At 66.4% G+C, this 52,960-nt stretch carries 60 protein-coding genes, 1 tRNA gene and 3 pseudogenes (2 of these 64 running past the window's edge); 42 read left to right on the top strand and 22 right to left on the bottom strand.

What is annotated here, in order from left to right:
* Window positions 1-352, top strand: partial view of a hypothetical protein gene (locus AC23D4_RS16960; RefSeq protein WP_472886754.1) — the 3' portion only. Its footprint begins 83 nt before the window's first position; the window shows 352 of its 435 coding nt (coding positions 84-435); its start codon lies off the left edge, out of view; it ends in the stop codon at window positions 350-352.
* A 206-nt stretch (window positions 353-558) separates the two neighbouring features.
* On the opposite strand, the gene AC23D4_RS16955 is transcribed toward AC23D4_RS16960, so the two are convergent.
* The 4 genes from AC23D4_RS16955 to AC23D4_RS16940 form a co-directional block, all read right to left on the bottom strand.
* Entirely contained in the window at window positions 559-1,428 is an 870-nt protein-coding gene (locus AC23D4_RS16955; protein ID WP_472886753.1) for an energy transducer TonB, read from the bottom strand.
* Window positions 1,415-1,666 (bottom strand): type II toxin-antitoxin system Phd/YefM family antitoxin, encoded by a 252-nt coding sequence (locus AC23D4_RS16950; protein WP_472886752.1) that lies wholly within the window; start codon window positions 1,664-1,666, stop codon window positions 1,415-1,417. Before AC23D4_RS16950 ends, AC23D4_RS16955 begins: the two co-directional genes overlap by 14 nt.
* A 273-nt stretch (window positions 1,667-1,939) precedes the next feature.
* The gene (locus AC23D4_RS16945) at window positions 1,940-2,146 is read right to left on the bottom strand and encodes a ribbon-helix-helix protein, CopG family (RefSeq protein ID WP_290967901.1); all 207 of its coding nucleotides are present in this window, start codon (window positions 2,144-2,146) and stop codon (window positions 1,940-1,942) included.
* Between the two features lie 47 nt (window positions 2,147-2,193).
* On the bottom strand, window positions 2,194-2,538 hold the full coding sequence (locus AC23D4_RS16940; RefSeq protein WP_472886751.1) for a hypothetical protein: 345 nt from the start codon (window positions 2,536-2,538) through the stop codon (window positions 2,194-2,196).
* 250 nt (window positions 2,539-2,788) lie between these two features.
* Here AC23D4_RS16940 and AC23D4_RS16935 point away from each other — a divergent pair.
* From AC23D4_RS16935 to AC23D4_RS16890, 10 genes and pseudogenes are all read left to right on the top strand, one after another.
* A pseudogene (locus tag AC23D4_RS16935) lies at window positions 2,789-2,914 on the top strand (DUF1275 domain-containing protein); the annotation flags it as partial.
* Between the two features lie 250 nt (window positions 2,915-3,164).
* The gene (locus AC23D4_RS16930; RefSeq protein ID WP_472886750.1) at window positions 3,165-3,959 is read left to right on the top strand and encodes a fused MFS/spermidine synthase; all 795 of its coding nucleotides are present in this window, start codon (window positions 3,165-3,167) and stop codon (window positions 3,957-3,959) included.
* Between the two features lie 56 nt (window positions 3,960-4,015).
* Window positions 4,016-4,284: pseudogene (locus AC23D4_RS16925) on the top strand (isocitrate/isopropylmalate family dehydrogenase); the annotation flags it as partial.
* A 218-nt stretch (window positions 4,285-4,502) separates the two neighbouring features.
* A complete protein-coding gene (locus tag AC23D4_RS16920; protein ID WP_472886749.1) occupies window positions 4,503-5,135 on the top strand; it encodes a TetR/AcrR family transcriptional regulator in 633 nt (210 codons plus the stop codon).
* Entirely contained in the window at window positions 5,132-6,328 is a 1,197-nt protein-coding gene (locus AC23D4_RS16915) for an efflux RND transporter periplasmic adaptor subunit (RefSeq protein ID WP_472886748.1), read from the top strand. The genes AC23D4_RS16920 and AC23D4_RS16915 overlap by 4 nt, the downstream gene beginning before the upstream one ends.
* Entirely contained in the window at window positions 6,325-7,515 is a 1,191-nt protein-coding gene (locus tag AC23D4_RS16910) for an ABC transporter permease (protein WP_472886747.1), read from the top strand. Before AC23D4_RS16915 ends, AC23D4_RS16910 begins: the two co-directional genes overlap by 4 nt.
* Entirely contained in the window at window positions 7,512-8,237 is a 726-nt protein-coding gene (locus tag AC23D4_RS16905) for an ABC transporter ATP-binding protein (RefSeq protein WP_472886746.1), read from the top strand. Before AC23D4_RS16910 ends, AC23D4_RS16905 begins: the two co-directional genes overlap by 4 nt.
* Before the next feature lie 163 nt (window positions 8,238-8,400).
* Entirely contained in the window at window positions 8,401-8,628 is a 228-nt protein-coding gene (locus tag AC23D4_RS16900) for a sulfurtransferase TusA family protein (protein WP_305360318.1), read from the top strand.
* Window positions 8,629-8,667: 39 nt separating this feature from the next.
* Window positions 8,668-9,138: a sulfur carrier protein DsrE2 gene (gene dsrE2, locus AC23D4_RS16895; RefSeq protein WP_472886745.1), complete on the top strand. Its 471-nt coding sequence runs from the start codon at window positions 8,668-8,670 to the stop codon at window positions 9,136-9,138.
* Between the two features lie 100 nt (window positions 9,139-9,238).
* The gene (locus AC23D4_RS16890; protein ID WP_472886744.1) at window positions 9,239-10,342 is read left to right on the top strand and encodes a YeeE/YedE family protein; all 1,104 of its coding nucleotides are present in this window, start codon (window positions 9,239-9,241) and stop codon (window positions 10,340-10,342) included.
* Window positions 10,343-10,372: 30 nt separating this feature from the next.
* Here AC23D4_RS16890 and AC23D4_RS16885 read toward each other — a convergent pair whose 3' ends face one another.
* From AC23D4_RS16885 to AC23D4_RS16845, 9 genes are all read right to left on the bottom strand, one after another.
* A complete protein-coding gene (locus tag AC23D4_RS16885; RefSeq protein ID WP_472886743.1) occupies window positions 10,373-10,816 on the bottom strand; it encodes a hypothetical protein in 444 nt (147 codons plus the stop codon).
* Window positions 10,817-10,832: 16 nt separating this feature from the next.
* Window positions 10,833-11,051: a hypothetical protein gene (locus AC23D4_RS16880; protein WP_472886742.1), complete on the bottom strand. Its 219-nt coding sequence runs from the start codon at window positions 11,049-11,051 to the stop codon at window positions 10,833-10,835.
* Window positions 11,052-11,078: 27 nt separating this feature from the next.
* Window positions 11,079-11,411 carry a S24 family peptidase gene (locus tag AC23D4_RS16875; RefSeq protein ID WP_472886741.1) on the bottom strand — a complete coding sequence of 111 codons (333 nt, stop codon included), beginning with the start codon at window positions 11,409-11,411 and terminating at the stop codon, window positions 11,079-11,081.
* A complete protein-coding gene (locus tag AC23D4_RS16870; RefSeq protein ID WP_472886740.1) occupies window positions 11,408-12,907 on the bottom strand; it encodes a 2Fe-2S iron-sulfur cluster-binding protein in 1,500 nt (499 codons plus the stop codon). Before AC23D4_RS16870 ends, AC23D4_RS16875 begins: the two co-directional genes overlap by 4 nt.
* Window positions 12,908-12,968: 61 nt before the next feature.
* Entirely contained in the window at window positions 12,969-13,922 is a 954-nt protein-coding gene (locus tag AC23D4_RS16865) for a TauD/TfdA family dioxygenase (RefSeq protein ID WP_472886739.1), read from the bottom strand.
* Window positions 13,923-13,924: 2 nt separating this feature from the next.
* Window positions 13,925-14,533 carry a hypothetical protein gene (locus AC23D4_RS16860; RefSeq protein ID WP_472886738.1) on the bottom strand — a complete coding sequence of 203 codons (609 nt, stop codon included), beginning with the start codon at window positions 14,531-14,533 and terminating at the stop codon, window positions 13,925-13,927.
* An 11-nt stretch (window positions 14,534-14,544) separates the two neighbouring features.
* Complete coding sequence (locus tag AC23D4_RS16855; RefSeq protein WP_472886737.1) at window positions 14,545-14,874, bottom strand: TusE/DsrC/DsvC family sulfur relay protein; 330 nt, start codon at window positions 14,872-14,874, stop codon at window positions 14,545-14,547.
* Window positions 14,875-14,912: 38 nt separating this feature from the next.
* A complete protein-coding gene (cas6, locus tag AC23D4_RS16850) occupies window positions 14,913-15,539 on the bottom strand; it encodes a type I-MYXAN CRISPR-associated protein Cas6/Cmx6 (protein ID WP_472886736.1) in 627 nt (208 codons plus the stop codon).
* The gene (locus AC23D4_RS16845) at window positions 15,536-15,763 is read right to left on the bottom strand and encodes a DUF6967 family protein (RefSeq protein WP_472886735.1); all 228 of its coding nucleotides are present in this window, start codon (window positions 15,761-15,763) and stop codon (window positions 15,536-15,538) included. Before AC23D4_RS16845 ends, cas6 begins: the two co-directional genes overlap by 4 nt.
* Window positions 15,764-16,034: 271 nt before the next feature.
* On the opposite strand from AC23D4_RS16845, the gene dsrA reads away from it, so the two are divergent.
* From dsrA to cobA, 16 genes are all read left to right on the top strand, one after another.
* A complete protein-coding gene (gene dsrA / locus AC23D4_RS16840) occupies window positions 16,035-17,333 on the top strand; it encodes a dissimilatory-type sulfite reductase subunit alpha (protein ID WP_472886734.1) in 1,299 nt (432 codons plus the stop codon).
* A gap of 74 nt (window positions 17,334-17,407) precedes the next feature.
* Window positions 17,408-18,469: a dissimilatory-type sulfite reductase subunit beta gene (gene dsrB / locus AC23D4_RS16835; protein WP_472886733.1), complete on the top strand. Its 1,062-nt coding sequence runs from the start codon at window positions 17,408-17,410 to the stop codon at window positions 18,467-18,469.
* Between the two features lie 22 nt (window positions 18,470-18,491).
* Window positions 18,492-18,851, top strand: a complete 360-nt coding sequence (tusD, locus tag AC23D4_RS16830; protein WP_472886732.1) for a sulfurtransferase complex subunit TusD — start codon at window positions 18,492-18,494, stop codon at window positions 18,849-18,851.
* A gap of 12 nt (window positions 18,852-18,863) precedes the next feature.
* The gene (tusC, locus tag AC23D4_RS16825; protein WP_210825991.1) at window positions 18,864-19,220 is read left to right on the top strand and encodes a sulfurtransferase complex subunit TusC; all 357 of its coding nucleotides are present in this window, start codon (window positions 18,864-18,866) and stop codon (window positions 19,218-19,220) included.
* 10 nt (window positions 19,221-19,230) lie between these two features.
* A complete protein-coding gene (tusB, locus tag AC23D4_RS16820) occupies window positions 19,231-19,530 on the top strand; it encodes a sulfurtransferase complex subunit TusB (RefSeq protein ID WP_472886731.1) in 300 nt (99 codons plus the stop codon).
* 47 nt (window positions 19,531-19,577) lie between these two features.
* On the top strand, window positions 19,578-19,910 hold the full coding sequence (locus AC23D4_RS16815) for a TusE/DsrC/DsvC family sulfur relay protein (RefSeq protein ID WP_472886730.1): 333 nt from the start codon (window positions 19,578-19,580) through the stop codon (window positions 19,908-19,910).
* A 76-nt stretch (window positions 19,911-19,986) separates the two neighbouring features.
* Complete coding sequence (locus AC23D4_RS16810) at window positions 19,987-20,715, top strand: respiratory nitrate reductase subunit gamma (protein ID WP_472886729.1); 729 nt, start codon at window positions 19,987-19,989, stop codon at window positions 20,713-20,715.
* An 18-nt stretch (window positions 20,716-20,733) separates the two neighbouring features.
* The gene (gene dsrK, locus AC23D4_RS16805; protein WP_472886728.1) at window positions 20,734-22,263 is read left to right on the top strand and encodes a sulfate reduction electron transfer complex DsrMKJOP subunit DsrK; all 1,530 of its coding nucleotides are present in this window, start codon (window positions 20,734-20,736) and stop codon (window positions 22,261-22,263) included.
* A 35-nt stretch (window positions 22,264-22,298) separates the two neighbouring features.
* Window positions 22,299-24,251: an NAD(P)-binding protein gene (locus AC23D4_RS16800; RefSeq protein ID WP_472886727.1), complete on the top strand. Its 1,953-nt coding sequence runs from the start codon at window positions 22,299-22,301 to the stop codon at window positions 24,249-24,251.
* A 5-nt stretch (window positions 24,252-24,256) separates the two neighbouring features.
* Window positions 24,257-24,742, top strand: a complete 486-nt coding sequence (locus tag AC23D4_RS16795) for a hypothetical protein (RefSeq protein WP_472886726.1) — start codon at window positions 24,257-24,259, stop codon at window positions 24,740-24,742.
* Window positions 24,739-25,512: a sulfate reduction electron transfer complex DsrMKJOP subunit DsrO gene (dsrO, locus tag AC23D4_RS16790; protein WP_472886725.1), complete on the top strand. Its 774-nt coding sequence runs from the start codon at window positions 24,739-24,741 to the stop codon at window positions 25,510-25,512. Before AC23D4_RS16795 ends, dsrO begins: the two co-directional genes overlap by 4 nt.
* Window positions 25,513-25,527: 15 nt before the next feature.
* Window positions 25,528-26,748, top strand: a complete 1,221-nt coding sequence (gene nrfD / locus AC23D4_RS16785; RefSeq protein ID WP_472886724.1) for an NrfD/PsrC family molybdoenzyme membrane anchor subunit — start codon at window positions 25,528-25,530, stop codon at window positions 26,746-26,748.
* An 11-nt stretch (window positions 26,749-26,759) separates the two neighbouring features.
* Complete coding sequence (locus tag AC23D4_RS16780) at window positions 26,760-28,172, top strand: cobyrinic acid a,c-diamide synthase CobB (protein WP_472886723.1); 1,413 nt, start codon at window positions 26,760-26,762, stop codon at window positions 28,170-28,172.
* Window positions 28,169-28,543, top strand: coding sequence for a TusE/DsrC/DsvC family sulfur relay protein (locus AC23D4_RS16775; protein ID WP_472886722.1), 375 nt, complete (start codon window positions 28,169-28,171; stop codon window positions 28,541-28,543). The genes AC23D4_RS16780 and AC23D4_RS16775 overlap by 4 nt, the downstream gene beginning before the upstream one ends.
* A gap of 14 nt (window positions 28,544-28,557) precedes the next feature.
* The gene (locus AC23D4_RS16770) at window positions 28,558-28,950 is read left to right on the top strand and encodes a hypothetical protein (RefSeq protein ID WP_472886721.1); all 393 of its coding nucleotides are present in this window, start codon (window positions 28,558-28,560) and stop codon (window positions 28,948-28,950) included.
* A complete protein-coding gene (gene cobA / locus AC23D4_RS16765) occupies window positions 28,947-29,798 on the top strand; it encodes a uroporphyrinogen-III C-methyltransferase (protein WP_472886720.1) in 852 nt (283 codons plus the stop codon). Before AC23D4_RS16770 ends, cobA begins: the two co-directional genes overlap by 4 nt.
* Before the next feature lie 16 nt (window positions 29,799-29,814).
* On the opposite strand, the gene AC23D4_RS16760 is transcribed toward cobA, so the two are convergent.
* A complete protein-coding gene (locus tag AC23D4_RS16760) occupies window positions 29,815-30,540 on the bottom strand; it encodes a response regulator (protein ID WP_472886719.1) in 726 nt (241 codons plus the stop codon).
* Window positions 30,537-31,733 (bottom strand): GAF domain-containing sensor histidine kinase, encoded by a 1,197-nt coding sequence (locus AC23D4_RS16755; RefSeq protein WP_472886718.1) that lies wholly within the window; start codon window positions 31,731-31,733, stop codon window positions 30,537-30,539. Before AC23D4_RS16755 ends, AC23D4_RS16760 begins: the two co-directional genes overlap by 4 nt.
* A 297-nt stretch (window positions 31,734-32,030) precedes the next feature.
* Here AC23D4_RS16755 and AC23D4_RS16750 point away from each other — a divergent pair, with 297 nt between their 5' ends.
* The 8 genes from AC23D4_RS16750 to lhpI all read left to right on the top strand — a co-directional run bounded on the left by AC23D4_RS16750 (window position 32,031) and on the right by lhpI (window position 40,568).
* The gene (locus AC23D4_RS16750) at window positions 32,031-34,952 is read left to right on the top strand and encodes a molybdopterin oxidoreductase family protein (RefSeq protein ID WP_472886717.1); all 2,922 of its coding nucleotides are present in this window, start codon (window positions 32,031-32,033) and stop codon (window positions 34,950-34,952) included.
* A complete protein-coding gene (gene soeB / locus AC23D4_RS16745) occupies window positions 34,949-35,677 on the top strand; it encodes a sulfite dehydrogenase subunit SoeB (protein ID WP_472886716.1) in 729 nt (242 codons plus the stop codon). Before AC23D4_RS16750 ends, soeB begins: the two co-directional genes overlap by 4 nt.
* A 19-nt stretch (window positions 35,678-35,696) precedes the next feature.
* Complete coding sequence (locus AC23D4_RS16740) at window positions 35,697-36,638, top strand: dimethyl sulfoxide reductase anchor subunit family protein (protein WP_472886715.1); 942 nt, start codon at window positions 35,697-35,699, stop codon at window positions 36,636-36,638.
* 39 nt (window positions 36,639-36,677) lie between these two features.
* Entirely contained in the window at window positions 36,678-37,616 is a 939-nt protein-coding gene (locus tag AC23D4_RS16735; protein ID WP_487623635.1) for a sulfite exporter TauE/SafE family protein, read from the top strand.
* Between the two features lie 13 nt (window positions 37,617-37,629).
* Complete coding sequence (locus AC23D4_RS16730; RefSeq protein WP_472886713.1) at window positions 37,630-38,058, top strand: hypothetical protein; 429 nt, start codon at window positions 37,630-37,632, stop codon at window positions 38,056-38,058.
* A gap of 2 nt (window positions 38,059-38,060) precedes the next feature.
* Entirely contained in the window at window positions 38,061-38,882 is an 822-nt protein-coding gene (locus AC23D4_RS16725) for a universal stress protein (RefSeq protein WP_472886712.1), read from the top strand.
* Window positions 38,883-38,901: 19 nt separating this feature from the next.
* On the top strand, window positions 38,902-39,528 hold the full coding sequence (locus AC23D4_RS16720) for a Rieske 2Fe-2S domain-containing protein (RefSeq protein WP_472886711.1): 627 nt from the start codon (window positions 38,902-38,904) through the stop codon (window positions 39,526-39,528).
* A 77-nt stretch (window positions 39,529-39,605) separates the two neighbouring features.
* A complete protein-coding gene (gene lhpI, locus AC23D4_RS16715) occupies window positions 39,606-40,568 on the top strand; it encodes a bifunctional Delta(1)-pyrroline-2-carboxylate/Delta(1)-piperideine-2-carboxylate reductase (protein ID WP_472886710.1) in 963 nt (320 codons plus the stop codon).
* A gap of 44 nt (window positions 40,569-40,612) precedes the next feature.
* Here lhpI and AC23D4_RS16710 read toward each other — a convergent pair whose 3' ends face one another.
* Window positions 40,613-41,116, bottom strand: coding sequence for a MarR family winged helix-turn-helix transcriptional regulator (locus AC23D4_RS16710; protein WP_472886709.1), 504 nt, complete (start codon window positions 41,114-41,116; stop codon window positions 40,613-40,615).
* Between the two features lie 120 nt (window positions 41,117-41,236).
* Between AC23D4_RS16710 and AC23D4_RS16705 the strand changes: the two genes are divergently transcribed.
* The 4 genes from AC23D4_RS16705 (at window position 41,237) to AC23D4_RS16690 (ending at window position 46,330) form a co-directional block, all read left to right on the top strand.
* Complete coding sequence (locus AC23D4_RS16705; RefSeq protein WP_472886708.1) at window positions 41,237-42,196, top strand: Bug family tripartite tricarboxylate transporter substrate binding protein; 960 nt, start codon at window positions 41,237-41,239, stop codon at window positions 42,194-42,196.
* Window positions 42,197-42,204: 8 nt separating this feature from the next.
* A complete protein-coding gene (locus tag AC23D4_RS16700) occupies window positions 42,205-43,191 on the top strand; it encodes a Bug family tripartite tricarboxylate transporter substrate binding protein (protein WP_472886707.1) in 987 nt (328 codons plus the stop codon).
* A gap of 6 nt (window positions 43,192-43,197) precedes the next feature.
* Window positions 43,198-44,523: a sulfatase family protein gene (locus AC23D4_RS16695; protein WP_472886706.1), complete on the top strand. Its 1,326-nt coding sequence runs from the start codon at window positions 43,198-43,200 to the stop codon at window positions 44,521-44,523.
* Window positions 44,524-44,677: 154 nt separating this feature from the next.
* Window positions 44,678-46,330 (top strand): SulP family inorganic anion transporter, encoded by a 1,653-nt coding sequence (locus AC23D4_RS16690; RefSeq protein WP_472886705.1) that lies wholly within the window; start codon window positions 44,678-44,680, stop codon window positions 46,328-46,330.
* 8 nt (window positions 46,331-46,338) lie between these two features.
* Here the strand turns inward: AC23D4_RS16690 and AC23D4_RS16685 are convergent, their stop codons facing one another.
* On the bottom strand, window positions 46,339-47,328 hold the full coding sequence (locus AC23D4_RS16685) for a 3'-5' exonuclease (protein ID WP_472886704.1): 990 nt from the start codon (window positions 47,326-47,328) through the stop codon (window positions 46,339-46,341).
* Window positions 47,329-47,800: 472 nt separating this feature from the next.
* Here AC23D4_RS16685 and vapB point away from each other — a divergent pair, with 472 nt between their 5' ends.
* Window positions 47,801-48,034 (top strand): type II toxin-antitoxin system VapB family antitoxin, encoded by a 234-nt coding sequence (gene vapB, locus AC23D4_RS16680; RefSeq protein ID WP_472886703.1) that lies wholly within the window; start codon window positions 47,801-47,803, stop codon window positions 48,032-48,034.
* Window positions 48,034-48,438 (top strand): type II toxin-antitoxin system tRNA(fMet)-specific endonuclease VapC, encoded by a 405-nt coding sequence (gene vapC / locus AC23D4_RS16675; protein WP_472886702.1) that lies wholly within the window; start codon window positions 48,034-48,036, stop codon window positions 48,436-48,438. Before vapB ends, vapC begins: the two co-directional genes overlap by 1 nt.
* A 137-nt stretch (window positions 48,439-48,575) precedes the next feature.
* Here the strand turns inward: vapC and AC23D4_RS16670 are convergent.
* From AC23D4_RS16670 to AC23D4_RS16655, 4 genes and pseudogenes are all read right to left on the bottom strand, one after another.
* Window positions 48,576-48,797 (bottom strand): annotated as a pseudogene (locus AC23D4_RS16670) (YnfA family protein); the annotation flags it as partial.
* 72 nt (window positions 48,798-48,869) lie between these two features.
* Window positions 48,870-49,703 (bottom strand): IS21-like element helper ATPase IstB, encoded by an 834-nt coding sequence (gene istB / locus AC23D4_RS16665; RefSeq protein ID WP_472890616.1) that lies wholly within the window; start codon window positions 49,701-49,703, stop codon window positions 48,870-48,872.
* Window positions 49,700-51,223 (bottom strand): IS21 family transposase, encoded by a 1,524-nt coding sequence (gene istA / locus AC23D4_RS16660; RefSeq protein ID WP_472890615.1) that lies wholly within the window; start codon window positions 51,221-51,223, stop codon window positions 49,700-49,702. Before istA ends, istB begins: the two co-directional genes overlap by 4 nt.
* Before the next feature lie 693 nt (window positions 51,224-51,916).
* A tRNA-Arg gene (locus AC23D4_RS16655) sits at window positions 51,917-51,992 on the bottom strand.
* Between the two features lie 238 nt (window positions 51,993-52,230).
* Here AC23D4_RS16655 and AC23D4_RS16650 point away from each other — a divergent pair.
* Window positions 52,231-52,767, top strand: a complete 537-nt coding sequence (locus AC23D4_RS16650) for a c-type cytochrome (RefSeq protein WP_472890296.1) — start codon at window positions 52,231-52,233, stop codon at window positions 52,765-52,767.
* Window positions 52,768-52,833: 66 nt separating this feature from the next.
* Here the strand turns inward: AC23D4_RS16650 and AC23D4_RS16645 are convergent, their stop codons facing one another.
* Window positions 52,834-52,960, bottom strand: partial view of a DUF2946 family protein gene (locus tag AC23D4_RS16645; RefSeq protein WP_472890297.1) — the final stretch only. 479 nt of this gene lie beyond the right edge of the window; the window shows 127 of its 606 coding nt (coding positions 480-606); its start codon lies off the right edge, out of view; its stop codon occupies window positions 52,834-52,836.

The raw sequence follows: 52,960 nt of genomic DNA, 5'->3' as shown, positions 1-52,960 counted from the left end.
CAATGGCGACACGCTGCACCTGGAATACGGTATGAGCCAGCAGGCCACTCTGGAAGCTATGAACCAGATCGGACGCGGCAAGTATCTGGAAGCCCATGCCCGCTTCGCGCTGCTGGACGGTTGCATGCTGGAAGTGCACGCTCAAGGCCAGTTCGATGGCAAGGACTCCCGGGCCATCCTGCTGCCGGGCACCGAAGCCGCTCTGGAGAAGCCCCCTGGCAGCGAAACCTACAGCGTGAAGCTGAACAGCGCCACACCCGGCAGCCCCGATCACACCGTACTCAGGAGCGCACCCTGGGCCGAGGCCACCCAGATGAAATGGCTGCTCGACTACGTGCGGCGCTTCTGCTGACCACCCAGCGGCCAGCCCATTGAGCAGCTTCGTCACGCAGCGCTGGCGCGGCCGCATCGGCTGGCGCACCCTGTTCTGGCGCGCGCCGCAGCGGCCCGCGGTGGTGCTCGGCGTGAGCGTGTTCTGGCTGTGACCACCTCGCGACTGGCTCACCCCCGCCAGCCGCCGTCCTCTTGCCGCACGCGGCCCAAGACTTGGATGCGCCCTCAGCGCCCCAGTTTTTGCGACCCCCATTGCTCCTGCTGGCGTTGGTCGTCGGCGGCTTCGGCTTCGATGCTGTCCTGGGGCAACTGCTTGAGGCAGTCGGCCAGGGCCTGGGGGTCCAGCTTTTCAGGCTCGGGTTCTTCCGCTGGCGGGCCTTGCGGCGAGCGGCCGTCCCACACGAAGCGGTTGCCGCGCGGCGGCGGGTCGGGCAGGCAGTCGTTCTTGTAGAGCGGCGGCGACTCCGCGGTCCAGGCGTTGAAGACGATGGTCTTTTCAAAAATCAGGGGCTTGCCATTGGGCGTGGGCGGCAGCGGCGGCATCTGCCCGATGGCGGTGCGGGCGCGTTGTTCGATCTCTGCGGAGGTGGTCCACAGGGTGTCCAGCCGGGCCAGGGTTCCGCTGGGTGCGATCTCGATGCGGAAGCGCACGATGCCTTGCTCGGGGCCCTCGTGGGCGGTGCCCATCTGGCTGCGGACCTGTTGCCCCCAGTTGTGGCGGTAGCGCTTGCTGTTCTTGAGGGTGTAGGTGGCGGCCAGGGCCCATTCCTCGGCCGTGGGGGCCGGCGGCGCATCCATGAAGGCACGTCCGGGCGGGGGCGTGGTGTCGGGCTTGGTCTCGCGGGGCTCGGGCAGGTCGGGCTTGGGGATGGGCGCCGGGGGCGGGGTGCTGACCGGCGGCGCAGGGGGCGGCTCGGCGGGCTGGATGTCTGCCAGGAAGACGACCGCCTCCTTGGGCGGTGCGCGATCGCGCAAGGTCTGGTTGGAGGCCTGGATGATCAGCCCCACGGCGGCGAGGTGCAGCGCCACCGACAGGCCCACGGCCCAGCGGCGGTGCTTGTGCGGGTGGGCGGGAGGGCCCTCAGAGCGGGTCAAGACGCACCTCGACCGCGCGCGATGGGTCAGCGAGGCGGGCCGCCGCCTGGCGATAGCGATCGTTGTCGGCGAGCGCTTCCATCATGGCTTCGAACAACGGCGGCTCGACCATGTAGAAGGCGGGGCGGTTGTGGTTGAGCACGGCCACAGGGCGGTTGTGCGACGCGCGCAGCACAGCGGCCGGGTTCTTCTTGAACTCGGACATGCTCACGGAAAGACTGGCGTGGACAGATTCCATTTTCGGCTCCAAATACAGCGCTGAATTTAGGGCCTGCAGGGCACGGCGTCAAACCCGGTGGGGCGGTGCGCTGGATCGCGGCGGCGGGTGCAGCGGCTTCGCCCCACCCGACCGGGGATGCCCACCGCCATCTGGGCTTCGTGAGCTTGCTGATGGACATTTCGTCCGAGATGGTGCACAGCCTGCTGCCGCTGTTCATGGTGGGCACACTGGGCGCGAGCGCCCTGGGGGTGGGTCTGATCGAGGGGCCGGCGCTGCGGCGGCGCTGAACGGTCAGACCGGGGTTTCGCTGTCTTCTTCGGCGGCTTGCGGCGCGGCGCCGCTGGGGATGAATCCCTCGCCGTGGCTGGCGAGGTAGTCGCGGATCAGTCGCCGCACGACCTGCGACGGTGTCACGTCCTGACGCGCACACAGGCTTTCGAAGGCTTTCTTCTTGGCGGGGTCGATCAGGACGGTGAGGCGGGCGGTTTTGAGCTCCATGTGTGCATTCTATGTAAATTGGATGTGCATGTATCCGGGGGCCGCCATCAGTAGCGCCCCATCCAGCGGCGGTCGAACGGTGATTCGGGCATGGTTTCCTGCGGCGGGGTCGCTGCCTTGGGCGCCGTGTTGCCCGGTTGTACGGCCACCGGGACGGTCTCTTGAGCGGCTTGTCCGACCATGAACGAACGCCCCTCAAGTTCGGGATCGAGCACCAGCAGCACCTCACCAAAGTGAGGAAAGAGCACCCCGGCGAGCGACGAGGCGGCGGGCGACACCTCGCGCTGGGCAATGAGGTTGGCGGACTTCAGCGCATACCAGAGGCGCAGGTTGACGCGGACACAGCGCGGGTGCGTGGCGCGCAGGCTTCGTTCCAGGGCGGACAGCGACATGGTGGTGGACCTCTCTTCACACACGGTGGGGACGTTCTGGCGTGTGCCGCTCGTGCGTCGCACGCTGCACACGGGATACTATGATCATCATATGATAATAATATGTACATTGAAAACGTACTATGGTCACATCATAGATGTGTCAAAAGCACATTGACCGGCTATCACCATGATTCAACACCTCACGCACAAGGTGCGCACCCGGCGAGCGAACCGCCAGTTGGGCGGCTTGCTGGCGATCCCGCGCTACACCCCCCACCAGACGGGCGTGGTCACCGATCTGGGCATCGAACTGGGCATCCACCCCACGATCCCGGGTCTGTTTTTTGCCGGTGGTCTGCTCGGTGCACGGGCGTTCAAACAGGTCAGCTTTGTGCGCTGGTCGTCGCCCTGTCTGGACGAGAGCCATGAACACGCTGACATGCGGGCTTTTGAACGCCGGTTTGGCGACTGCGCCTGCACCCTGCCCGCGTTCATGCGCGCCATGAACTGGCTGGACGCCGTGTGTTTCGGCGCGGCCGATCCCGAATCGGTCCAGCGGGCCTGTGAGACCAACCCGGAATACGGCCTGATCTGCGAGGACGCGACGCGCCTTGAAGAAGCCCTGCTCAGGCCAGAAAGATCGCATGACCTTTGAGCACGAAACCACGTTCCGGCAGGCTGCTGTCAAAGCAGGCCTGACTTTGCGACATGTCCGGATCGAACACGAACGCTTTGAACGCGCGCTGCGCTTCGGTGCAACCGATGTGCAAAGCGCGATGGACCTGCGCGCCCCCGACCGCCTGGTGCTGAACTACACGCGCCTGATGATGGGGTTCGTGCTGTTTCAGCCCCGTGCACGCCACATGCTGATGATCGGGCTGGGTGGGGGATCGCTGCCCAAGTTCTGCCACCGGCACTTTCCCGGCACCGACATCACGGTGGTCGAGATCGATCCGCGGGTGATGGCGCTGCGCGACCAGTTCGAGGTGCCGCCAGATCAGCAAGACTTCCGGGTGGTGCAGGCCGATGGTGCGGACTTCGTTGCTGCGATGGACGACGCGAGCTACGACGTCATCATGGTCGACGGGTTCAATGCCGATGACATGTCCCCGTCTCTGGGCACCCAGAACTTCTACGGCCATTGCGCGCGGCTGCTCACCACCGGGGGCGTCCTGGTCTGCAACCTGCATGAACTCGATCTGTATTTCGGCGCCTACCTGGAGCTCATAACCTTGAGCTTCAACGGAGAAACAGTGGCGGTGGCAGCGCGCGAGGGCGGCAACAGCATCGCGTTTGCGCGCAAGGGCATGGCCCTCTCCGCCCGCATGCCCAAGCACCTGCGATGTCCGTCGGGCATGTCGGAGCAGGCCTGGGCCGGCATCGAGGCCGAAGTGCACGACGTGTTGCGGGAGACGAGAAACCCGCTGGAGGCCTTTTGATCACCATCCTTGAAGCCAAGCGCTCAGGGCAGTTTGGCAAAGGTCGCCTGCTGCCCAACACCGGCGCAGACGCTGCCATCTTCGAAGTGGTCCACGGTTCAGCGTCCGACATCGCAGGCCAGGGGATCGCCAACCCCACAGTCCTGCTGCTGGCAGCCGCGATGGTGCTGGAGACCAGGTCAAACTCACGGAACAGGCCACGCACCGGCGTCAGGCGCTCGGTGCGACGCTGAACGTCGACACCATCCGGACAGGCGATCTGGGTGGCAAGGCCAGCACGGCGGAATTCACCAAGGCTTTGGTCAGCCGCATCGCGAACGGCTGAGCCAGTGAGGTGTTCAGCCGTTGCCCAGAGAGGCACATGGGCCGGATAGCAGCCAGAGGCCACCTCTCAGTGCCCATGTCGGTGGTGCACGTCGGGCGCGTGCGGGTGGCTGTGCTGCAGCGTGCCGTGGTGGTGCGGCATGGCCCGGATGGTAGACGCCGGGCATCGTCGGATTCTTCGCTTGAATATAAGTAATTACTCAATTACATTAATGACCCATGTCCACCAAACAACCCACGCAAACCCGCCAGGCCGAGCTGGTGGCCGCGGCGCTGGCGCTGGCCGCCGAGCGCAGCCCGGCCGAGGTGACCACCGGCGCGCTGGCGCAGGCGGTGGGCATCACGCAGGGCGCGGTGTTCCGCCATTTCGAGAGCAAGGAAGCGATCTGGCTGGCCGTGATCGACTTCGCCCACCAGGAGCTGCTGGCCCGCCTGCACGCGGCGGCGGCCGTGCAGACGCAGCCGCTGGCGGCGCTGCGCGCGGTGTTCATGGCGCATGTGGATTTCGTGGTGGAGCAGCCGGGCGTGCCGCGGGTGATCTTTCAGGAGCTGCAGCACCCCGAGGACACGCCGCTGAAGGCGCGCGTGCGCGGGCTGATGCAGGCCTACCGCACGCTGCTCACCGGCCTGCTGCAACGGGCACAGGCGGCGCGGCTGCTGGCGCCGGGCACCGACCTGCAGGCGGCGGCGGTGCTGTTCATCGGCTCGGTGCAGGGGCTGGTGATGCAGTCGCTGCTGAGCGGCCAGGTGGGCGCGATGCGCGCGCTGGCGCCCGCCGTGTTTGACCTTTTTCAACAAGCGATTGCCGCGCCGACCGCAAAGGCCCGGCGCACCCAGGAGACCCCCGCATGAAGATGAACCCCCAAAACTCGCGCCGCCTGCTGCTGGGCGGGATGGCGCTGGCGCTGGTGGCCGCGCTGGCCTATGTGGCGCTGCGCACCGGGCCGCTGGCGCCGGTGAAGGTGCAGGTGGCCGAGGTGAAGAAGGGCAGCGTGAGCCCGGCCATTTTTGGCATCGGTCAGGTCGAGGCGCGGCGCAGCTGGATGGTGGGGCCGACGGTGGCCGGGCGCGTGCTGGGCGTGCAGGTGGACGTGGGCGAGGCGGTGCAACCCGGCCAGGCACTCGCCGAGATGGACCCGGTGGACCTGGACCAGCGGCTGGCGGCGCTGGACGCCTCGCTGGCCCGGGCACAGAGCACGCAGCAGGCGGCGGGCGCGCAGGTGAATGACGCACAGGCGCGGCGCGCGCTCGCAGCGGCGAACCTGAAACGCAACCAGGACCTGGCGAACCAGAACTTCATCAGTGCGGGCGCGCTGGAGGCGCGGGCACAGGAGGTGGCCTCGGCCAACGCGGGTGTGGCGGCGGCGCAGGCCAACCTGGGCGGCAGCGCGATGGACATCGCGCGGCTGCGCGCCGAACGCGCGGCGCTGGCGCAGCAGCGTGGCAATCTGAAACTGGTGGCGCCTGCCGCGGCGGTGGTGACCGCGCGCGACGCCGAGGCCGGCACCACGGTGGTGGCGGGCCAGGCGGTGCTGCGGCTGATGGACCCGGCCAGCCTGTGGGTGAAGCTGCGGGTGGACCAGGGCCGATCGGCCGGGCTGGCGCCGGGGCTGGTGGCGCGCATCGCCCTGCGTTCGCGCCCGGGCGAAACGCTGGCCGGCAAGGTGGCGCGCGTGGAAGCGCTGGCCGACAGCGTGACCGAAGAGCGGCTGGCGATGGTGGCGTTTGACGCACTGCCCAGCGGCGTTTCTGTGGGGGAGATGGCGGAAGTGACCTTGCAGTTGCCGGCCACGGCCGAGCGTCTGTTGCTGCCGAACGCGGCGGTGGTGCAGCACGAAGGGACAACCGGCGTCTGGCGCCTGAAGGACGGCGGGCTGGAATTTGCTCCGGTGACGCTGGGCGTGCAGGGGCTGGACGGAACGGTGCAGGCGCTGGAAGGATTGAGTGAAGGCGACACCGTGGTGCTGTACAGCCAGAGCGCGCTCAAACCCGACGCGCGCATCGCGGTGGTGGAGCAGCTGGTGCCGGCGGGAGGCGCGAAGTGATCAGTCTGGCCGGGCGCGACATCCTGCACGGCTGGAGCAAGTACGTGTTGACCGGGCTGGGCCTGGGGCTGCTGATCGGCGTGACGCTGACGATGGCGGGCGTGTACCGCGGCATGGTGGACGACGCGCACGCGCTGCTGAGCAACAGCCGCGCCGACCTGTGGGTGGTGCAGAAGGACACGCAGGGGCCGTACGCCGAGTCGTCGAGCATCAAGGACGACGTGGTGCGCAGCGTGCGCGGCATGCCCGGCGTGGCGGCCGCCGCCAACGTGGCCTACCTCACCATGCAGGTGCAGAAAGACGGACAGGACAACCGGGTGATGGTGGTGGGCATGGAGCCCGGCATGCCGGGTGCACCCGGCTACCTGGTGGCCGGACGCCACCCCACGCGCAGCCACTACGAGGCGGTGGCCGACGTGAAAACCGGCTTCCAGCTGGGCGAGACGGTGCGCATCCGCCGCCACGACTACGCGGTGGTGGGGCTGACGCGGCGCATGGTGTCGTCGGGAGGCGACCCGATGCTGTTCGTGCCGCTGAAGGACGCGCAGGAAACCCAGTTCCTGAAAGACAACGACGCCATCGTCAACGACCGCGCGCGCACCGCGGCCAACCCGACCTTCAACCGGCCGGGCAGCCCCGGCCTGCTGGAGGCGGTGCAGAACCTGCAGACCAGCAGCCGCAGCGTGAACGCGGTGCTGGTGCAGATCGCGCCGGGCTTCACGCCCGAGCAGGTGGCCGAGCCGATACGGCGCTGGAAGCACCTGAGCGTGTACACGCGCGACGGCATGGAAGACATCCTGGTGGTGAAGCTGATCGCCAACTCGGCGAAACAGATCGGCATGTTTCTGGTCATCCTCGCCATCGTGAGCGCGGCCATCGTTGCTTTCATCATCTACACCATGACCATGGGCAAGCTGCGCGAGATCGCGGTGCTCAAGCTCATCGGCACGCGCGACCGCACCATCGCCGTCATGATCCTGCAGCAGGCGCTGGGCCTGGGGCTGATCGGCTTTGCCGTGGGCAAGGTGGCGGCCACGGTGTGGGGGCCGGCGTTCCCGAAATATGTGCTGCTGCTGCCCGGCGACGCGGTCACCGGCCTGGTGGTGACGCTGGTGATCTGCGCGCTGGCGAGCACGCTGGCGATCCGCGTCGCGCTCAAGGTGGATCCGGGCGAGGCGATCGGATGAACCCCATGAACACACCCCAACCCGGCGGCATCCTCATCGAAGGTCTGCGCAAGGTCTACGGCCACGGCGACACGGCCGTGGAAGCGCTCAAACACGTCAACATGCAGGTGAGCCCCGGCGAGGTGGTCGGCCTGGTCGGTCCCTCGGGCTCGGGCAAGAGCACGCTGCTGAAATGCCTGGGCGCGATCATCGAGCCCACCTCGGGCCGCATGACGCTGGGCAAGGATGTGATCTACGACAACGGCTGGAAGGTGAAGGACCTGCGCGCGCTGCGGCGCGACCGCATCGGCTTCGTGTTCCAGGCGCCCTACCTGATTCCCTTCCTGGACGTGACCGACAACGTGGCCTTGCTGCCCATGCTGGCGGGCATGCCCAATGCGAAGGCACGGGAACGCGCGCTGGAGCTGCTCACCGCGCTGGACGTGTCGCACCGCGCCAGGGCCGAGCCTTCGCAGCTCTCGGGCGGCGAGCAGCAGCGCGTGTCGATCGCGCGCGCGCTGGCCAACAAGCCGCCGGTGATCCTGGCCGACGAGCCCACCGCGCCGCTGGACAGCGAGCGCGCGCTGGGCGTGATGCGCATCCTGAACCAGATGGCGCAACACGCGCAGACCGCGATCATCGTGGTGACGCACGACGAGAAGATCATCCCGACCTTCAAGCGGATCTACCACATCCGCGACGGGCAGACGGTGGAAGAAGCCGGCGAAGGGCTCAGCCTGTAAGGCTTCACGGTCGTTCCACCCCCTGCGGACTCAGGGGAAAACCACATCACCCATATGGGCTACCCGTCATCACCCTTTGCGGTGATAGACGGGCCGTGCGTCCTCTTGAAGAATCAACCTCCATGCGGTGCGTGAGCACCATCAAAAAACACTGGAGACAACGATGGAATTCAACAAGGAATTTGACGCCTCGGGCCTGGCCTGCCCCATGCCGATCGTCAAGACCAAGAAGGCGCTGGCCGACATGGCCAGCGGACAGATCCTGCGCGTGGTGGCGACCGACCCCGGCTCGGTGTGCGACATGGCCGCGTTTGCCGAGGCGACGGGCAACGCCCTGCTGGAACAGAGCAGCGAGAACAGCAAGTTCGTGTTCTACCTGAAGAAGGCCTGAAGCCCCTCTCGCCTTTTCCCCTCGCAGGAGACACGCAACGTGGCAAGCAAAAAAATGGCGTTGATCGCCACCAAGGGCACGCTGGACATGGCCTACCCGCCGTTCATCCTGGCGTCCACCGCGGCATCGCTGGGCTGGGATGTCCAGATCTTCTTCACCTTCTACGGCCTGCAGCTGCTGCGCAAGAGCCTCGACGGCGTGCAGATCAGCCCGCTGGCGAACCCGGCCATGCCGATGCCCGTGCCCATGCCGGTGATGGTGCAGATGCTGCCTGGCATGGAAGCGATGGCCACGATGATGATGAAGAAGAAGATGAAGTCCAAGGGCGTGGCCTCGCTGCAGGAACTGCGCGACGTCTGCCTGGAACTGGAGGTCAAGTTCGTCGCCTGCCAGATGACCGTGGACCTGTTCGAGTTCGAGACCAGCGAATTCATCAAGGACGTCGAATACGGCGGCGCCGCGACCTTCATGAAGTTCGCCGGCGAATCGGACGTCTGCCTGTTCATCTGACGCCCCCTGCCGGCAAGGCAGCAGACACGGCGCGGTGGTCGTCAGCTACCGCCATGCGCTGCCGCGGCGGGTGATCTTTGCCTGAAATGGAGCCCTGCACATGAGCGAAGGAATGAACCCGTCGATGCTGGTGGTCTGGGGTGGTTTTGTCCTGGCCTTCATCTTTGGCGCCGTGGCCAACAAGACCAACTTCTGCACCATGGGCGCGATCTCGGACGTGGTCAACATGGAGCACTGGGGCCGCATGCGCATGTGGCTGCTGACCATCGCCGTGGCGGTGATCGGGGCCAACCTGCTCTATTACTTCGGCCTGATCGACCTGTCCAGGTCGGTTTACCAGCGGCCGGTGCTGCCCTGGTTGTCGTTGCTGCTGGGCGGCACCCTGTTCGGCGTGGGCATGACCATCGCCGCCGGCTGCACCAACAAGAACCTGGTGCGCGTGGGCGGTGGCAGCCTGCGATCGGTGGTGGTGCTGACGGTTCTGGCGATCTCGGCCTACATGACACTCAAGGGCCTGTTTGGCCAGTGGCGCGCCAGCTACCTGGACCCGGTCTCGGTGGACCTGTCGCAGTGGGGCTTCAGCGCCCAGGGCCTGCCGCAGGTGCTGGCCAGGCTGACCGGCCTGCCGGACAAGACGGTGCTGCTGATCACGCTGAGCGTGGTGGGGCTGGGCCTGCTGGCGTTCGTGTTCAAGGACAAGCGCTTCCGCGCCAACCTGTCCCACGTGTTCGGCTCGGTGGTGCTGGGTCTGGTGGTCGTGGCCGCCTGGTACCTGACCGGCCATCTCGGCTACGGCGAAGATCCCGAGACGCTCGAAACGGTGTACTTCGCCACCAACACCCGCACGCTGGAATCCATGAGCTTCGTCGCGCCAGTGGCCTACAACCTGGAAATGCTCATGATGTGGACCGACAAGTCGCTGCGCATGACCTTCGGCATTGCGTCGGCCATCGGCGTGGTGCTCGGCTCCTTCGCCTACGCCATCAGCACGCGGCAGTTCCGCTGGGAAGGCTTTGCCTCGATGGAGGATCTGCGCACCCAGCTCATCGGCGCGGTGCTGATGGGCTTTGGCGGGGTCACAGCGATGGGCTGCACGATCGGCCAGGGCCTGTCGGGCGTGTCCACCCTGGCGATCGGCTCCTTCATCGCCCTGACGGGCATTGTGGGCGGGGCGGTGGCCACGATGAAGTGGCAGCAGCGCTGAAGCGTTGAAGACCAGGGCGGTCCGAATGTCCTAGCTGTCTGGCGCCGAGGCGCGCCGCCGCGGTTGCGTGGCCAGGATCTGCGCGACGATGCGTTCCCAGGGCAGTTGCACCAGGCTGCCGTGTTCCCGCTGTGCCTGCACAACCAGGCGGTGCACGTCGGGCTGCGGAGCGTCCAGCACCTGCTGCAGGCCCCGCAGGCCACCACAGTGCAGGCGCATGACGGTGCCATGGGTGAGCGGTGCGCCCGGGTGCAGCTTCAGCGGAAAGGTGGCCCGCTCCAGGAACAGGCGCTCCAGCGTTTCACAGTTCAGGTGGGCCGGAGCCTGGCTGCAGGCCAGCACCTCGCGCTCGGCCACCGAGTGCCGGACCGACAGTTCGCAGACGGCCTGTCGCGCCAGCAACGCAGCCTTGAACACGCAAGGCAAGCGGTTGACCTCGGCCTGGGTGCGACGGTAGGCGGCCTCGTCAACCATGACCGGACCCGCGTGGTTATTCTTCGCCCGGGTGCCCGGGTTCACGCACCTGGCACAGCAGCTCTTCGGCCTGCCACTCGTTCTCGGCGAAGATCACCTTCACCTTGTCGGAGGTGTCTGGCGGCAGCGCGGCTCGCAGCGTCTTGGCTTGGCCGGACGCTGCGGCAAAGGCCCCGTGCTCCTCCAGTTTGTCGAGCTGGCCGTAGGGTTTGACGCGGTAGATGTAGTACGGCACGGAGGTTCCTCAGAACAGGGGTTTCGCTCAGACGTAGCGTTTGCTGGCACGGCGCCGCCCGGGCAGCGCCTTCTGGATGATGACGCCCCGAACGGCCGAGAGATCCGGCAGCGACCGGTCGGCGAAGGCCGGGTTCAGCGCGTGCAGCGTCCAGCCGTTCGCCTGCTGGCAGAGCTGGCGGAAGATCCATTCACCGGCGTGCTGGGCCAGCACGAAGCTGCCGTCGCGCACCAGGCCCTCGGGTTCGATGAGGATGATCTCGCCCTCCAGGAACTCGGGCTCCATGCTGGTGCCGAGCACGCGCAGGGCGAAGGCTTCACTACCACTGCAGGCGGACTCCGCGGGCAATGACTCGCTCATGCCATTTCCCCCACCGGCTCGGTCAGCATCAGGGTGTGGATCTGCGCCGCCGGCACACCCGCGGCCCGCAGTTCGGCGTCGATCGCCTCCACGAAAGCCGCCGGTCCGGCGAGGTAGAAATCGCAGTCGATTTCGAACAGGTCGGCGCGCATGGCACGCGCGAGCTGCAGCGCGCCAAAGGTCACGTCGGGATCGGCCAGCAGTTCGTACTCGAACAGGTCCAGAGCTTCCGACCAGGCCCGGCACTGGTTGGCGAGGAAGTGGCCGTCCGGCCGCGTGGCGAGCCAGAAGAGCGAGAGCGAAGGTGCGCTGTCGAGCGACAGGGCATGTTCGATCAGGCTCTTGACCGGGGCAAAACCGGTGTCGCAGGCGGCGAAGACCAGCGGCCGGGCGCTGTCGGCCAGCACGAAGTCACCCACAGGCCCCCACACCGTGACGTTGTCGCCGGCCTGGATGCCATCGGAAAACAGCTGGCGGGCAAAAGGGTCCCGCGCATGGCGCTCGACGAAGAAGTGCAGGTTGCGGTCGTCGCACGGGCAGCTGGCGATGGGGTACAGGGCGTGCACGTCGCTGCCGTCGGGGCGGTTCAGGCCCAGCGTGACCGACTGACCGGCCAGGAAGCGCAGGCGGTGGCTGCGCGGCGTCTGCAGGTGCAGCAGCCGCGTGCCCGGCGCGAGCTGCGTGACGGCGCGCACCGTGGTCACGATCTGCTGCTGCGGAATGTCCTGCGGGCCACGGGCCTCCAGCAGTTCCAGCGTGAGCTCGCTGCTGGCCGCGGTGTGCGCGCACGCCAGCGTGTAGCCCTGGGCCCGCTCAGCCTCGGACAGCGGGTAGTCGCAGGGCTGGGTGCGTGCCACCTCGCCCGAAATCACGCGCACCTTGCACATGCCGCAGGTGCCGTTGCCGCAACCGTAGTTGAGCTTGAGTCCGGCGCGCAGGCCGGCCTGCAACAGGGTGTCGTGCCCCTCGACACAGAACTGGTGTCCGCTGGGGCGCACCGTCACCTGGGCTGTCATGACTTTGAGCATGTCGTCCATCACCGTGAGCAGATCGGCCTGTTCGGTCGCGAGCGCCTGCGTCAGACCCTGGTCGACAAAATCCTGCAGTTCGGACAGCGCCAGCGGCGTGGCGCCGTCGTCTTGCAGGGCATGGATGCGCGTCTGCAGCGCAATCACCAGCGCGTGGTAACGCTGCAGCAAACGCCGCACATCGGCCAGCTCCTGCGTCTGGTGGAAGAGCCGCTGCGCGAGCACCTCCTGGCTGGGCAGCAGCCGCTCGCGCAGGCGCTTGCCGAAGGCCTCGTCGCGGATGTGGGCCACCCGCTCCAGCAGGCCGGTTTCTTCGAACTGCACGCCGGGGTACAGCCGCAGCAGCTCGTCGGTGGTGACCAGTCCGTCGTTGAGCACCAGCGCGCCGCTGCGCACCTGCTGCTGCAGCACGCCACGGGGCACGCCGACCAGCTGGGCGGCGCGCCAGATCGTCAGCCAGTGGCTCATCGGAACACCTCGCCCAACGGGCAACGGTGCGCGCTGGCGTGGGAGCGGCCCGGCGCTGCGCTCACAACTGCAGCTCCGGCTGGGCCGCCTGCAGCGCGTGGCGATGCGGTGCTGGCGGTGCGCCGACACGGTCGAGGTAACGCGCCCGGTACAGCAGGCGCGGCCGCTGCGGGTCGTCGGTGAAGGCACTGCGATCGTGCGGCACGTTGTTGCAGACGACGCCCATGCCGGGCTGCAGCTGTACGTGAAAAATCCAGGGCACGTCGCTGGACAGCAGCTGCTCCAGAAAAGCGACCGCCGCACGCGTGTCGGGGTCGTCCTTCCAGGCGATGCTGCGCGTGCGCGCGGTGTAGCGCATGTGCAGCGCGTGCTCACCGTCAAGGCCCGTCAACACGCTGAACACCGGGCCGCTCTGGGCGGGGCGGGCCACACCGTTGTCGTCCGCCCGCTCGGGAATGGTCATGGCGTCGGGCGCCATGAGCGCGCGCACCCACGCGGGGTTGGCATCGCGCAGCGCGATGTAGACCCGGTGATGGTCCACCAGCCCGCTGACACCGCCCTCGCCGGCCGCGCGCACGCAGTGCAGGACCATGCCCTCGATGCGGCGCGACTGCGGGTGGTAGTAGCCGTCGGTGTGCCAGCGGATGGGTTTGTCGGTGTAGGGGATGAAGTCGGCTCGCGCGCCCGCCGGCTGCGTCGATACCGCGATCGGCGAGATGCCGTCTTCGTCGGCCAGCCAGTTGGCGTCGAGCCGGTGCAGGCCCAGCTGAGCACCGAGCAGGCGCGGTAGCGACTTGTCCTCTTCGACAACAGGGCTGCGGTAGACCACCATGTTGGCGCGCGCGCAGGTGTGCAGCAGGGCGGCGCGTTCGTCGGCGCTCAGGTGCCGCGGATCGGCCACGTCCACGATCAGGTCTTCCGCACGCACCGGCTGGGTGGCCAGCTTGGTGGCCCGCCACTGCGCGTACGCCTGCGGTTGGTCGAGGTCGAACGGGCTGGGGGAGGTGGCTGTCATGTCTAGTCTCCGCTCATGGAGGCGCGGCGTTTCGGTCGCGGCTCGGTGGACAGTGCGCCGTGCATGCCCCGGCGCACCATCTCCAGCGCCTCCGGCACCTCGACGGCCATCAGCTGGTCTTTGACCCAGTGCTGGTCCTTGGCCGGCATGACGCCCTCGATGCGGCTGCCCAGGTAGCGCACGAAACCGAAGTCCGGCCCCTCGGGGCCATGCCCGAAGTCGGCATAGGCCTCGCCGAGTTCGTTGCAGAAATCGATGAACTGGTTGCGCCAGCTGTCCGCACCCTCGGGTGGCAGCCCCAGCCATTCCTGCTCGCTTTCCTCCAGGATCTCGGCCACGCGGCGCACCAGTGCAGCGGTGAACTCGCCGCGTTGTTCCGCGCCCATGCGCTCGAACGCCATGCGGTCCACCACCTGGATCAGGAAGCCCAGGATTTCCCGCATGAAGGCGAAATATTGCGGCCCGACGTCGATGTCGAACCGGGCCTCGCGCATCTGCTTGACCATGTTCTGCGTCACGCGCCAGACGATGAAGGCCAGCACACTGGCGGTCTCCTTCGCGGACTTCGGTCGCCCGTTGTCAAACCACTGGTTCTTGATGCGCAGGGCCATGGTGCAAACGGTCAGTATCCGCCCTTGCCCAGCGGCTGGGGAAGCCCGGCCACCTTCGCCGCCTGCTTGGCCGGCCCGAGCGGAAACAGGTCGTACAGGTACTTGCTGTCCACCCCCTGGCGGATCTCGCTGTAGCCCTTGAGCATGTTGCGGAAGTTGGGCGTGTGGCCGTGCTCGCGGTACTGGTCGCGCATGTAGCGGATGACTTCCCAGTGCGCATCCGACAGGACCAGGCCATCGGCCGCTGCGATCACCTGCACCGCCTCTTCGCTGTAGTCGGGTTCGAGCAGGTAGCCTTCGGCATCGGTTTCGAGTTCAACGCCATTGATCTGGTAGCCCATGCTGGTGTCTCCGTGTTGGGGGGTTGAGAAAATCGAAGCTATTCACCGACCGCCGCGGCCGACTTGTGCGGCACGAAGATGCCGCAGCCCAGCAAGCGGTGACGGCCCAGTCCGTGTTCCTGCAGCAGCAGCGAATCCGCCTGGCTGAGTCCGTGCAGCATCAGGCTGAACGTGGTCTGCGCGCCACCGGGCCAGTCGCGCTGCTGGCGCTTGCCGCAGACCAGCTGCGAGCGCACCTGCAGCGTCTGCAACTCGTCGTTCATCGCCTGCATGAACGCGATCTCGTCATCGGCCTCCGCGGCCACGGCATAGGCGTACAAGGTGTGGTGCGGCAGCAGTTCGCGCGGGTGCGGCAGGCCCAGGGTGGCGGTCTGTTCCCCCACCTGCAAGGACCGGCCGGCGAGTTCGATGGCGGCCGCCATGCGCTCGCGTGGCAGGCGCAGCAGCAGGCGTGTGCGCTGCGACAGCAGGGCCTCGGCTTCATTGCCCGGCACCAGCTTGAGGGGGTGGATGCCGGCCAGCGGCTCCTGATCGATCCAGGGCATCTCGCGCTGCAGCGCCGCCCGCAGGGCCGGCGCCGAATCGCGCGGCAGGCTGTGGCCGTTCAACGGAAAGACCATGTCAACCAGCGCGGTGGGCCGGGTGTCGTCGAAGGCACCGCTCATGGGGGATCGGTCCGTGTGGGCTGTTCCTGCGCCCAGCGCAGCAGCGCCTGGCCCCAGTGCTCGGCGGTCTGGGGATCGATGTCGAAGATCGTGAAGCGGCTCCCTTCACGGATGCGCGTGCGCAGCAGACTCATGCCACCGGCGTCGTGGTCGTGCTGCTGCAGCTCGATCTCCTGCCCACCGAGGGGCACCCGGAATCGGTCTAGCGGGGTGATCTGGCTCATGTCTCCGTCACTCTGTTGGCCTGCACAAGCTGGCGGGCTTTGTTCATCTGCGCTATTGGCGCAATTCCGGGGCCGGCAGTCTATAGCCGGGACGGGTGGGACCGCATAACCCATCTGGGTAGTCCCGCCTAGCCAACGAGGGGGATAGCAAGAAGACCGCCCCGGCTCCTACGATGCACCCCACACCGGAACACGGGCCGACAGAGCCCCCGCAATGCCCACGATGCGAGACCGCCGTTGTCGAAAACGGTACCCCGACAGGAGACAAGACATGGCCAAAAAGATGCACGAGACCCCGATGCTCGACGAGCTCGAGAGCGGCCCGTGGCCCAGCTTCGTGACCGGCCTCAAGCGGCTGGCCAGCGAGAAGGACTACATGGTGGACCTGATGGGTCAGCTGGAGACCTCGTACCGGACCCGCAAGGGCTACTGGAAGGGCGGCACGGTGGGTGTGTTCGGTTACGGCGGCGGCGTGATCCCGCGCTTCACCGAACTCAAGGACGCCGACGGCAAGCCCCAGTTCCCCGACGCCGCCGAGTTCCACACGCTGCGCGTCCAGCCGCCGGCCGGCATGCACTACAACACCGATGTGCTGCGCAAGATGTGCGACATCTGGGAGGAGCACGGCTCCGGACTGATCGCCTTCCACGGCCAGTCGGGCGACATCATGTTCCAGGGCGCCAAGACCGACAAGGTGCAGGACGCCTTTGACGCGCTCAACGAACTCGGCTTTGACCTCGGCGGGGCCGGCCCCGCGGTGCGCACCTCGATGAGCTGCGTCGGCGCTGCGCGCTGCGAGCAGTCGTGTTTTGACGAAGCGCGCGCCCACCGCCAGGTGATCAACACCTTCCTGGACGACATCCACCGCCCGGCCCTGCCCTACAAGTTCAAGTTCAAGTTCTCGGGTTGCTCCAACGACTGCATGAACTCGATCCAGCGCTCTGACATGGCCGTCATCGGCACCTGGCGTGACAACATGCGCACCGACGAAACCCTGGCGCGCAAGTGGTTCGACAAACACGGCATGAACGAGCTGGTGAACGACGTCATCAACCGCTGCCCGACCAAGACCATCATGCTCAAGGAGGTCAAGGACGTGGCCCAGGGTCCGAAGATTTCCAGCGTGAAGATCAACGACACGCAGTGCCTGGAGATCGACAACAGCAACTGCGTGCGCTGCATGCACTGCATCAACGTCATGACCGGCGCGCTGGCCCACGGCACCGACACCGGCGCCACGATCCTGGTCGGCGGCAAACGCACGCTCAAGATCGGCGACCTGATGGGCACGGTGGTGGTGCCCTTCATGCCGCTCAAGACCGACGAGGACTACAAGGGCCTGGTCAAGCTGGGGCAGAAGATCATCGATTTCTTCGCCGAGAACGCGCTGGAACACGAGCGCACCGGCGAGATGATCGAGCGCATCGGCCTGGTCAATTTCCTCGAAGGCATCGAGCTTGAGGTGGACCCCAACATGGTGTCCACCCCGCGCACCAACCCCTACGTGCGCACCGACGACTGGGACGAAGAAGCCGCCAAGTACATGGCGCGCAAGCAGGCTGCTGCCTGAACGGCGCAGCGCTCTCTTTTCCCCGTCCGATTTCTTCTCAACCGTCCAACCCGGGAAGGCAACCCATGGCCCAAATGCGATCCCCCATTGAGAGCGGCGTGCCGGACAACAAGCAGTTCCTGCATCCGACCCTGCTGAAAAACTACGGCAACTGGCGCTACCACGACCGGCCGCGGCCCGGCGTGCTGCACCACGTTTCGCACAGTGGCGACGAGGTCTGGTCGGTGCGTGCCGGCACCCAGCGCCAGATGGACGTGCACACGATCCGCAAGCTCTGCGACATCGCCGACACCTACGCCGAAGGGCATGTGCGCTTCACCATCCGCTCGAACATCGAGTTCATGGTGGCCGACCCGAACAAGGTGGCACCGCTGATCTCGGCCTTGACCGAGAGCGGCTTCCCCGTGGGCGGCACCGGCAACTCGGTGTCGATGATCGCGCACACCCAGGGCTGGCTGCATTGCGACATTCCGGGCACCGACGCCTCGGGCGCCGTGAAGGCCCTGATGGACGAGCTCTACACCGAGTTCATCCGCGAGGACATGCCCAACCGCGTGCACCTGTCCACCAGCTGCTGCGAGATCAACTGCGGCGGCCAGGCCGACATCGCGATCGTGATCCAGCACACCAAGCCGCCCAAGATCAACCACGATCTGGTGGCCAACGCCTGCGAACGCCCGGCCGTCGTGGCGCGCTGCCCGGTGGCCGCGATCCGCCCGGCCCTGGTCAACGGCAAGCCCTCGCTGGAGGTGGACGAGAAGAAATGCATCTGCTGCGGTGCCTGCTTCCCGCCCTGCCCGCCGATGCAGATCAACGACCCGGAGCACTCCAAGTTTGCGATCTGGGTCGGCGGCAAGAACTCGAACGCGCGCGGCAAGCCCACCTTCATGAAGATGGTCGCCTCGGGCATTCCGAACAACCCGCCGCGCTGGCCCGAGGTGTCGGAGATCGTCAAGAAGATCCTCTACACCTACAAGGCCGATGCCCGTCCCTGGGAGCGCCTGTCGGACTGGGTGGAGCGCATCGGCTGGCCGAACTTCTTCGAGAAGTGCGAGCTGCCGTTCACCAAGTACCTGATCGACGACTGGCGCGGTTCGCGATCCAGCCTGAACGCATCGACCCACATCCGTTTCTGATCAACGCCCGCGGACCCAGCACATGAAATTCGGACTACTCGTCAGCGAGGGGCCCTACACCCACCAGGCCTCCGACAGCGCCTACCAGTTCTGCGTGGCAGCGATCGCGAAGGGGCACGAGATCCAGCGCGTCTTTTTCTACCACGACGGTGTCAACAACGCCACGCGGCTGACCGAGCCGCCGCAGGACGACCGCCACATCGTCAACCGCTGGTCGTCGCTGAAGGCCGAGCACAACGTCGACCTGGTGGTCTGCGTGGCCGCTGCGCTGCGGCGCGGCATCAAGGACGAGGTGCTGGCCCCGGGCTTTCGCATCTCGGGTCTGGGCCAGCTGGTGGACAGCGGCATCAAGGCCGACCGCCTCGTGACGTTCGGCGATTGATCGGAAAGCACGATGAAAAAATTCATGTTCGTCAACCGCAAGGCCCCCTACGGCACGATCTACGCGCTGGAGAGCCTGGAGGTGGTGCTGATCACCGCCACGCTCGACCAGGACGTCAGCCTGGTGTTCATGGACGACGGCGTCTACGAGCTGGTCAAGGGCCAGCAGACCAAGGACATCGGCATCAAGAACTTCTCGCCCAGCTACCGCGCGCTGGAAGGCTACGACGTGGAGAAGCTCTACGTGGACCAGGCCTCGCTGGCGCAGCGCGGCCTGAGCGAGGCCGACCTGCTGGTGCCGGTCGAGGTGCTGGACACCGCGCAGATGGCCGAGCTGATGGCGCAGCAGGACGTGGTCCTGAGTTTTTGAGGAGAACCCCATGCTGCACATCGTCAACAAATCCCCCCACCAGGCCGGCTCGCTGGCGAGCTGCCTGCGCATGGCCCTGCCCGGCCACGCCGTGCTGCTGATCGAAGACGGCGTCTACGCCGCCACCGCCGGCAGCCCGCTGGAGGCCAGCCTGCGCGAAGCCGGTTCACAGGTCAGGTTCTACGCACTCAAGCCCGACATGGACGCGCGCGGCATGGCCTCGCGGGCCCTGGACGGCGTGACGCTGGTGGACTACGGCGGCTTCGTGGACCTGGTGGCCGAACACAGCGCTTCGAACAGCTGGCTCTGAGCCCTGAATCCACCGCATTTTCATTCCGACAACCTGAGGAAAACACCATGAGCATCGCAATCAATGGCGCCACTTACGAGACCGACGAAGAAGGCTACCTGATCAACCTGGCCGACTGGAACAAGGAGATCGCCGAGTACATCGCCGAGGAAGAGAAGGTCCCGCTGACCGACAACCACTGGGAAGTCATCAACTTCCTGCGCGAGTACTACAACGAGTACCAGATCGCACCGGCCGTGCGCGTGCTGACCAAGGCCATCGGCAAGCAGTTCGGCGAGGAAAAGGGCAACAGCAAGTACCTGTACGACCTGTTCCCCTACGGCCCCGCCAAGCAGGCCTGCAAGATCGCCGGCCTGCCCAAGCCCACCGGCTGCGTCTGAAGCTGAGGCATCCGCCCGGCCTGCCGGGTTGACCTGACTTCCTGACCCCTTCGCCACCCCGACCCAGGTCCATGTGATGAGCGCTCTCTCGATCTTCTTCGCTGCGCTGTTCTACCTGGCCACCGCCATTTTCGTGGTCGGTGTGGCGTTGAAGATCCGGCAGTACGCGGTCACGCCCGCGCCGCTGAAGATCGCCCTCACGCCCGCACCGCTCACAACCACCGGCGTGGGCTGGCGCCTGACGCGTGAGGTGGTTTTTTTCGAGAGCCTGTTTCGCTCCAACAAATGGACCTGGCTGTTCGGCTGGATGTTCCACGCCGCGCTGCTGCTGGTGGTGCTGCGCCATGTGCGCTATTTCCAGGAACCGGTCTGGCTGCCCATTGCCTTGGTCCAGCCCTTTGGCACCTACGCGGGTTTTGCCATGGTGGCCGGCCTGGCCGGCCTGTGGGCGCGGCGCTTCCTGGTGGACCGCGTGCGCTACATCTCCACCCCCTCGGACCACCTGATGCTGGCGCTGCTGATCGCCATCGGCCTCACCGGCCTGGCCATGCGCTTCGTCGCGCACACCGACATCGTCGCGGTCAAGGTGTTCATGCTGGGCCTGATGCGCCTGAGCGTGCAGCCGCTGCCCGCCGACCCGGTGCTGCTGGTGCACCTGTCGCTGGTGGCCCTGCTGATGATCATCTTCCCCATCAGCAAGCTGCTGCACGCGCCCGGCCTGTTCTTCAGCCCGACGCGCAACATGACCGACAACCCGCGCGAAGCCCGCCACCTGGCCACCTGGGCTGCGGCCCTGGACAAATAAACGGAGCACCCATCCGCCATGGCCACCGCCGCATTCACCACCCCCAAGCTGAAGGAATACCCGGTCATCCCGCTGGTGCAGCTGGGTGCCACGTCGCACCTCAAGCCCTTCGTGGCCTCGGAGGCGATCCAGAAGAACCTGGGCTTTCCGGGTGAGCTGGTCGAAGACTGGCAAGCCAAAGCCATCGACAAGATGGGCGAGCTGCTGGGCAAGTACCGCTCGCTGCGCGTCTACATGGACGCCTGCGTGCACTGCGGTGCCTGCTCCGACAAATGCCACTACTTCCTCGGCACCGAAGACCCGAAGAACATGCCGGTGGCGCGCCAGGACCTGATGCGACAGGTCTACCGCCGCTACTTCACCTTTGCCGGCAAACACTTCCCCAAACTCGTCGGCGCCAAGGACCTGACGCGCGAGGTGCTGGACGACTGGTACAGCTACTACCACCAGTGCTCCGAATGCCGACGCTGCTCGGTGTTCTGTCCCTACGGCATCGACACCGCCGAAGTCACCATGGCCGCGCGCGAGATCATGGACTCGATCGGCATGGGCCAGAAGTACGCCAACGAAATCATCGGCAAGGTGCACCGCATCGGCAACAACCTGGGCATCCCCGGGCCGGCACTGGAAGACACCCTGCTGGGGCTGGAAGAAGACACCAAGGACGAGACCGGCCTGGACGTGCGTTTCCCGCTCGACGTCAAGGGCGCCGAGGTGCTGCTGATCACGCCGTCGGCCGACTTCTTCAGCGAGCCGCACGTGGACAGCCTGATCGGCTACGCCAAGGTGTTCCACGCCGCGGGCGTCAGCTGGACGCTCTCCAGCATGGCCAGCGAAGCGGGCAACTTCGGCATGTTCATCGGCAACTACGAACAGCTGCGCAAGATCGCGCTGCGCATCCGCGAGGCCGCGCTGGAGCTGGGCGTCAAACGCATCGTGGTGGGCGAATGCGGCCATGCCTGGCGCGTGGCGTACAGCTTCTGGAACACGCTGGTGGGTATCGGCGCCGGTGGCAAGGACCCGTTTGCCATCGAACTGCAGAACCAGCTCGACCACCGCTACAAGCAGCCCATGCACATTTGCGAGTTCACGCACGACCTGATCGTGCGCGGTGCGCTGCGGTTCGACAAAGAGAAGAACGACAACCGCATCATCACCTTCCACGACTCGTGCAACGTGGCGCGCGCCTCGCGCATGGGCGACTTTGCGGGCGGCCAGTTCACCATCCCGCGCGACATCATCAAGGCGGTGGCCAACCACTTCCACGACATGGCGCCCGAAACCATCCATGAAAGCACCTTCTGCTGCGGCGGCGGTGGCGGCCTGCTGACCGACGACCTGCTGGAGCTGCGCGTCAAGGGCGCCTTGCCGCGCATGGAAGCGCTCAAGAACGTGGTGGACGAACACAGCGTGAACTTCATGGCCACCATCTGCGCCATCTGCAAGGCGCAGTTCACCAAGGTGCTGCCGCAGTACGGTTTTGACATGAGCATGGTGGGCGGTGTCCACCAGCTCGTGAGCAAGGCCATCCGGCTCGGTGACAAGTAAGCACGCGCACCGACAACGATCACAGGAGACAAGACATGTCAGCCAATCCCGAATCCGTCAGCGGCCAGCCCCTCAACTTCCGGCGCTACAAGGATGGCGACCACAAGCCGGGGCCGTGGCAGAAACAGATCTTCAACGCCGATCATTCGCACAAGTGCCCGACCTACATCCAGAGCACGCCGCCCTGCCAGGGCAGTTGCCCATCGGGGGAGGACATCCGCGGTTACCTGAACATCGTGCGTGGCATCGAGAAGCCGCCGGCCGGCATGCCCTGGCAGGAATACGCCTTCCGCCGTCTGACCGAAGCCAACCCCTTCCCCTCCGTCATGGGCCGGGTCTGCCCGGCGCCCTGCGAGTCGGGCTGCAACCGCAACCAGGTGGAAGACTTCGTCGGCATCAACTCGGTCGAACATTTCCTGGGCGAGTACGCCATTGCCAACAACCTGGCTTTCAAGAAACCGGATTTCTCCAGCGGCAAGAAGGTGGCGGTCATCGGCGGCGGCCCGGCCGGTTTGTCAACGGCCTACCAGCTCGCGCTGCGCGGCCATGCCGTCACGCTCTTTGACGAACGCGCCGAGCTCGGCGGCATGATGCGCTACGGCATTCCCGGCTTTCGCACACCGCGCCAGGTGCTCGACGCCGAGATCCAGCGCATCCTGGACCTGGGTGTGGTGGCGCGCACGAACTGCCGCATCGGCACCGACATCACGATGGACCAGATCCGCGCCGATTTCGACGCCGTGTTCCTCGGCCTCGGGGCCCAGTCCGGCCGCGGCCTGCCGGTCGATGGCGCGGATGCCCCCAACTGCGTGACCGCCACCTCCTTCCTCAAGGCCTTCAACGACGGGCGCCTGCGCCATGTGGGCAAACGCGTGGTGGTGGTCGGCGGTGGTGACACCTCGATCGACGTCGCCACCGTGGCGCGCCGCCTGGGCCACATCGACCAGATCCACGAGAGCGACCGCCCCGAGCACGCGATCGCCGGCCACGTGGCACACGACGTGGCCGCGGTGTCGGCCAAGCAGGGCGCGGACGTGACGCTGACCTCCATCTTCGCGGTGGACAAGATGCAGGCCTCGCGCCACGAGGTCGAACACGCGCTGTCCGAAGGCATCGCCATCCGCGGCGGCCTGGCGCCGGTGGGCGTGGTGCGTGGGCCAGACGGGCGCGCCACCGCGCTGCGCGTGATCCGCTGTGAAGCGAAAATCGTGGGCGGCAAGCTGGAAATCAAGAACATCGAGGGCACGGAAGAAGATCTTCCCGCCGACCTGATCGTCTCGGCGATCGGTCAGGCGGTGGACTTCACCGGGCTGGAGGAATTCAACAATGGCAAGGGCGCGGTGCCAGCCGACAAGAACTACCAGGTGCAGCCGGGCGTGTTCGCCGGTGGCGACATCATCCGCCCGCACCTGCTGACCACGGCCATCGGGCATGGTGCCATCGCAGCCGAGGGCATTGACCGCTTCCTGCAGGGCGAGGCACTGGAGAAGCGGCCCAAGATCGACGTGCACGTCTTCGACCTCCAGCGCAAGATGATCGAGAAGGGCCTGACCTTCAGCGAGGTGCACGAGCCGATCCACGGCACCGACAAGAGCAATGTGGCGATCCACAACTTCGACAACCGCTCCGACCGCTACGTGATCTCGCACAAGGAGCTGTTCCTCGGCCACTTCGCGTACACGCCGCGCCACCGTCGCACCATCGTCAGCCTCACGGCCGAGGAGGCGCTGGGCAACTTCGACGAGCGCCTGCAGGCGCTGGTGGAAGCCCAGGCGCAAGCCGAGGCCAAGCGCTGCATGAGCTGTGGCCAGTGCTTCGAGTGCGACAACTGCGTGGTCTATTGCCCGCAGACCGCGGTGTTCAAGGTGCCCAAGTCGAAATCGACCACCGGGCGTTATGTGGACACCGACTACAGCAAGTGCATCGGCTGCCACATCTGCCAGGACGTCTGCCCGACCGGCTACATCCAGATGGGTCTGGGAGAGTGACGTCGATGGGCCGGCTTCGCCACCTTTTTCGTGCTGCGGCAGCGCTCCTGCTGCTGGGCGGCGCTGCAGTGCTCGCGGCCGATGCGCCGCAGGCCCGTACGCGCGTGCCACAGCCGGTGATCGAGTCGGCACGCGGTGGCCAGTGCGTGGAAGACCCGGCCATCATGCGGCGCGACCACATGAAGTACCTCAAGCACCAGCGCGACGAAACCGTGCACGGCGGCGTGCGCGGTGCGAAGTACAGCCTGAAGACCTGCATCGAATGCCACGCCAGCCAGACCACCCAGAGCGTGGCGGCCACCAAGACCAACTTCTGCGTCAGCTGCCACAGCTTTGCCGCGGTGAAGATCGACTGCTTCGAGTGCCACGCCACCCAGCCCGCAGCGACCTCCGCCTTCCACCCGCTGGTCCATCCCTCCGGCACCACCGCCCAGCTCACCCGGCTGGTGCGCGCGCTGGGTGCCGAAACCCCTTCTGCCCCACGACCATGAAGTCGGAAACCCCAACCCCTTCGAAGGACGCTGCCCAGCCCGAGCGCCGCGGCTTCCTGGGCGTGGCCGCTGCGGGCCTGGCCGGCATCCTGCTTGCACCCGGCGTGCGCCTGATCGAGATCGCGCAGGCTGCGCCCGCCGCTGGTGCAGCCACCGTCGGTGCCGACCCCCAGGTGCGCTGGGGCATGCTGATCGACAGCACCAAGTGCAGCAGCGGTTGCACCGACTGCGTGACCGCCTGCCGCAGCGAGAACGGCCTGCCCGAGAACCCGGGACCGACCGACGCGCAGTGGATCCGCAAGATCGAGATCAAGGAAATACGAACCGGCAGGACGCAGTCGCTGCCCGTCATGTGCCAGCACTGCGCCGAGCCACCCTGCGTGGACGTCTGCCCCACAGGCGCCTCGTTCAAGCGGGCCGACGGCATCGTTCTGGTGGACAAACACATCTGCATCGGCTGCCGCTACTGCGTGATGGCCTGCCCCTACAAGGCGCGCTCCTTCATCCACGAGCCGGTGACCGGTCAGAAACCCGACGTGCCGCGCGGCATGGGCACGGTCGAAGGCTGCACGATGTGCGTGCACAAGGTGGACCGCGGCGAGCAGCCAGCCTGCGTGCAGGCCTGCAGCGCCGCCGGCCATGGCGCCATCGTGTTCGGCAACCTCAACGATCCGGAGAGCGAGATTTCCCAGCGCGTGGCCCGGTACGCCACCCGCCAGATCCGTGAGGACCTGAATCTCGACACCGGCGTGCGCTACATCGGCATCTGAAAACGAGGCCCCAGCATGAAGATCGCCCTGCGTCAAATCGAAGGCCGGAGCCCCGCCTACTGGCTGCTGCTGGCCGGTCTGCTGCTGGTCACAGCCATCGGTCTGGCTGCCGCCTGGACCATGGAACACCACGGTCACGTCATCACCGGCATGAACAACCAGATCGTCTGGGGCCTGCCGCATGTGTTCGCGGTGTTTCTGGTGGTCGCAGCCTCCGGCGCACTCAACGTGGCGTCCATGGCGTCGGTGTTCGGCAAGACGGCCTTCAAGCCACTGGCGCCACTCTCGGGCCTGCTGGCCATCGCGCTGCTGGCCAGTGGTCTGGCCGTTCTCATGCTCGACCTCGGCCGGCCGGACCGGCTGATCGTGGCCATGACCTACTACAACTTCAAGTCCATCTTTGCCTGGAACGTGATCCTGTATTCCGGTTTCATGGGCCTGGTGGTGGCCTACCTGTGGACCATGATGGAGCGTCGCATGAACGTCTGGTCGAGCTGGGCCGGCCTGGCCGCCTTCGTCTGGCGCCTGCTGCTGACCACCGGTACCGGTTCCATCTTCGGTTTCCTGATCGGTCGCCAGGCCTTCGGTTCGGCGTTGATGGGGCCGATGTTCATCGTCTACTCGCTCTCCTACGGACTGGCGATCTTCCTGCTGGTGCTGCTGGCGATCAGCCGCTGGAGCGACCGGCCGCTGGCCGCGGACATGTTCGCCCGTCTGGTGCGCCTGCAGGCCATCTTTGTCGCCTGTGCCGCCTACTTCGTGCTGGTCTACCACCTGACCAACCTCTACTTCGCCAAACAGCACGGGCTGGAGCGTTTCCTGCTGCTCGATGGCGGGCTCTACCCGGCCCTGTTCTGGATCGGCCAGATGGCGCTGGGCAGCATCCTGCCCCTGGCCCTGCTGTTGCATCCGCGCAGCCGTGGCTCGTACGCAGCCGTGGCCCTGGCCGCGCTGCTGGTGATGGCTGGCGGCATGGCCCAGATGTACGTCACCATCATCGGCAGCCAGGCCTATCCGCTGCCACTGTTTCCGGGCTTTGAAGTCAGCAGCAGCTTCAGCGACGGCGTGGTCAACGCCTACGCCCCCAGTCTGCCGGAGTGGCTGCTCGGTTTCGGTGGCTTTGCCTTGGTCGGCGTCATCGTCGTGCTGGCGATCAAATGGCTGGGCTTTGTGCCGGCGCGGCTGGACCAGTTCCCGCCCGACAGCAGCCCGCACGACCTGGCTGCCAGCCACTGAACCCCGCTGCCATGAACCGCCTGCTCGTCTCTGCCGCACACAAGTCTTCGGGCAAAACCACGGTCAGCCTGGGCCTGTGCGCGGCCTTCGCCGCGCGCGGGCTGGCGGTGCAGCCCTTCAAGAAGGGGCCGGACTACATCGACCCGATGTGGCTGGCGCGTGCGAGCGGTCGCGCCTGCTACAACCTCGATCCCTACCTCATGACGCCGGAACAGATCGGTGCCTTGTTTGCACGCCACGCAGGCGGTGCCGACATCAGCATCGTCGAGGGCAACAAGGGGCTGTACGACGGACTGGCGCTGGACGGCAGCAACAGCAACGCCGCGCTGGCGCAGCTGCTGGGCCTGCCGGTGCTGCTGGTGATCGACGCGCGCGGCATGACGCGCGGCATCGCGCCGCTGATCCTCGGTTACCAGGCCTTTGACCGCCGCATCCGCATCGGCGGCGTCATCCTGAACCGCCTGGGCGGCAGCCGGCACGAGGCCAAGCTGCGCGCCGTGATCGAACACTACACCGATGTGCCGGTGCTGGGGGCCATCGCCGAAGACACCGACCTGGCGGTGGCCGAGCGCCACCTGGGCCTGATGCCGAGCAACGAACACGCCGACGCCGCGCGGCAGATCGGCCTGATCGGCGAACGCATCGCCGCCCAGGTCGACCTCGCGCGGGTACGCGCGCTGGCCACCAGCGCGCCGGCGCTGAACCTCTCGGCCATGCCCATGGCGCCCGTGGCCAGTCCGGCGCAGCCCGTTCGCATCGCCCTGGCGCAGGACCGGGCCTTCGGCTTCTACTACCCGGACGACCTGCAGGCCCTGCGCGACGCGGGCGCCGAGCTGCTGCCGTTCGACACCCTGAGCGACCCGGCGCTGCCCGATGCCATCGACGGCCTGTTCATCGGCGGCGGATTTCCCGAGCTGTTCATGCACGAGCTGCAGGCCAATGCTTCGCTGCGCACGCAGATCGCCTCTGCCATAGCAGCCGGCCTGCCCACCTACGCCGAATGTGGCGGCCTGATGTACCTGGCGCGTTCGCTGCAATGGCGCGGCGAACGCTGCGAGATGGTGGGCGCGGTGGCGGGCGATGCCACGCTGCATCAGAAGCCGGTGGGACGCGGCTATGTGCACCTGGCCGCCACCGAACACATGCCCTGGGCCGGTCTGCAGGGTGAGGCTGTGCGCGCCCACGAATTCCACTATTCCAGCCTGGACGGGCTGCCGGCAGACACGGTTTACGCCTGGCGGATCACGCGCGGCCACGGCATCGATGGGCGGCACGACGGCGTCGTGATGCACAACCTGCTGGCCACTTACGCCCACCTGCGCAGCGTGGCGGGCACCGATTGGGCACGGCATTTTGTCGACTTCGTGCGTGCCCGGCGTTCGCTCTGCGCCCGCGTGGAACAACCAGAGAGGCTCGTCGCATGAACGCTACGCTCACGCCCCCAGCCGATGCTTTCACCCGCATCCTCATGGTCAACGGTCACCCGGTCGAAACCGACTCCGAAGGCTACCTGCGGCATCTGGGCGACTGGTCGGAAGACTTCGTGCGCGCGCTGGCCGCACAAGAAGAACTGACGCTGACAGATGAACACTGGGAGCTGGTGCGCTACCTCCGCGCGTACTACGCCGAGCACGGCGTGCAGGCCCAGGTGCGCGCCATGATCAAACACTTCACGGTGGTCTGGGGCCCCGAACGCGGCAGCAACCACCACCTGCACGACCTCTTCCCCCGTGGGGGTCCGCAGAAACAGGGCAACCGGCTGGCCGGCCTGTTGCGCACCAAAGGCGAACACTGAAAGCGGCCCACAGCATGTTCACACTCACAGCAACCGCAGCAGAACAGATACGACAGGCGGCCCGCGAGAGCGACGCCGAGCAACTGGCCCTGCGCGTGGCCGCGCGGCGCGAGCCCGACGGCTCCATCGGCTATGGCATGGGCTTTGACGATGCCGCCGACAACGACACGCGCCTGATGCTGGAGGATGTGGCGGTGGTGATCGCCGCGGCGCACGCCGACCTGCTGGAAGACACCGTGCTCGATTTCGTCGAGCTGGAGCCGGGCCAGTTCAACTTCATTTTCGTGAGCCAGCAACTGGTGGCCCAGCCCCCCGCCGCCAGCGGCTGCAGCACCGGCGGTGGTGGTTGCGGCAGCGGTGGCTGTGGCACGGGTGGCGGTTGTGGAACGGGGAGTCGATACCTATGAACATCCGACCTTTTGGCCAGCGATCACGCGGCTGTGTCTACCTGGTGGGCGCCGGGCCCGGCGACCCGGAACTGCTGACGCTCAAGGCGGTGCGCCTGCTGGAGCAGGCCGACGTCATCGTCTACGACAACCTGGTGTCCTCGGGCGTGCTGGACTTTGCGGCACCGGGCGCGCAGCGCATCTTTGCCGGCAAGCGGCGCAACGAACACACCATGCGCCAGGAGCAGATCAATCTGCTGCTGGTGCAGCTGGCGCGCGAGGGCAAGCAAGTGGTGCGCCTCAAGGGGGGCGACCCCTTCGTCTTCGGCCGGGGTGGCGAGGAGATGCAGGAGCTGGCCGCGCACGGCGTGGACTTCGAGGTGATCCCCGGCGTGACCGCCGCCTGCGGCGTGGCCAGCTACGCAGGCATTCCGCTCACGCACCGCGACCACGCCCAGGTCGCCATGTTCGTCACCGGCCACCTGAAGGACGGCAGCGCCAACCTGGACTGGGAAGCGCTGGTGCGCCCGAACCAGACCGTGGTGATCTACATGGGGCTGAACGCCCTGCCCGACATCTGCCGCCAGCTGATGGCGCACGGCGCCCCGTCCACACGGCCCATTGCCGCCGTGCAACACGGCACCCTGGCCACACAGCAGGTGCTCACCGGCACACTGGCCGACCTGCCGGCCAAGGTGGCGGGCAGCGGCTTCACCTCGCCCAGCCTGCTGATCGTGGGTGACGTGGTCAAGCTGCACGGCACCCTGCACTGGTTCGACCCGCAGACCGGGGCCGACAGCAGCCTGTCGCCCGCCCACCACGAGGTGCCACGGCAGTTGCCTGCGCTCAACGCGGCCGCAGCCAACTGAAGTGGCGCAAAGGCTTTCAGGAAGACCGGCGCCCCGAGGGGCTCTCCGGCTCGCCGCCCTTGCCCGGATGTTCGGCCGAGGTGCGGTGCTCGAACGCAAACACGGCCGCTTCCACGCGCGAACCCAGGTCGAGCTTGGCCATGATGTGGCGCACGTGCAGCTTGACGGTGTTGTGGCTGATGTCCAGCGCCTGCGCGATCACCTTGTTGCTCTTGCCGCGCGCCACATGGTCCAGCACCTGTCGCTCCCGCTCGGTCAGCGTGTCCACCAGGTCGCGCTTGACCGAACCTTTCTGTCCGCTCTGCCACATCTGGGCCAGCTTGGCGGCCATCGCCGGGGCCACCACCAGCTCGCCGCGTGCGGCACGGCCGATGGATTCGATCACGTCATCGGGGTCCATGTCCTTGAGCAGGTAGCCCCGCACGCCGGCACGCAGTGCCGCCGACAGGTCGTCTTCGCTGTCGCTCATGGTCAGCACGACCACCGGCACATCAATACCCTCCGTGCGCACCGTGCGCAAGACGCTCAGACCATCGACCGCGCCCAGGCTCAGGTCGAGGATCATCAGCTCGGGCTGGCACTCGCGCAGCAAGGGAATCACCTGCGCGCGATCCCCGGTGGCCGCGACCACGACCATGCCGCTGCGGTTCTGCAACAACTCGGACAGCCCGCTTCGGCACATGGCGTGGTCGTCCACCAGCATCACCCGGGTCTGCATGGCCTGTGTGGCGGGCGTCGTCATGGTGTGTGTTCTGCGGTGGTGGCGGGTGCCGTGGGCAGCAGCAGGCGCACGCGGGTACCGCCACCGGCGTTTTCGCCGACCTCCAGGCTCGCCCCCAGGCGCTGGGCCCGGCTCTGCATGATCTCCAGCCCGAAATGGGTGGACGCCGAGAGCCCCTTGGCCGTGGTCACGATGGTGGAGACGCCCGGCGCGGCCATGCCCAGGCCATCGTCCTCGATCACGAATTCGAGGCCTGCGGGGGTCTTGTTGATGGCGACCACCGCATGGCGGGCCATGGAGTGCTTGGCGATGTTGGCCAGCGATTCCTGCACGATGTGAAACACCTGCACCTCCTGGGCGTCGGACAGGTTCAGGTGCCGGACCGTGTTCCGGATCTCCAGCGAGATACCGTTGCGACCGAAGAATTCGGCGGCGATGCCCTGGAGCGCGTGCAGCAGCCCCAGCGGGTCCATGCGGGTGCGGAAATAGGTCATGACCTCGCGCAGGTTGTCATGCACCTCCCCCACCGCCTGCTTGACGTCCGAGAAGTACTTGATGGCTTTCGGGTCGTCGTGGGCCAGCATCGCATCGTTCAGCAGCGGCAGGCGCATCCTCGCGTAGGCCAGCGTCTGCGCAATGGCATCGTGCACTTCGTTCACCATTTCCTGGCGTTCCTTCATCACGGTCAGCCGCAGACGCTCGCGCTCGATCCGGGCATTGTGCAGCGACAGGCCCAGGAGCTGCCCGATCAGACGCAGGATGGTCTGCGTCGTCGGCGGGATCTGGACCCTGGACTCAAAAAACAGGTTGTAGATGCCCAGCACCTGATCGGCGTGCGACAGCGAGATGGCCAGCACACCTTTGCATTGCCCACCGAAATAGTGCCCGCCGCCTTGCCGGTCACAGGAACGCAGATCGTCCACCCAGCCCAGCACGTCGGCGCCCACCGCGGTGCCGCACATGCCGCACCCGCGATCCACCAGTTGCTCGGCCTCCTGCACATGCTGCGGCAGGCCCTGCTGCGCCACCAGCCGCATGTGAAGCCCGTCATCGGTCACCACCCGCACGGCGCCAGCCTGTGCCCCGGCGAGATCAAGTATGGGCCCCAGAAAGCGCTGGAGCAACAACTCCAGATCGCCAGACGCAACACCTGGCACCATCACGCCCGGGATGTCGGCGCTGGCTTGTGCAGGGGAGGCGGAAAGCGTTGGCATGTTGAGGGTAGACCCAGGTCAGGCAAGGAGTCCGAACCATATTAGTCCACAAGCATGCGCTAATGCATGCTGAAAACCCCAAGGCGCGTGAGCGCATCTGCTGTTAGTGCCGATTGGGAAACCAGGCGACGGCGGCTGCCGGTCACGCTACCCATATGGGTGATGCCGGCTTACCCGTGTCGGTAATAGACGGGGATGCCCCCCCTGTCTTTAATAAGACCCTACTGACAGTCCGGCCTGTGCGAAGCGAGGGTGGACGGTTTGCATGGCTTCATCTTTAGCAAAAACACCCCACGCATGTCTGCCACGCCGCTTCACGACCCCTGCAGCCCCCCACTGGCGGGAGCCACCACCGAGACGCGCAACACCACCTGTTACATGTGCGCCTGCCGCTGCGGCATCCGGGTGCACCTGCGCAACGGCGAGGTGCGCTACATCGAGGGCAATCCCGAGCACCCGCTGAACCAGGGCGTGATCTGCGCCAAAGGTTCGTCGGGCATCATGAAGCAGTACTCGCCGGCCCGTCTCACCAAGCCGCTGCTGCGCAAGCCCGGCAGCGAACGCGGCGACGGCGAGTTTGTCGAGATCGAGTGGGAAGCCGCCTTCTCGATGCTGGAGCAGCGGCTGCAGAAGATCCGCTCCACCGACCCCAAGCAGTTCGCCCTGTTCACCGGGCGCGACCAGATGCAGGCCCTGACCGGCCTGTTTGCGCGCCAGTTCGGCACCCCCAACTACGCGGCGCACGGCGGCTTCTGCTCGGTCAACATGGCCGCCGGCATGATCTACACCATCGGCGGATCCTTCTGGGAGTTCGGCGGCCCGGACCTGGAGCGCGCCAAGCTGTTCGTGATGATCGGCACGGCCGAAGACCACCACTCCAACCCGATGAAGATGGCGCTGTCGAAGTTCAAGCGCAACGGCGGGCGCTTTGTGTCGATCAACCCGGTGCGCACCGGCTATTCCGCCATCGCCGACGAGTGGGTGCCCATCAAACCCGGCACCGACGGCGCCCTGTTGCTGGCGCTGATCCACGAACTCATCAAGCTCGGCCTGTACGACCGCGAGTTCCTGGCCCGCTACACCAACGCCGGTCAGCTGGTGAACCAGGACGCGGCCAGCGACGACTTCGGCATGTTCCTGCGCAAGGCCGACGGCGACACCGTGAACCCGCTGCGGCCGGCCAACTTCCACTGGTGGGACCGGCTCACCGACAGCCCGGTCGCCGATCACGCCGAGGGCGCAGACCCGGCGTTGCTGGGGCACTTCAAGATGCCCGACGGCACCGCCGCCGTGCCATCTTTCCAGCTGCTGCAGGAGCGCGTGAAGGTCTACACCCCCGAGTGGGCCGAGGGCATCACCGGCATCCCGGCAGAAACCATCCGGCGCCTGGCCCACGAGATGGGCATCACCGCGCGCGACCAGAAGATCGAGCTGCCGATCGCCTGGACCGACAGCTGGGGAAAACGCCACCCCTCGGTCAAGGGCAACCCGGTGGCCTTTCACGCGATGCGCGGGCTGGCGGCGCACTCCAACGGATTCCAGACCATCCGCTCGCTGGCGATCCTGATGTCGCTGCTGGGCACCATCGACCGCCCGGGTGGCTTCCGGCACAAGGCACCGTATCCGCGCGCCGTGCCGCCCAATGCCCGCCCGCCCAAGGGACCGCAGGCCGTCAAGCCCGACACGCCGCTCGATGGCGCGCCGCTGGGCTGGCCCGAGAGCCCGGACGACCTGTTCGTGGACGCCCAGGGCCAGCCGGTGCGGATCGACAAGGGCTTCTCCTGGGAACACCCGCTGTCGGCCCACGGCCTGATGCACAACGTCATCACCAACGCCTGGCGCGGTGACCCGTACCCGATCGACACCTTGCTGATCTTCATGGCGAACATGGCGTGGAACTCCACCATGAACACCGCCGAAGTGCGCAAGATGCTGAACGACAAGCACACCGAGGGCGAACACAGCGGGGAATACAGGATCCCGTTCCTGGTGGTCTGCGATGCCTTCCAGTCGGAGATGACGGCCTTTGCCGACCTCGTGCTGCCCGACACCACCTACCTGGAGCGGCACGATTGCATGTCCATGCTGGACCGCCCGATCTCCGAGTTCGACGGCCCGGTGGACGCGGTGCGCATCCCGGTGGTGCCGCCCAAGGGCGACTGCAAACCCTTCCAGGAAGTGCTGGTCGAACTGGCCGGCCGCCTCAAGTTGCCCGCATTCACGCAGGCCGACGGCAACCGCAAGTTCCGCAACTACCCGGACTTCATCGTCAACTACGAAACCGCGCCCGGCTCGGGCATCGGCTTCCTCGCGGGCTGGCGGGGCAAGGCGGGCGAGAAGTCGATGCGGGGCGAGCCCAATCCGAAACAGTGGGAGATGTACGAGAAGAACAACTGCGTCTTCCACTACCAGATGCCACCCGAACACCAGTACATGCGCAACTGGAACCGGGGCTACATGGAGTGGGCACAGCAGATGGGCCTGCGACGCGACAAGGATCCGATCGTCATCCACATCTACTCCGAATTCCTGCAAGGCTTCCGGCGCGCGGCCCAGGGCAAGCGCCCTGGCAAGCAGCCGCCTGAGCACCTGCGCAAACGCGTCGAGACCTACTTCGACCCGCTGCCGTTCTACTACGTGCCACTGGAAGAGCAGGCCACCGACACCGTCAAATACCCGCTCAACGCCATCACCCAGCGCCCGATGGCGATGTACCACTCCTGGGACTCGCAGAACGCCTGGCTGCGCCAGATCCACACGCACAACTACCTGTTCGTCAATCCCAAAACCGCCAGCGCCGAAGGCATCGCCGATGGCGGCTGGATGTGGGTGGAGTCGCCCTGGGGCAAGGTGCGCTGCATGTGCCGCTATTCGGAGGCCGTGGAGCCCGGCACGGTCTGGACCTGGAACGCCATCGGCAAGTCCGCCGGCGCCTGGAATCTGACGCCGGACGCCAACGAATCGCAGCGCGGATTTTTGCTCAACCACCTGATCTCGGAAGAGCTGCCCCCATCCAGCGCCGGAGCATCCCTGTCCAACTCGGACCCGATCACCGGACAGGCCGCCTGGTACGACGTGCGCGTGCGCATCTACAAGGCACAGGCCGATGAGCCCGAGCACAGCTGGCCGCAGTTCAAGGCCGTGCCCAGAGCGCCTGGGGTCGAGGCGGCCCCTGCCCGCTGGCAGGCCTGGTTTGCCGGCAAGGGGGGACGCAAATGACCCAGCTGGCCTTGGTGATCGACCTCAACGTGTGCGTGGGCTGCCACGCCTGCGTGACGAGTTGCAAACAGTGGAACACCTCGGGCACGGCCGGTGCGCTGACCGACCTGAATCCCTATGGGGCCGACCCGAACGGCACCTTCTTCAACCGGGTGCAGACCTTCGAAGTGGGCGAGTTTCCCATCACGCAGACGGTGCACTTCCCCAAGTCGTGCCTGCACTGCGAAGACCCGCCCTGCGTGCCGGTCTGCCCCACCGGTGCGAGCTACAAGCGTGCCGAAGACGGCATCGTGCTGGTCGACTACGACAAATGCATCGGCTGCAAGTACTGCACCTGGGCCTGCCCCTACGGCGCGCGCGAGTTCGATGAAGAGCGCAAGGTCATGACCAAGTGCACCCTGTGTGTGGACCGCGTCACCGACCAGGCCCTGCCCGAGCGCGAGCGCAAGCCGGCCTGCGTGCTGGCCTGTCCGTCCAACGCACGCCTGTTTGGCGACGTGCACGACCCGGCGTCCGTGGTTTCCCAGGCCATCGCCGAGCGCGGGGGCTACCAGCTCATGCCCGAATGGGGCACCCGCCCGGCCAACCACTACCTGCCCCGGCGCAAGACGGAGATGCGGATCCATGCCGAAGATCTGGAGCGCGTGGACAACCCGCTGAAGATCGACAGCCGACCCGCCGACGCCGCCCACCGCGACCCGGGACACGAAGATTTCGCCACCTGAACCGCAGACACCCCACACCATGAGACCCGCTTTTTCGGTCATTTTCCTGACGACGCTGATCGGTGCCGCGCAAGGGCTGTTTTTTGCGCTGTACGGCGCCGAGCTGACGCTCCTGTCCGAAACCGACGCCGCCGCCGGCCGGCAGTTCCTGTTCCTGGGCAGTCTGGTGGCGTTGGTGCTGACGGGGCTGGGGCTGATCGCCTCGTTCTTCCACCTGGGTCGCCCCGAGCGCGCCTGGCGCTCGGCCGCCATGTGGCGCACATCCTGGCTGTCGCGCGAGGTGATTGCCCTGCCCTTCTTCATGCTGGGGCTGTTGGTGTACGGCAGCGCCCAGTATCTGGGCTGGACCCAGACCGTGCTGATCGGCGCGCTGACCGCCCTGCTCAGCCTGGCGCTGTTCGTCTGTACCGCGATGATCTACGCCTCGGTCCGCTTCCTGCAGGAGTGGGCCAGCCCGCTGACCTTGTTGAACTACCTGCTGCTGGGTTGTGCTTCGGGCCTCACCCTGGCCACGCTGCTCGCGGCCCTGCTGGGCATGCCCGACCTGGTGCCCCCCTACGCGATCGCGGCCATTGGATTGACGCTGCTGGCCGCGGTCTCACGCGGCGCCTCGCTGGTGCGCAACGCCCGACTCAAACCCAAATCGTCCTTGCAAAGCGCCATCGGCATCAAGCACCCGCGCATCGTGCAAAAGGCGCAGGGCTTCATGGGTGGCTCGTTCAACACACGGGAGTTCTTCCACGGCCAGAGCGCGACCTTGCTGCGCTCGGTGAAATGGGTCTTCCTGCTGCTGGTGTTTCCCTTGCCACTGCTGTGTCTGGCGCTGGCCCTGTCCAGCGCATCCACGGCCTGGCTGCTGGCGGCCTTTGCCCTGCAGTACCTGGGCTTGCTGGCCGAGCGCTGGTACTTTTTTGCGCAGGCGAACCACCCGCAAAACCTGTACTACCAGACCATTTCCTGAATGCGGTCCACCATGCCCCGGTTGACCCCTGCGTCGTTGATGCCCGTTTTGAAAGCCTGCGTGGCCTGGGGCTGGTTGTTCATGCTGCCCGACCTCGCGTTCGCCGGCGACAGCGTGGTGCCCGGGAGTGCGATGCCGTGGTGGTTCTGGCCACTGGCCCTGTTCGTCACCTGCTTCCTCATCGGCATCGTGGCGGTGCCCGCCGGCATCGGCGGCGGCACGCTGTTCGTGCCCATCATCGGCGGCTTCTTTCCCTTCCATCTCGATTTTGTGCGCGGCGCCGGTCTGCTGGTAGCGCTGGCGAGTGCCCTGGCCGCCGGGCCCTTCCTGCTTCGGGGCGGCCTGGCCAGCCTGCGCCTGGCGCTGCCGCTGGCCTTGCTGGCCTGCATGAGTTCCATTGCCGGCGCGCTGCTGGGCCTGGCCCTGCCTGCCGCGGCGATCCAGACCGCCCTGGGTGTGATCGTGCTGGGCATCGTGGCGCTGATGCTGGTGTCCAAAAAATCGGAGTTTCCTCACGTGCCGCAACCGGACCGCCTGTCGTCCGCCCTGGGCATTCACGGCGTGTTCATCGACGGCGCATCGGGGCGCTCCATCGACTGGCAGGTCCACCGCACGCCCATGGGGCTGGTCCTGTTCCTGGTCATCGGCGTCATGGCCGGGATGTTCGGCATCGGCGCGGGCTGGGCCAATGTGCCGGCGCTCAACCTGTTGATGGGTGCACCCCTCAAGGTGTCCGCGGGCACATCGGGACTGGTGCTGTCGCTGGTGGACTCGTCCGCCGCCTGGGTCTACCTGAACCGGGGTGCGGTGCTGCCGATGATCGCCGTGCCGTCGGTGGTGGGCATGATGCTGGGTGCGCGCCTGGGCGCCCGGTTGCTGCATGTGCTCAAAGCGTCGATCATCCGCCGGATGGTCATTGCCCTGCTGCTGTTTGCGGGCATCCGGGCCCTGCTCAAGGGTCTGGGCATCTGGGCCTGAAAGCGACCTCGCCATGAACACCCCACCACCCACGAACGCCCAGCAACAACAAGCCGAGGCCGCGCGCTACGCCTGGATTCTCGACTGGGGCACACGCCTCGGCGTCGCGGCGCTGTTCCTCAGTTTTGTGGCCTACCTGACCGGGCTGTTGCCGCCTCATGTCCCGCTGGAGGATCTCCCCGGCCTGTGGAACCTGCCAGTGGGTGAATTCCTGCAGCGCACCGACACGCCCACAGGCTGGGGCTGGCTGGCGCTGGCCCACAAGGGCGACATGGCCAACCTCGTCGGCATTGCCCTGCTGGCGGGCTGCTCGCTGGCGCCCTTGCTGGGCCTGATTCCGCTGTACCTGAAGCGGCGCGATCACGCCTACGCCGCGATCTGCCTTCTGGTGGCGGCGGTGATCCTGCTGGCCGCTTCCGGTGTGCTGACGGGAGGGCACTGAGCATGGGCCATCTCTTCACCCGCCTGCTGCTGGCCACCGAACACACGGCCTACGACACCGGCGCCGAAAGCGTGGCCTTCGGCATGGCCACGCGCTGCCAGCTGCCGCTGCAAACGGTCATGCCCCTGGTCAGCAACCCGGAGTACGAGGCCCTGGCCCCCCAGATCGCGGCCCGCGCCGAGAGCGAGGCGGCGATGCGCATTGCCGATCTGCGCGAACTCGCCGGCGCCGCCGGCGTGACGATCGATCTGCGCCTGCGCCGCGGGGAGGAGCCCTACCAGGAGATCGTGCAGGAAGCCCGGGAACAGGCCAGCGACCTGATCATCATCCGCCGGCGCGGCAAGCGCAGCTTCCTGGCCAATTTGCTGGTGGGCGAGATGGTCAGCAAGGTGGTGGCACACGCGCCCTGCCATGTGCTGATCGTGCCGCGCGGTGCCCGCATGTGGAGCCAGCGCGTGCTGGTGGCCGCCGAGCCCAGCCCGCAAGGGCGCCAGGTGTTCGCCGTCGGGGTCGCGGTGGCGGCCCAGTGCAGCCTGCCGCTGCATCTGGTGACCGTGGTCCCCACGGAAGGCATGCGTCCCCAGGCCGATGCCTTCATCACGGAAATGCTGGCGCTCGCCGGGCAGGGTGGCGTGGACGCCCGGGGCGAGGTGCGCTGTGGCAAGCCCTTCACCGAAATTCTGGCCTCGGCGTCCGAGAGCCGGTCCGACCTGATCGTCATGGGCAGCCGGGACGACGGCCGCATTGGCCGCGCCCTGGTGGGCGGCGTGGCGCAGAAGGTGATGGGCCTGACCGAGCACCCGGTGCTGGTTCTGCATTGTTGACAACCGAAAGCAATTGACCATGAGTGACGCACTGAACTACCTGCTCAAGGCCCGGCCCGACGCGCTGAGCCACTACTTCGCCTTCCTCAAGGACGCGGGCAAACACCTCGACCCCAAGACCCGGAACCTGATCTCGGTCATCACCAAGGTCGATGCACAGACCGAACGCGGCTTCAAGCAGTACCTGGGCCGTGCGCTGCGCGAGGGCTGCACCCCCATGGAGGTGCTGGACGCGCTGCTGATGGCCTTTCCCACGCTGGGGCTGGCCAAGATCGTCTGGGCGGTGGACATCATCCTGGCAATGAACATCCCCGAGTTCGATCCGGAGGTTCTCACCCAGACCGCCCGGTGGCACGACGTGATGGACAGCGCCGAGATGGAAGATGGCGCGGTGGTCCGCACGGAATGCGACGGCCGGGGTCTGTTCGTCTACCGGGACCAGCAGTCCTACAACGTGTTCGACAGCCGCTGCCCGCACCAGAGCACCGACATTCCCGAGCTGGCCCTCCAGGACGGCACCCTGACCTGTCCCAAGCACCAGTGGGAGTTCGATGCCCACAGCGGTGCCTGCATCAAGAAGGGCAACAGCCCGCTCAAGCGCTTCGAGTCCAGGGTGGTCGAGGGGCGGATCCACGCGCACTGGTAGCAAGCGCCCACCCGCACAGAGGCGGGTGCACGCAGGCCGGACCTCGAACGGGGTCGGGCAGGCGCTACCATCGGATGATGCAAGTTTATGAAGCGAACGCCACCCGTGCTGCCCTGCCCTTTGACCGACTGATCGCCGCGCTGCGCGAGCGTTTCGCGGGCGGTTGCGAAGTGCCGGCCCGCCACGTCCACGAAATCACCAGCCCTGCGGGCGAAGGCGGTGGCGACCTCGCCAGCCGGCGCATGACCTCGCTGATCATGCCCGCCTGGCTGCCAGGGAAGTACTACGGCGTGAAGATCGTCAACATCGTGCCCGGCAACGCCAAGCGCGGCCTGCCCGGCCTGCACAGCAGCTACCTGCTGTTCGACGCGCGCACCGGCGTGCCTCTGGCGCAGATTGACGGCGACGAAATCACGCAACGCCGCACGGCGGCAGCCTCGGCGCTGGCGGCGTCTTACCTGGCGCGCACCGATGCCAAGCACCTGCTGGTGGTGGGTGCGGGCCGGGTCGCGCAACTGCTGCCCGCCGCCTACCGCGCGGTGCGACCGATCGAACGCGTGACGGTGTGGGCGCGGCGCCCTGGCGAGGCGCAGGCCATGGCTGCGCAGGTGCGCGAGGCGGGTCTGCCCGCCTTTGCCAGCACCGATCTGGCGGCCGCCTGCGGCGAGGCCGACATCGTGAGTTGCGCGACGCTGTCCAACGAACCGCTGGTGCGCGGCACCTGGCTCGCCCCCGGCTCGCACCTGGACCTGATCGGCGGTTTCACGCCCGCCATGCGCGAGGCCGACGACGCCTGCTTCGAGGGCGCGCGCCTGTTCGTCGACACCGACGAGGCGCTGCAGAAAAGCGGCGACCTGCTGGTGCCGATGCAGCACGGCGTGTTGCGTGCCGACGATGTGCGCGGCACGCTGACCACGCTGGCCAAGGGCGTGGCCACCGGGCGCAAGAACGAGCAGGAACGCACGGTGTTCAAGTCGGTCGGCACGGCGCTGGAAGACCTGGCCGCGGCGGTGCTGGTCTACGAATCGTCGCGGGACTGAGCCGGGACTGAGCGCCACAGCGGGCGCAGGCCCTGGGCGAAACCTCAGTCGCCACCGTCCGGCGGCGGCAGCCGGACCTTCGACGCCGCCAGCATGCGGCCGGCCTGCGCCTGCAGGGCATTCACCACCTCGTCGAGCTGCTGGCGCTGCAGGGCCGAGAGACCGGACACCAGTTCGCGGTTGATCGCCATCACACGCGGCAGGATCTGGGCGTACATGTGCCGGCCTTCGTCGGTCAGGAACACGTGCACCTCGCGCCGGTCCGACGGGCGTGGCTGACGCGTGATCAGCTTCTTCGCCACCAGCGAGGTCAGCGCGCGCGAGGTGCGGGCGCGGTCCAGCATGGCGTGCTCGGCCAGCACGGAAGACAACACACCTTCGTGTTCGTTCAGCACCGACAGCACGCGCCACTCGCGCCGCGTGATGCCGAACTCGCTCTCGCACAGCTGCACCACCAGCCGACCAGCGGTGCTCTGGATGCGGTGTAGCCGGTACAGCAGCAGATCGCCCTGTCGTTGCGGATCGCTGACCCGGTCGGGAAGGTGCATGGTCACAGTCTCAGGGAAAACACCGGGAACGATTGATTTCTGCAATTGATTGTGAATGCCTAGCATCCGGGATTCCAGCGGGGAAACACCCGTTTGATGCACATCAATCAGGAGACCAGCATGCAACGACGCAAGTTCACAGCCATCACACTGGCCACGGCCGCACTGGCCCTCCCCGCCTTCGCGCAGACCCCGGCGGCGCCGCTGAAGATCGTCGTCGGCTTCCCGCCCGGCGGTTCGGCCGATTTGCTGGCCCGGCTGATGGCCGAGGGGCTGAAGAACGACTTTTCATCGGTCATCGTGGAAAACAAGCCCGGCGCGGGCGGCCGTATCGCGCTGAGCACGGTCAAGCGCGCACCGGCCGACGGCCAGACCGTGGTGCTGCTGCCCAGCGGGCCGATGGTGCTGTTCCCGCACGTCTACAAGAAGCTGGACTACGACGCCGTGGCGGACTTCACCCCGATCTCGCTGCTGGCGCATTTCCAGTTCAGCGTGGTGGCCGGGCCGTCGGCGGGCGTGAAGAACGTGGCCGAGATGCTGGCCAAGGCCAAGGCGGCGCCGGGCAAGAGCACCTACGGCACACCCGGCCAGGGCACGCTGCCGCACTTCATGGGTGTGATGTTCGGCCAGAAGGCGGGCGCCGAGCTGACGCACGTGCCCTTCCAGGGCGGTGGCCCGGCCAACACGGCGCTGCTGGGTGGCCACATCGACTACAAGTTCGACGTGGTGACCGAGACCGCCGAGCTGCACCGCGCGGGCAAGGTGCGCATCATCGCCGTGACCGGCGCGCAGCGCGACCCGCAGGTGCCCGAGGTGCCCACGCTCAAGGAACAGGGCGTGGACATGGTGGCCACCGCCTGGTTCGCCATGTACGGCCCGGCCGGCCTGAAGCCCGAGGTGCGCGACAGGCTGAGTGCCGCCGTCGCCAGGGCCGTGCGCACGCCCGCGCTGAAGGCCAAGCTGCTGGAGCAGGGTTACGAACCGGTGGGCTCCACGCCCGCCGAGCTGGCCGCTGCCCAGAAAACCGATCTGCAACGCTGGGAAGGCCCGATCAAGGCCACCGGCATCCAACTGGACTGAACATGCCCATGAAAACCTCGAACCTCTCACGCCGCACCACCCTCGCCGCCCTGGCCCTGAGCGCCGCTCTGGGCGCGGTCCTGAACACCGCCCACGCGCAGGACGCCTACCCGGCCAAGCCGGTGAAGTTCATCAACAACTTCCCGCCCGGCGGTCCGGCCGACATCCTGGCGCGCTCGGTGGCGGCCACGCTGCAGGAAACGCTCAAGCAGCCCTTCGTGGTGGAAAACAAGGCCGGTGCGGCCGGCAACATCGGCGCCGACCAGGTGGCCAAGAGCCCGGCCGATGGCTACACGGTGCTGTTCGGCATCGACACCACCTTCACCATCAACCCGCACCTGTACCCGGCCATGCCGTTCAAGCCCACCGACCTCAAGCCGGTGGTGATCATGGCGTCGTCGGGCCTGCTGCTGGGCGTGAACCCGCGCACCGGCATCAAGAGTTTTGGCGACCTGCTGAGCCAGGGGCGAAGCAAGAGCCTGAATTTCAGCTCGGCCGGCAACGGCAGCCCGGGCCACCTGGCCGCGGCGATGCTGGGCAACAGCACGCCGATCAAGACCACGCACATCCCCTACCGCGGCAACACGCCGGCCGTGACGGCCGTGCTGAGCGGCGAGGTGGACGGTGGCATCCTGGCCACGCCGGGCATGCTGCCGCACGTGCAGAGCGGCAAGATCACCGCGCTGGCCGTCACGAGTGCGCGACGTTCCCGGCTGGCGCCCCAGTTGCCCACCGTGGCCGAGCTGGGTCTCAAGAGCCTGGAGCAGGAAGTGCTGTACCTGGTGATGGTGCCGGCGGCCACGCCCGACGCGGTGGTTCAGGCCCTGGCCAAGGGCATCACCGAGGCGCTGCAGCGCCCCGACGCGAAGGAGCGCCTGGTCAAGCTGGACCTGTTCTACGAAGGCCTGACCGGCGCCGCCGCTGCCCAGCGCCTGGCCGATCTGTCGGCGCGCTACGGCCAGGTGGTGCGCGCCACCGGCATCACATCGAATTGACCCTCCATGAGCCGCCCCAACATCATCTACATCGTCAGCGATGACCTGGGCTACGCCGACCTCGGCTGCTACGGCGGCCGCGAAGGGCCGGACGGCCCGGTCTCGCCGAACATCGACGCGCTCGCCGCCGGTGGCCTGAAGCTCACCGAGGGTTACGCCAACTCGCCGGTGTGTTCGCCCACGCGCTTTGCCATGATCACCATGCGCTACCAGTACCGCTTGCGCGGCGCGCTGGAAGAGCCCATCAACAGCCGCAGCAAGGGCAGCGCCACGCTGGGCCTGCCGCCCGAGATGCCCACCCTGCCTTCGCTGCTGAAAGATGCGGGCTACCGCACCGCGCTGGTTGGCAAATGGCACCTGGGCTATCCGCCGCACTTCGGCCCGCTGCGCTCGGGCTACGAAGAATTTTTCGGCATCATGGCCGGCGGCGTGGACTACTTCACCCACTGCTCGTCCAGCGGCGACCACGACCTCTACATCGGTGAAGACACCCACAAGGAGGTCGGCTACCTGACCGACGTGTTCTCGAACAAGGCGGTCGAGCATGTGAAGGCGCGTGCGGCCGATGCCCGCGCGGGCACGCCCTTCTTCCTGAGCCTGCACTACACCGCGCCGCACTGGCCCTGGGAAACGCGCGACGACGCGCACGTGGCGCCCGAGGTGGCGAAGAACCTGTTCCACCTGGACGGCGGCAGCGTGAACGCCTACCGCCGCATGATCCACCACATGGACGAAGGCATCGGCTGGATCACGGCCGCATTGCGCGAAGAAGGCCTGCTGGAGAACACGCTGATCGTCTTCACCAGCGACAACGGCGGCGAACGCTTTTCCGACAACTGGCCGCTGGTGGGTGGCAAGATGGACCTGACCGAAGGTGGCATCCGCGTGCCCTGGGTTGCGCACTGGCCCGCGGCCATCCCCGCCGGCAGCGTGAGCGAACAGCACGCCATGACCATGGACTGGTCCGCCACCCTGCTCGCGCTCGGTGGCGGCCAGCCGCACCCCGATTACCCGCTCGACGGCGTGTCGCTCGAAGCCCTGCTGCGCGATCCGGCGCAGCGTTTCGAGCGGCCCATGCACTGGCGCATGAACCACCGCGGCCAGCGCGCGCTGCGCGAAGGCGACTGGAAGTACCTGATGGTGGATGGTCACGAATACCTGTTCAACATCCCGGCCGACGCACGTGAGCGCGCCAACCTGGCGAAACGCGAGCCGCAGCGCCTGGCCGACATGCGTGAACAGTGGCTGGCCTGGGACGCGACCATGCCGCCGATTCCACCCGATGCCACGGTGAGCCTGGGCTACGGGGTCAAGGACATGCCAGCGAGGTAGGCGCCCCCCGCAGCGGCTGCGCCGCTAGACCCCTCAGGGGCCATGCGAGTGGACCGGCAAGGCCGGTTCCACCGCATTCCGGTTCTGGGCATTTCGCGCCGGTGAGACTGCTGCCGCTGACACGTACCATTCGTGCCATCGCCAATAATTGCCCATGTCCCGCCTGCACCGCATCTTTCCTTTTCTGAACTGGCCGCGTCCCGATGCCGCCCTGCTGCGCAGCGAAGCGCTGGCCGGGCTGACGGTGGGGCTGATGGTGATTCCGCAAGGCGTGGCCTACGCGGCGCTGGCCGGCATGCCGCTGGTCACGGGCATTTACGCATCGATGCTGCCGGCGCTGGTGGCGGTGTTGTTCAGCGCCTCGGTGCGGCTGTCGGTCGGTCCCACGGCACTGACCTGTCTGCTGGTGAGTGCCTCGCTCACGGGCCTGGCCGAACCGGGCAGCGCGCGGTGGATCGAACTGGCCGTCTGGCTGGCGCTGCTCTCGGGTTTGCTGCAGATTGTGCTGGGTTTCGCGCGTTTTGGCTGGTTGCTCAATCTGGTGAATTCCCCGGTGCTGATGGCGTTCACGCAGGGCGCTGCCATCCTGATCATCGGCTCGCAACTGCCCGCCATGCTGGGGTTCGACGCGGGCTGGGCGGTGCTGCTGTCGCCACCAGCATGGCACCTGGCCACACTGGCCTATGGCCTGGGCGCGGCGGCGGTTCTGATCGCAGCGCGGCGTTTCCGGCCGGGCTTTCCCAGCGTGCTGCTGCTGGTGGTGGGCGCCGCGGGTCTGAGCTTCTGGACGGATTTTCAGGCCTCGGGCGGCGCCGTGATCGGCGATCTGCCCCAGGGGCTTCCCGGGCTGTTTGTACCGGGCTGGCCGGGCTGGGACACGCTGGGTCAGCTGCTGCTGCCCACGCTGGTGATCACCCTGGTGAGCTTTCTGGAAACCGCATCAAGTGCCAAGGTGGACAGTGGCGAGCGCGGCCAGCGCTGGGATCAGAACCAGGACCTGATCGGACAGGGCCTGGCCAAGCTGGCTTCAGGGCTGGTGGGTGCGTTTCCCACCAGTTCGTCGTTTTCGCGTTCGGCGCTGAATCTGTACGCTGGCGCGCGCACCGGCTGGGCCACGGTGTTCTCGGTGCTGGTGGTGCTGCTCACGCTGTTGCTGCTGACGCGGCTGCTGGCCTATGTGCCGCTGGCGGTGCTGGCGGCGATCGTGGTCGTGGCGGTGGCCGGCCTGATCCGGCCGCGCGCCTTCTTGAAGCTGTGGCGGCTCTCGCGGGTGGAAGCGGTCACGGCAGCGCTGACATTTGCCATCACGGTTCTGTCCGCGCCACGCCTCTACTGGGGCGTGCTCGCGGGCATGCTGATGGCGCTGTCGCACTTTCTCTACCTGCGACTGCACCCACGCATCATCGAAGTGGGCCTGCACACCGACGGCAGCCTGCGTGACCGCCACCTCTGGCAACTGCCGCCGCTGAACGAGCACACCTACGCGCTGCGCATGGACGCGGCGCTGGACTTCGCCACCGTCAACGGCTTCGAACTGGCCATCACGCAACACCTCACCCAGCAACCGCAGACACGCCACGTGATGCTGTTCGCGCACCCGATCAACTGGATCGACGCCACCGGCGTGGAGGCCTTCGGCCGCCTGCGCACGCAGTTGACCAGCCAGGGCATTGCACTGCACCTGGTGGGTCTGAAACTGCCGGTGGAGGCGCTGCTGCGCAAGGCGGGCGAACTGCCCGAAGGCGAACTGCTGCGGCTGTACCGCACCGAGGCCGAGGCGCTGCGATCGAATTGGGAGTCGGCGTGAACACGGACCTACAAGCCCTGTTCAACGGTGCGACCGGGTCTCGCTGAATAACGCACGGTGCTGTCCATCGCTTCGATGTCCAGCCGCGCGCTGCGCCGCCCATAGACCTCGGCCTTGAGCCATGCCAGCTCGGCATCCAGCAGCGTCTGGCTCGCCAGCGTGCAGTACCAGACTTTGGCGTCTGCATCCCACCGGTAGCCCCGGGCCTTCAGCTTGTCTTTGGACTCGAAGGGTGAACCCGTCGCCCGCAGCTTGAAGCTGGGCAACGAAGCGGCTGTGATCAGTTGGCTCAGGCCCGCGGTGGCGCCGGGACCAACGGGTTGGCTCAGCACCTGCAGCAAGGCATGGCAATCCACCTGGGCGCGGTGTGCGTCGTAGAACCAGCCCTGGTCGTTGGCCAGCGCACTCAACTTGGACGATCCCGAACCGGCCGCTTTCCAGTCGATGTCCATGAACGAACAGGCCCAGGATCTGGCAGCGAAGCAGGGAAAACGGGCCTCCACGAAGGGCCGGTCAAACCCGGCGTTGTGCGCCACGATCAGGTCGGCCCTCGACACCATGGCCGCGACCTGTTCGTCGTCCAGGCGCTGACCCCTGACCATGTCGTCGCTGATGCCCGTCACGGCCTGTGCCACCGGCGGAATCGGCATGCCGGGGTCTTCGAAACCTTCAAAGACCTCAACCGGCCCCCACGGCAAACCCGTGTCGGCGTCCACCTGCACCAGCAACATGGCCAGTTCGATGACCTTGTCGGTCTGATGGGAGAGCCCGGTGGTTTCGGTATCGAGCACCAGCACGCGCAGGACGGCGCCCGGCTGGCCGGGATGCGGACCGAAATCCATGCAGGGCACGAGGCGGCGCAGGACGCGGTAGTCGGCGTGCTGCTCCAGCAACCGGGCCATCTGCTCCAGATCCAGCGACTCCGGCGCGGCAACGGGGGCCGCGGCTGGCGGCTCCGTGGGCTTGGGCGGGTCAAATTCGAAACTGAATTGGGTCATCCGTGAAGGTCCCTGTTGCGTCCCGACTGGATGAACAGCCCGAGAGGGCCTTGCTGGACCGACGCATGGGCCACACGGAACCCAGGTCAGTCGTTGTGATGGTGGTGCGGCTGGCGGGGATCGAACCCACGACCCTTGGCTTCGGAGACTAGCAAACCATCTGGTATGTCAGATGGTTTGGCGTTGTACCGAAAGTCCAGAAGAGGCGTTAACAGAGAGAAAACAGCCAATACCTCGAACCATATGTCTGGACAGATGGAGACCTATCGTCACAACTTACTGTCCACTTTACGCAGATCAGCTCGATCTGTCCAGTCATGCCCTTCTTGCATGGGACGACCATCGGTCCACCTCGCTTCCTTTGGCAGGAACCAGGCATGCATTGGCATCTGGCGCACAGGCAAACGCTGATCTTGACAAGCGTCTAACCAGCCATATACTTATGCTGTATACATGGGTTCAGGGGGTTCTTATGTCCATCGGTACGGTCTTCATCAACAACCGCACTCAGGCGGTTCGTTTGCCCTTGGACGTCCGACTGCCCGAAGGCGTCAAAAAAGTGGAGATCCGAGCCAAGGGCAACGAGCGCATCATTGCGCCCATCGGCCAGACTTGGGACAGCTTTTTCCTGGATGGTCCGACGGTGACTGACGACTTCCTGGTGGAACGCGCCAGCCAGCAGCAAGCCGACCGGGAAGCTCTCTGATGCTGCGCTATTTGCTGGACACCAACATCGTCATCTATGTCCTCAAGAGGCGCCCGATCGAGGTGCTCTCGGTTTTCAACGCGAACGCCAGCCGGATGGCCATTTCTTCCATCACCCTGGCTGAACTCATGCACGGCGCCGAAAAGAGCTCCAGAGTCACCGAGAACCTGGCGGCCATTGAGGATTTCTGCAGCCGCCTGGAGGTACTTCCCTATGGTTTGAAGGCGGCCCAGCACTATGGCTCCATCCGTGCCCACCTGGAGAAGCAGGGGCGCCCCATCGGCATCAACGATCTGCATATCGCCGCGCATGCGCGAAGCGAAGGGCTGGTCCTGGTCACCAACAACACGGCAGAGTTCGAGCGGGTTCCTGCACTTGAAATCGAGAACTGGGTGGCCGGCTAGTGCCAGCAAGGACGGTCGCGGTTACCCTGTGAGTCCTTGATGACCGACAACCGATTGCGCACTGCTGTGCTGCTCGTCCTCGGTCCGGCTGTACTGGCTGGGTGTGGCCTCGAAGCCGAGGGACGTTGAGTCCAGACCATACCCAACAGGGCCACTGCCGCACCTGCCACGTCCCAGCTGGAGGGGCGGACACCATCCACGGCCCACAACCACGCGATGGCGGTACCAATGTAGACGCCGCCATAGGCGGCGTACACCCGGCCCGAGGCCGCATCGTGTGGGGTCAGAAGCCACGCGAACAGCACCAGACACGCCGCTGCAGGCAGCAGCAGCCAGGCGGAACCTCCCTGGCGAAGCCATGTTGAATTCCACGCAATCCTGACCCCGGCTTTCCATCCAATATTGACCCCACCTGTTGGGGTGTAGCCGAGCTACGCGTCTGTGGATAAGTCTACCGCTGGTGCATCGGCTTCTCCTTTCTCAGTCGTGCCGTTCTGGGCCGTCCGGGGCTTCTTTCTCGGGCCTGTCTTTGCTGCAGCGCTGGAGTGTTTGAACCGCCAGCTTTCATTGCCTGTCTCCACGATGTGGCAGTGGTGGGTCAGCCGGTCCAGCAGCGCCGTCGTCATCTTCGCGTCGCCGAACACCTGGCTCCATTCCCCGAAGCTCAGGTTGGTCGTGATCAGTATGCTGGTGCGCTCGTAGAGCTTGGAGATCAGGTGGAACAGCAAGGCACCACCGGCCTGGCTGAACGGCAGGTAACCCAGTTCATCGAGGATCACCAGGTCCATGTAAACCAGCCGGTGAGCCAACTGCCCGGCCTTGCCCTGGCTCTTCTCCAGCTCCAGCGCATTGACCAGTTCCACCGTCGAGAAGAACCGCACCCGTTTGCCGTGACGCTGGATCGCTTCGATGCCGATGGCCGTGGCCAGGTGGGTCTTGCCCGTACCCGGTCCGCCGATGAGCACCACGTTGTGGGCCGCGTCAATGAACTGGCCTCCATGCAGCGTGCGCACCAGTGCTTCGTCCACACCGGCCTGGCTGAATTCAAAGCCCGCAAGATCGCGGTGGGCGGGGAAGCGTGCCGCGCCCATCTGGTACGCCATGGAGCGCACTGTGCGTTCGGCCTGTTCGGCGCGCAGCAACTGGCCCAGGAATGCCTCAGGACTGAACTCGGTGTGCCGCGCCTGCGCGGCCACCTCGGGGTAGTTGGCGGCCATGCCGTGCAGCTTCAATGCCTTGAGCGCTGTGATGATGGCCTGGCTCATGGCTGCGCTCCTTGGGCGTCGTCACCATCGAGCGAGCGCAGCCGGTCGTAACGCTGCACGTTGGCCAGCGGCTGCACCGCCAACGTCAAGGGCGTCTTGACCTCCTGGGCATCGCCCGTCTGGCCGCCAGACTTCAAACGCGCCAGCACGTTGAGCACATGCTCACCACTGGGCTTGCCGCTCTCCAGCGCCAGCTCGGCCGCCACCAGCACCGGCTCCAGCCCATGCACCGGAACGGCCGCCAGCACCTGTGCCATCACCCGGTCCCCGCCTTCGTGGCGCAGCAGGATGGCCTGCAACTTCTTCAATGGCTCGGGCAGGGTCTCGAAGGGCGCACCGTTGCGCAGCGCCCCGGGCTTGCGTTCGATCAGGCTCACGTAATGGCGCCAGTCGTAGAAGGTCTGGCTGCGCTCGAAGCTGCGCGCATGGCTGGCGATGCGGGTGTTCTCGGCCACAACGTCCAGGCGATCCGGATACAGGCGCAGGCTGACCACCTCGTGGGCGTGTTCGGTCGGCACGCTGTAGCGGTTGCGCTGCAGGTGCACCAGCGCCGTGCTGGAGACTCGGGCCAGCACCTCCACGTAGCCATCAAACGGTTTGGGGTTGGGCATGAGGCGCAGTTGTTCGTCCTGCAGCACGTCGGCCACCTTCAGCGTGGGCCACTCGGGGTGGTTGAGCTCGGCCCACGCGGCGCGGCACTCCTGGGCCAGCCAGTCGTTGAGCGCTTCCATGCTGGGCCAGCGCTGTTTGAGCGCCTTGTGCCAGATGCTGCTGCGCCGGTCGCGCACGTTCTTCTCCACGATGCCCTTCTCCCAGCCGCTGGCGACGTTGCAGAACTCGGGCTCGAACAGGTAGTGGCCCGTCATGGCTTCAAAGCGCGCATTGATCACGCGCTTCTTGCCCGCGCCGACCTTGTCCACGGCGGTCTTCATGTTGTCGTAGATGCCGCGCTGGGGCACGCCGCCGAAGGCGGCAAACGCCCGGGCATGGGCATCGAACAGCATCTCGTGGCTCTGGGTCGGATATGCCACCAGCCAGAAGGCGCGGCTGCCACACAGCTTGGTGTGCGCCACTTCCAGGCGCCGGCGCAGGCCGCCCACCCAGGCGTACTCGGTGCTCCAGTCGAACTGGAACGCGTCGCCCAGCGCGAACTTCAAGGGCACGAAGGCGGGCTTGCCGACCTTGCCCGACTGCTCTTCTCGCCAGCGCCGGGCAAAGGCGGCCACCCGGCCGTAGCCGCCGGTGTAACCCTGCTCGGCCAGGGCTTCGTACATGGCCTTGATGGTGCGGCGATCGCGTTTGCCGCGGTGCTGGTCGGCCTTGAGCCAGGTCGCCAGCGTCTCGGTAAAGCCGTCGAGCTTGCTCACCACCACCCGCTGGGGGTACTTGGGCTGGACCATCTCGCCCTTGCGCAGCCACACCTTGATGGTGTTTCTGGCCAGGCCCGTGCGCCGCTCGATCTCTTTGATTGGAAGGCCATCGCGCAGGTGCATCCTGCGGATCTTTGCCAGTGTTCCCACGTTGATCACTCCTTGAACCCTCCTGCTCAAAAAACAAGCAGGAGACCTTACTCAAGGGGTCAAAGTTGGATGAAAAAACTCAGTCCAGAGGGGTCAGATTTACGTGGAAATCAACAGCAAGGAATCAATGAAAGACTGCGTGATCGTCGAGGCCTACATAGAAGCGGCGAGCCAGTTGCGGGCTGCCGGGATGACGGCCCCCATGGTCTTTGCTTCGTCTAACACCAAGGAGTACTTCGCTCCGAACACACGCCACCTTCAGGGAGACGTCGCCGCTGACCTCGCGGCTGTCGGTCTCGAGTACGCCCCTAACTGGGGTGCCGCAAAACACAGCTTGGGACGATAGCGTGCGAAGTCATCCTGCGACCTCAATGACCGCATTGCGGTCAAAACCTTGAATCCAACTTTAGGTTGCCAATGACGGCAATCGCTGCAAAGCGGCACAAAAGGTTTCGACAGATGTCGCGTCCAAAAGGGCGGCACAAGACCAATGGTCAGTAGCGCCCGACAGACTGCAACGCATCTGTATTGCTTGGCACAAGCGTGGCACATGCAGGGCACAGAATACGGCCACGCAGACCCATGGACCATTGGTCTCTCTGTGGCGTGTGCCGTTAAACAACAGCTATGGTGAAGGATGAGAACCTGACCACTTCAGCGTTGTGAGGGGTCACTCACCGTAGACGTGAGGTGTGGCGCGGCTGGCGGGGATCGAACCCACGACCCTTGGCTTCGGAGGCCAATACTCTATCCACTGAGCTACAGCCGCGTGACTGTTTTGAGACCGATGGTCAGGATTGTACGGTTTGCGGTGCTGACTATAGGCTTCGGAGGCCAATACTCTATCCACTGAGCTACAGCCGCAACAGCATTCGATTCTATCAGGCGAGCCTTGGTGCAAGTCTGCGGCAAGGGGGGTTTGGCTATAATCGCGGGCTGTCCGGCTCTTGGCCGGGCACGGCCTGCCCCACCCATCCTGGCCCCGTTCCGCCATTCTTGAGGACACCATGAGCGACCACGCGCACGATTCCCACACCGGCCCGATCAAAACCCCTGCCCAGTTGCTCTGGACGTCGTTTTTCTCGTTTGTCGCCCCGATCTTCATCATCATCGGCCTGGTGTACTACGTCACCTCCGGCGACAAGCCGGCCGCCGGCGCGGTGGACCCCGAACTCGCGACCGCCCAGCGCATCCAGCGCGTGGGCACCGTGGTGCTGGGTGATGCCGCAACGATCGCTGCCGCGATGGCGGCTTCGGGCGCAGCCCCGGCCGCTGACGGCGGCGCCGCTGCCGCACCCACCGCCGCACTCAGCGGTGAAGCGCTGTACAACAAGGCTTGCGTGGCCTGCCATGCGGCCGGTGTGGCCGGTGCACCCAAGTTGGGCGACAAGACCGCCTGGGGCCCGCGCGTGGGCAGCGGCCTGGAAGCGCTGACCGCCAGCGTGATCAATGGCAAGGGCGCGATGCCTCCCAAGGGCGGCTCCACGGCGTCGGACGCCGAGATCCAGTCGGCCGTCGAGTTCATGCTGGCTGCGGTCAAGTAAGCCGGCGCGGCTTGTCCGCTGCCTTGCAAAAAAGCCGGTCACTGACCGGCTTTTTTGCGTCTGTCGTCAACCGCTTGTTCCGTGCACGTCACGTGGGAGGTGAGCGCCTGTGCGGCTTTCCGGGGCGTGCAAGCGCTGCGGGCTGCGCACAAAGCCCCAGTCGTTCGGCAGCGCAAGCCATTGCACCGGCTCG

It is taken from the genome of Hydrogenophaga sp. L76 (assembly GCF_057654755.1).
The sequence above is the reverse complement of the archived record's forward strand: the minus strand, read 5'-3'. Positions and strand labels throughout refer to the sequence as shown.

What these genes read in the sequence shown, in the direction of transcription:
- AC23D4_RS16915 (WP_472886748.1), top strand. Translation starts at nt 5,132, where the DNA reads ATGAAGATGAACCCCCAAAACTCGCGCCGCCTGCTGCTGGGCGGGATG.
- lhpI (WP_472886710.1), top strand. Translation starts at nt 39,606, where the DNA reads ATGCAAGTTTATGAAGCGAACGCCACCCGTGCTGCCCTGCCCTTTGAC.
- AC23D4_RS16705 (WP_472886708.1), top strand. Translation starts at nt 41,237, where the DNA reads ATGCAACGACGCAAGTTCACAGCCATCACACTGGCCACGGCCGCACTG.
- AC23D4_RS16860 (WP_472886738.1), bottom strand. Translation starts at nt 14,533, where the DNA reads ATGGCCCTGCGCATCAAGAACCAGTGGTTTGACAACGGGCGACCGAAG.
- dsrA (WP_472886734.1), top strand. Translation starts at nt 16,035, where the DNA reads ATGGCCAAAAAGATGCACGAGACCCCGATGCTCGACGAGCTCGAGAGC.
- AC23D4_RS16710 (WP_472886709.1), bottom strand. Translation starts at nt 41,116, where the DNA reads ATGCACCTTCCCGACCGGGTCAGCGATCCGCAACGACAGGGCGATCTG.
- AC23D4_RS16875 (WP_472886741.1), bottom strand. Translation starts at nt 11,411, where the DNA reads ATGAGCGAGTCATTGCCCGCGGAGTCCGCCTGCAGTGGTAGTGAAGCC.
- AC23D4_RS16695 (WP_472886706.1), top strand. Translation starts at nt 43,198, where the DNA reads ATGAGCCGCCCCAACATCATCTACATCGTCAGCGATGACCTGGGCTAC.
- AC23D4_RS16890 (WP_472886744.1), top strand. Translation starts at nt 9,239, where the DNA reads ATGAGCGAAGGAATGAACCCGTCGATGCTGGTGGTCTGGGGTGGTTTT.
- AC23D4_RS16780 (WP_472886723.1), top strand. Translation starts at nt 26,760, where the DNA reads ATGAACCGCCTGCTCGTCTCTGCCGCACACAAGTCTTCGGGCAAAACC.
- dsrK (WP_472886728.1), top strand. Translation starts at nt 20,734, where the DNA reads ATGGCCACCGCCGCATTCACCACCCCCAAGCTGAAGGAATACCCGGTC.
- istB (WP_472890616.1), bottom strand. Translation starts at nt 49,703, where the DNA reads ATGAGCCAGGCCATCATCACAGCGCTCAAGGCATTGAAGCTGCACGGC.
- AC23D4_RS16775 (WP_472886722.1), top strand. Translation starts at nt 28,169, where the DNA reads ATGAACGCTACGCTCACGCCCCCAGCCGATGCTTTCACCCGCATCCTC.
- AC23D4_RS16795 (WP_472886726.1), top strand. Translation starts at nt 24,257, where the DNA reads ATGGGCCGGCTTCGCCACCTTTTTCGTGCTGCGGCAGCGCTCCTGCTG.
- AC23D4_RS16750 (WP_472886717.1), top strand. Translation starts at nt 32,031, where the DNA reads ATGTCTGCCACGCCGCTTCACGACCCCTGCAGCCCCCCACTGGCGGGA.
- AC23D4_RS16855 (WP_472886737.1), bottom strand. Translation starts at nt 14,874, where the DNA reads ATGGGCTACCAGATCAATGGCGTTGAACTCGAAACCGATGCCGAAGGC.
- AC23D4_RS16945 (WP_290967901.1), bottom strand. Translation starts at nt 2,146, where the DNA reads ATGGAGCTCAAAACCGCCCGCCTCACCGTCCTGATCGACCCCGCCAAG.
- tusC (WP_210825991.1), top strand. Translation starts at nt 18,864, where the DNA reads ATGAAAAAATTCATGTTCGTCAACCGCAAGGCCCCCTACGGCACGATC.
- dsrB (WP_472886733.1), top strand. Translation starts at nt 17,408, where the DNA reads ATGCGATCCCCCATTGAGAGCGGCGTGCCGGACAACAAGCAGTTCCTG.
- tusB (WP_472886731.1), top strand. Translation starts at nt 19,231, where the DNA reads ATGCTGCACATCGTCAACAAATCCCCCCACCAGGCCGGCTCGCTGGCG.
- AC23D4_RS16730 (WP_472886713.1), top strand. Translation starts at nt 37,630, where the DNA reads ATGAACACCCCACCACCCACGAACGCCCAGCAACAACAAGCCGAGGCC.
- nrfD (WP_472886724.1), top strand. Translation starts at nt 25,528, where the DNA reads ATGAAGATCGCCCTGCGTCAAATCGAAGGCCGGAGCCCCGCCTACTGG.
- AC23D4_RS16900 (WP_305360318.1), top strand. Translation starts at nt 8,401, where the DNA reads ATGGAATTCAACAAGGAATTTGACGCCTCGGGCCTGGCCTGCCCCATG.
- AC23D4_RS16815 (WP_472886730.1), top strand. Translation starts at nt 19,578, where the DNA reads ATGAGCATCGCAATCAATGGCGCCACTTACGAGACCGACGAAGAAGGC.
- AC23D4_RS16720 (WP_472886711.1), top strand. Translation starts at nt 38,902, where the DNA reads ATGAGTGACGCACTGAACTACCTGCTCAAGGCCCGGCCCGACGCGCTG.
- cas6 (WP_472886736.1), bottom strand. Translation starts at nt 15,539, where the DNA reads ATGAGCGGTGCCTTCGACGACACCCGGCCCACCGCGCTGGTTGACATG.
- AC23D4_RS16845 (WP_472886735.1), bottom strand. Translation starts at nt 15,763, where the DNA reads ATGAGCCAGATCACCCCGCTAGACCGATTCCGGGTGCCCCTCGGTGGG.
- AC23D4_RS16685 (WP_472886704.1), bottom strand. Translation starts at nt 47,328, where the DNA reads ATGACCCAATTCAGTTTCGAATTTGACCCGCCCAAGCCCACGGAGCCG.
- soeB (WP_472886716.1), top strand. Translation starts at nt 34,949, where the DNA reads ATGACCCAGCTGGCCTTGGTGATCGACCTCAACGTGTGCGTGGGCTGC.
- AC23D4_RS16700 (WP_472886707.1), top strand. Translation starts at nt 42,205, where the DNA reads ATGAAAACCTCGAACCTCTCACGCCGCACCACCCTCGCCGCCCTGGCC.
- AC23D4_RS16905 (WP_472886746.1), top strand. Translation starts at nt 7,512, where the DNA reads ATGAACCCCATGAACACACCCCAACCCGGCGGCATCCTCATCGAAGGT.
- AC23D4_RS16885 (WP_472886743.1), bottom strand. Translation starts at nt 10,816, where the DNA reads ATGGTTGACGAGGCCGCCTACCGTCGCACCCAGGCCGAGGTCAACCGC.
- cobA (WP_472886720.1), top strand. Translation starts at nt 28,947, where the DNA reads ATGAACATCCGACCTTTTGGCCAGCGATCACGCGGCTGTGTCTACCTG.
- AC23D4_RS16950 (WP_472886752.1), bottom strand. Translation starts at nt 1,666, where the DNA reads ATGGAATCTGTCCACGCCAGTCTTTCCGTGAGCATGTCCGAGTTCAAG.
- tusD (WP_472886732.1), top strand. Translation starts at nt 18,492, where the DNA reads ATGAAATTCGGACTACTCGTCAGCGAGGGGCCCTACACCCACCAGGCC.
- AC23D4_RS16800 (WP_472886727.1), top strand. Translation starts at nt 22,299, where the DNA reads ATGTCAGCCAATCCCGAATCCGTCAGCGGCCAGCCCCTCAACTTCCGG.
- AC23D4_RS16870 (WP_472886740.1), bottom strand. Translation starts at nt 12,907, where the DNA reads ATGAGCCACTGGCTGACGATCTGGCGCGCCGCCCAGCTGGTCGGCGTG.
- AC23D4_RS16755 (WP_472886718.1), bottom strand. Translation starts at nt 31,733, where the DNA reads ATGCCAACGCTTTCCGCCTCCCCTGCACAAGCCAGCGCCGACATCCCG.
- AC23D4_RS16920 (WP_472886749.1), top strand. Translation starts at nt 4,503, where the DNA reads ATGTCCACCAAACAACCCACGCAAACCCGCCAGGCCGAGCTGGTGGCC.
- vapB (WP_472886703.1), top strand. Translation starts at nt 47,801, where the DNA reads ATGTCCATCGGTACGGTCTTCATCAACAACCGCACTCAGGCGGTTCGT.
- vapC (WP_472886702.1), top strand. Translation starts at nt 48,034, where the DNA reads ATGCTGCGCTATTTGCTGGACACCAACATCGTCATCTATGTCCTCAAG.
- AC23D4_RS16865 (WP_472886739.1), bottom strand. Translation starts at nt 13,922, where the DNA reads ATGACAGCCACCTCCCCCAGCCCGTTCGACCTCGACCAACCGCAGGCG.
- AC23D4_RS16690 (WP_472886705.1), top strand. Translation starts at nt 44,678, where the DNA reads ATGTCCCGCCTGCACCGCATCTTTCCTTTTCTGAACTGGCCGCGTCCC.
- AC23D4_RS16930 (WP_472886750.1), top strand. Translation starts at nt 3,165, where the DNA reads ATGACCTTTGAGCACGAAACCACGTTCCGGCAGGCTGCTGTCAAAGCA.
- AC23D4_RS16740 (WP_472886715.1), top strand. Translation starts at nt 35,697, where the DNA reads ATGAGACCCGCTTTTTCGGTCATTTTCCTGACGACGCTGATCGGTGCC.
- dsrO (WP_472886725.1), top strand. Translation starts at nt 24,739, where the DNA reads ATGAAGTCGGAAACCCCAACCCCTTCGAAGGACGCTGCCCAGCCCGAG.
- AC23D4_RS16770 (WP_472886721.1), top strand. Translation starts at nt 28,558, where the DNA reads ATGTTCACACTCACAGCAACCGCAGCAGAACAGATACGACAGGCGGCC.
- AC23D4_RS16810 (WP_472886729.1), top strand. Translation starts at nt 19,987, where the DNA reads ATGAGCGCTCTCTCGATCTTCTTCGCTGCGCTGTTCTACCTGGCCACC.
- AC23D4_RS16940 (WP_472886751.1), bottom strand. Translation starts at nt 2,538, where the DNA reads ATGTCGCTGTCCGCCCTGGAACGAAGCCTGCGCGCCACGCACCCGCGC.
- AC23D4_RS16735 (WP_487623635.1), top strand. Translation starts at nt 36,678, where the DNA reads ATGCCCGTTTTGAAAGCCTGCGTGGCCTGGGGCTGGTTGTTCATGCTG.
- AC23D4_RS16650 (WP_472890296.1), top strand. Translation starts at nt 52,231, where the DNA reads ATGAGCGACCACGCGCACGATTCCCACACCGGCCCGATCAAAACCCCT.
- AC23D4_RS16760 (WP_472886719.1), bottom strand. Translation starts at nt 30,540, where the DNA reads ATGACGACGCCCGCCACACAGGCCATGCAGACCCGGGTGATGCTGGTG.
- AC23D4_RS16725 (WP_472886712.1), top strand. Translation starts at nt 38,061, where the DNA reads ATGGGCCATCTCTTCACCCGCCTGCTGCTGGCCACCGAACACACGGCC.